At 71.2% G+C, this 55245-nt stretch carries 58 protein-coding genes and 1 pseudogene (2 of these 59 only partly in view); 31 read left to right on the top strand and 28 right to left on the bottom strand.

Annotation, left to right across the window (positions count from 1 at the left end; genetic code table 11):
• On the top strand, positions 1–565 hold the 3' portion of the coding sequence (locus ACZ7CF_RS21295; protein ID WP_470370347.1) for a universal stress protein. 287 nt of this gene lie to the left of the window's left edge; only the last 565 of its 852 coding nucleotides appear in the window; the start codon falls outside the window, past its left edge; it ends in the stop codon at positions 563–565.
• 6 nt (positions 566–571) lie between these two features.
• Positions 572–994: a hypothetical protein gene (locus ACZ7CF_RS21290; RefSeq protein ID WP_458431692.1), complete on the top strand. Its 423-nt coding sequence runs from the start codon at positions 572–574 to the stop codon at positions 992–994.
• Between the two features lie 63 nt (positions 995–1057).
• Here the strand turns inward: ACZ7CF_RS21290 and ACZ7CF_RS21285 are convergent, their stop codons facing one another.
• The 3 genes from ACZ7CF_RS21285 to ACZ7CF_RS21275 form a co-directional block, all read right to left on the bottom strand.
• On the bottom strand, positions 1058–1993 hold the full coding sequence (locus tag ACZ7CF_RS21285; protein WP_360389818.1) for an alpha/beta hydrolase: 936 nt from the start codon (positions 1991–1993) through the stop codon (positions 1058–1060).
• A gap of 147 nt (positions 1994–2140) precedes the next feature.
• On the bottom strand, positions 2141–4126 hold the full coding sequence (locus ACZ7CF_RS21280) for a neutral/alkaline ceramidase (RefSeq protein WP_360389821.1): 1986 nt from the start codon (positions 4124–4126) through the stop codon (positions 2141–2143).
• 41 nt (positions 4127–4167) lie between these two features.
• Positions 4168–5028 carry an EamA family transporter gene (locus ACZ7CF_RS21275; RefSeq protein ID WP_470370346.1) on the bottom strand — a complete coding sequence of 287 codons (861 nt, stop codon included), beginning with the start codon at positions 5026–5028 and terminating at the stop codon, positions 4168–4170.
• Positions 5029–5097: 69 nt separating this feature from the next.
• Between ACZ7CF_RS21275 and ACZ7CF_RS21270 the strand changes: the two genes are divergently transcribed.
• Positions 5098–5946, top strand: coding sequence for a LysR family transcriptional regulator (locus ACZ7CF_RS21270; protein ID WP_470370345.1), 849 nt, complete (start codon positions 5098–5100; stop codon positions 5944–5946).
• On the opposite strand, the gene ACZ7CF_RS21265 is transcribed toward ACZ7CF_RS21270, so the two are convergent.
• On the bottom strand, positions 5934–6869 hold the full coding sequence (locus ACZ7CF_RS21265; RefSeq protein WP_470370344.1) for a LysR family transcriptional regulator: 936 nt from the start codon (positions 6867–6869) through the stop codon (positions 5934–5936). The two genes, ACZ7CF_RS21270 and ACZ7CF_RS21265, sit on opposite strands and share 13 nt — an antisense overlap.
• An 82-nt stretch (positions 6870–6951) precedes the next feature.
• Here ACZ7CF_RS21265 and ACZ7CF_RS21260 point away from each other — a divergent pair, with 82 nt between their 5' ends.
• On the top strand, positions 6952–8166 hold the full coding sequence (locus tag ACZ7CF_RS21260; protein ID WP_470370343.1) for an MFS transporter: 1215 nt from the start codon (positions 6952–6954) through the stop codon (positions 8164–8166).
• Here ACZ7CF_RS21260 and ACZ7CF_RS21255 read toward each other — a convergent pair.
• The gene (locus ACZ7CF_RS21255; RefSeq protein WP_360389834.1) at positions 8147–8803 is read right to left on the bottom strand and encodes a YwqG family protein; all 657 of its coding nucleotides are present in this window, start codon (positions 8801–8803) and stop codon (positions 8147–8149) included. The genes ACZ7CF_RS21260 and ACZ7CF_RS21255 overlap by 20 nt on opposite strands.
• A 66-nt stretch (positions 8804–8869) precedes the next feature.
• On the opposite strand from ACZ7CF_RS21255, the gene ACZ7CF_RS21250 reads away from it, so the two are divergent.
• A complete protein-coding gene (locus ACZ7CF_RS21250; protein WP_470370342.1) occupies positions 8870–9349 on the top strand; it encodes a hypothetical protein in 480 nt (159 codons plus the stop codon).
• 49 nt (positions 9350–9398) lie between these two features.
• Here the strand turns inward: ACZ7CF_RS21250 and argG are convergent, their stop codons facing one another.
• Together argG and ACZ7CF_RS21240 are read right to left on the bottom strand one after the other, a co-directional pair.
• Complete coding sequence (gene argG, locus ACZ7CF_RS21245; protein WP_360401358.1) at positions 9399–10844, bottom strand: argininosuccinate synthase; 1446 nt, start codon at positions 10842–10844, stop codon at positions 9399–9401.
• 49 nt (positions 10845–10893) lie between these two features.
• The gene (locus ACZ7CF_RS21240; RefSeq protein WP_470370341.1) at positions 10894–11736 is read right to left on the bottom strand and encodes a polysaccharide deacetylase family protein; all 843 of its coding nucleotides are present in this window, start codon (positions 11734–11736) and stop codon (positions 10894–10896) included.
• 57 nt (positions 11737–11793) lie between these two features.
• On the opposite strand from ACZ7CF_RS21240, the gene ACZ7CF_RS21235 reads away from it, so the two are divergent.
• Together ACZ7CF_RS21235 and ACZ7CF_RS21230 are read left to right on the top strand one after the other, a co-directional pair.
• The gene (locus tag ACZ7CF_RS21235) at positions 11794–12159 is read left to right on the top strand and encodes a MerR family transcriptional regulator (RefSeq protein ID WP_360401352.1); all 366 of its coding nucleotides are present in this window, start codon (positions 11794–11796) and stop codon (positions 12157–12159) included.
• Between the two features lie 201 nt (positions 12160–12360).
• On the top strand, positions 12361–13110 hold the full coding sequence (locus ACZ7CF_RS21230) for an NPP1 family protein (RefSeq protein WP_470370340.1): 750 nt from the start codon (positions 12361–12363) through the stop codon (positions 13108–13110).
• Positions 13111–13140: 30 nt separating this feature from the next.
• Here ACZ7CF_RS21230 and ACZ7CF_RS21225 read toward each other — a convergent pair whose 3' ends face one another.
• From ACZ7CF_RS21225 to ACZ7CF_RS21215, 3 genes are all read right to left on the bottom strand, one after another.
• Positions 13141–13626 (bottom strand): NUDIX domain-containing protein, encoded by a 486-nt coding sequence (locus ACZ7CF_RS21225; RefSeq protein ID WP_470370339.1) that lies wholly within the window; start codon positions 13624–13626, stop codon positions 13141–13143.
• Positions 13627–13740: 114 nt separating this feature from the next.
• Positions 13741–14463, bottom strand: a complete 723-nt coding sequence (locus ACZ7CF_RS21220; RefSeq protein ID WP_360401346.1) for a polysaccharide deacetylase family protein — start codon at positions 14461–14463, stop codon at positions 13741–13743.
• Positions 14460–14996, bottom strand: a complete 537-nt coding sequence (locus ACZ7CF_RS21215; protein ID WP_470370338.1) for an MOSC domain-containing protein — start codon at positions 14994–14996, stop codon at positions 14460–14462. Before ACZ7CF_RS21215 ends, ACZ7CF_RS21220 begins: the two co-directional genes overlap by 4 nt.
• Positions 14997–15322: 326 nt before the next feature.
• On the opposite strand from ACZ7CF_RS21215, the gene ACZ7CF_RS21210 reads away from it, so the two are divergent.
• The 4 genes from ACZ7CF_RS21210 to ACZ7CF_RS21195 all read left to right on the top strand — a co-directional run bounded on the left by ACZ7CF_RS21210 (position 15323) and on the right by ACZ7CF_RS21195 (position 20082).
• A complete protein-coding gene (locus ACZ7CF_RS21210) occupies positions 15323–15676 on the top strand; it encodes an STAS domain-containing protein (RefSeq protein ID WP_360401340.1) in 354 nt (117 codons plus the stop codon).
• Complete coding sequence (locus ACZ7CF_RS21205; protein WP_470370337.1) at positions 15673–18138, top strand: ATP-binding SpoIIE family protein phosphatase; 2466 nt, start codon at positions 15673–15675, stop codon at positions 18136–18138. The genes ACZ7CF_RS21210 and ACZ7CF_RS21205 overlap by 4 nt, the downstream gene beginning before the upstream one ends.
• Positions 18139–18352: 214 nt before the next feature.
• Entirely contained in the window at positions 18353–19141 is a 789-nt protein-coding gene (locus tag ACZ7CF_RS21200) for an MEDS domain-containing protein (RefSeq protein WP_470370336.1), read from the top strand.
• The gene (locus ACZ7CF_RS21195; RefSeq protein WP_470370335.1) at positions 19138–20082 is read left to right on the top strand and encodes an anti-sigma factor RsbA family regulatory protein; all 945 of its coding nucleotides are present in this window, start codon (positions 19138–19140) and stop codon (positions 20080–20082) included. The genes ACZ7CF_RS21200 and ACZ7CF_RS21195 overlap by 4 nt, the downstream gene beginning before the upstream one ends.
• Before the next feature lie 150 nt (positions 20083–20232).
• Here ACZ7CF_RS21195 and ACZ7CF_RS21190 read toward each other — a convergent pair whose 3' ends face one another.
• Positions 20233–21276: a hypothetical protein gene (locus tag ACZ7CF_RS21190; protein WP_470370334.1), complete on the bottom strand. Its 1044-nt coding sequence runs from the start codon at positions 21274–21276 to the stop codon at positions 20233–20235.
• Positions 21277–21725: 449 nt separating this feature from the next.
• Between ACZ7CF_RS21190 and ACZ7CF_RS21185 the strand changes: the two genes are divergently transcribed.
• Together ACZ7CF_RS21185 and msrA are read left to right on the top strand one after the other, a co-directional pair.
• Positions 21726–22238 (top strand): hypothetical protein, encoded by a 513-nt coding sequence (locus ACZ7CF_RS21185; RefSeq protein ID WP_470370333.1) that lies wholly within the window; start codon positions 21726–21728, stop codon positions 22236–22238.
• Positions 22239–22353: 115 nt separating this feature from the next.
• Entirely contained in the window at positions 22354–22851 is a 498-nt protein-coding gene (gene msrA / locus ACZ7CF_RS21180) for a peptide-methionine (S)-S-oxide reductase MsrA (RefSeq protein ID WP_360401322.1), read from the top strand.
• A gap of 53 nt (positions 22852–22904) precedes the next feature.
• Here the strand turns inward: msrA and ACZ7CF_RS21175 are convergent, their stop codons facing one another.
• The 3 genes from ACZ7CF_RS21175 to ACZ7CF_RS21165 are packed head-to-tail and all read right to left on the bottom strand — an operon-like array spanning position 22905 to position 24784.
• A complete protein-coding gene (locus ACZ7CF_RS21175) occupies positions 22905–24059 on the bottom strand; it encodes an AI-2E family transporter (protein ID WP_360401319.1) in 1155 nt (384 codons plus the stop codon).
• A 53-nt stretch (positions 24060–24112) separates the two neighbouring features.
• Positions 24113–24346, bottom strand: coding sequence for a hypothetical protein (locus ACZ7CF_RS21170; protein ID WP_470370332.1), 234 nt, complete (start codon positions 24344–24346; stop codon positions 24113–24115).
• Between the two features lie 9 nt (positions 24347–24355).
• The gene (locus ACZ7CF_RS21165; RefSeq protein WP_360401316.1) at positions 24356–24784 is read right to left on the bottom strand and encodes an SRPBCC domain-containing protein; all 429 of its coding nucleotides are present in this window, start codon (positions 24782–24784) and stop codon (positions 24356–24358) included.
• A gap of 170 nt (positions 24785–24954) precedes the next feature.
• Between ACZ7CF_RS21165 and lexA the strand changes: the two genes are divergently transcribed.
• The 4 genes from lexA to ACZ7CF_RS21145 all read left to right on the top strand — a co-directional run bounded on the left by lexA (position 24955) and on the right by ACZ7CF_RS21145 (position 28140).
• Positions 24955–25611 carry a transcriptional repressor LexA gene (gene lexA, locus ACZ7CF_RS21160; RefSeq protein WP_470370331.1) on the top strand — a complete coding sequence of 219 codons (657 nt, stop codon included), beginning with the start codon at positions 24955–24957 and terminating at the stop codon, positions 25609–25611.
• Between the two features lie 267 nt (positions 25612–25878).
• Complete coding sequence (locus tag ACZ7CF_RS21155; protein ID WP_360401310.1) at positions 25879–27036, top strand: LLM class flavin-dependent oxidoreductase; 1158 nt, start codon at positions 25879–25881, stop codon at positions 27034–27036.
• Positions 27037–27046: 10 nt separating this feature from the next.
• Entirely contained in the window at positions 27047–27469 is a 423-nt protein-coding gene (locus ACZ7CF_RS21150) for a MarR family winged helix-turn-helix transcriptional regulator (protein ID WP_360401307.1), read from the top strand.
• The gene (locus tag ACZ7CF_RS21145; RefSeq protein WP_458431673.1) at positions 27469–28140 is read left to right on the top strand and encodes a CE1759 family FMN reductase; all 672 of its coding nucleotides are present in this window, start codon (positions 27469–27471) and stop codon (positions 28138–28140) included. Before ACZ7CF_RS21150 ends, ACZ7CF_RS21145 begins: the two co-directional genes overlap by 1 nt.
• A 182-nt stretch (positions 28141–28322) precedes the next feature.
• On the opposite strand, the gene ACZ7CF_RS21140 is transcribed toward ACZ7CF_RS21145, so the two are convergent.
• Entirely contained in the window at positions 28323–28655 is a 333-nt protein-coding gene (locus ACZ7CF_RS21140) for a putative quinol monooxygenase (protein ID WP_360401301.1), read from the bottom strand.
• Positions 28656–28788: 133 nt separating this feature from the next.
• Between ACZ7CF_RS21140 and ACZ7CF_RS21135 the strand changes: the two genes are divergently transcribed.
• A complete protein-coding gene (locus ACZ7CF_RS21135) occupies positions 28789–30759 on the top strand; it encodes an MDR family MFS transporter (protein ID WP_470370330.1) in 1971 nt (656 codons plus the stop codon).
• Positions 30760–30793: 34 nt separating this feature from the next.
• On the opposite strand, the gene ACZ7CF_RS21130 is transcribed toward ACZ7CF_RS21135, so the two are convergent.
• The 3 genes from ACZ7CF_RS21130 to ACZ7CF_RS21120 form a co-directional block, all read right to left on the bottom strand.
• Positions 30794–31813, bottom strand: a complete 1020-nt coding sequence (locus tag ACZ7CF_RS21130; protein ID WP_470370329.1) for a cobalamin B12-binding domain-containing protein — start codon at positions 31811–31813, stop codon at positions 30794–30796.
• A complete protein-coding gene (locus tag ACZ7CF_RS21125; protein WP_470370328.1) occupies positions 31810–33195 on the bottom strand; it encodes a PP2C family protein-serine/threonine phosphatase in 1386 nt (461 codons plus the stop codon). Before ACZ7CF_RS21125 ends, ACZ7CF_RS21130 begins: the two co-directional genes overlap by 4 nt.
• A gap of 145 nt (positions 33196–33340) precedes the next feature.
• Positions 33341–33631 carry a DUF1905 domain-containing protein gene (locus tag ACZ7CF_RS21120; RefSeq protein ID WP_470370327.1) on the bottom strand — a complete coding sequence of 97 codons (291 nt, stop codon included), beginning with the start codon at positions 33629–33631 and terminating at the stop codon, positions 33341–33343.
• 197 nt (positions 33632–33828) lie between these two features.
• On the opposite strand from ACZ7CF_RS21120, the gene ACZ7CF_RS21115 reads away from it, so the two are divergent.
• A complete protein-coding gene (locus ACZ7CF_RS21115) occupies positions 33829–34380 on the top strand; it encodes a TetR/AcrR family transcriptional regulator (protein ID WP_458431670.1) in 552 nt (183 codons plus the stop codon).
• Between the two features lie 5 nt (positions 34381–34385).
• Entirely contained in the window at positions 34386–36548 is a 2163-nt protein-coding gene (locus ACZ7CF_RS21110) for an MMPL family transporter (RefSeq protein WP_458431669.1), read from the top strand.
• A 187-nt stretch (positions 36549–36735) separates the two neighbouring features.
• Here the strand turns inward: ACZ7CF_RS21110 and ACZ7CF_RS21105 are convergent.
• Positions 36736–36990 (bottom strand): annotated as a pseudogene (locus ACZ7CF_RS21105) (DUF6292 family protein); the annotation flags it as partial.
• Positions 36991–37131: 141 nt separating this feature from the next.
• Here ACZ7CF_RS21105 and ACZ7CF_RS21100 point away from each other — a divergent pair.
• Entirely contained in the window at positions 37132–38835 is a 1704-nt protein-coding gene (locus ACZ7CF_RS21100) for an IlvD/Edd family dehydratase (RefSeq protein ID WP_470370326.1), read from the top strand.
• On the opposite strand, the gene ACZ7CF_RS21095 is transcribed toward ACZ7CF_RS21100, so the two are convergent.
• A complete protein-coding gene (locus tag ACZ7CF_RS21095; RefSeq protein WP_470370325.1) occupies positions 38816–39196 on the bottom strand; it encodes a hypothetical protein in 381 nt (126 codons plus the stop codon). The genes ACZ7CF_RS21100 and ACZ7CF_RS21095 overlap by 20 nt on opposite strands.
• 160 nt (positions 39197–39356) lie before the next feature.
• On the opposite strand from ACZ7CF_RS21095, the gene ACZ7CF_RS21090 reads away from it, so the two are divergent.
• From ACZ7CF_RS21090 to ACZ7CF_RS21070, 5 genes are all read left to right on the top strand, one after another.
• Complete coding sequence (locus ACZ7CF_RS21090) at positions 39357–40931, top strand: ABC transporter substrate-binding protein (RefSeq protein ID WP_360401271.1); 1575 nt, start codon at positions 39357–39359, stop codon at positions 40929–40931.
• Between the two features lie 275 nt (positions 40932–41206).
• Positions 41207–42160: an ABC transporter permease gene (locus ACZ7CF_RS21085; RefSeq protein ID WP_360401268.1), complete on the top strand. Its 954-nt coding sequence runs from the start codon at positions 41207–41209 to the stop codon at positions 42158–42160.
• Positions 42161–42384: 224 nt separating this feature from the next.
• On the top strand, positions 42385–43269 hold the full coding sequence (locus ACZ7CF_RS21080; protein WP_470370324.1) for an ABC transporter permease: 885 nt from the start codon (positions 42385–42387) through the stop codon (positions 43267–43269).
• The gene (locus ACZ7CF_RS21075) at positions 43263–44165 is read left to right on the top strand and encodes an ABC transporter ATP-binding protein (RefSeq protein WP_360401263.1); all 903 of its coding nucleotides are present in this window, start codon (positions 43263–43265) and stop codon (positions 44163–44165) included. The genes ACZ7CF_RS21080 and ACZ7CF_RS21075 overlap by 7 nt, the downstream gene beginning before the upstream one ends.
• Positions 44159–44794, top strand: a complete 636-nt coding sequence (locus ACZ7CF_RS21070; RefSeq protein WP_470370323.1) for an ABC transporter ATP-binding protein — start codon at positions 44159–44161, stop codon at positions 44792–44794. The genes ACZ7CF_RS21075 and ACZ7CF_RS21070 overlap by 7 nt, the downstream gene beginning before the upstream one ends.
• Before the next feature lie 113 nt (positions 44795–44907).
• On the opposite strand, the gene ACZ7CF_RS21065 is transcribed toward ACZ7CF_RS21070, so the two are convergent.
• From ACZ7CF_RS21065 to ACZ7CF_RS21055, 3 genes are all read right to left on the bottom strand, one after another.
• Positions 44908–45432, bottom strand: coding sequence for a class F sortase (locus ACZ7CF_RS21065; RefSeq protein WP_470370322.1), 525 nt, complete (start codon positions 45430–45432; stop codon positions 44908–44910).
• Positions 45432–46169: a DUF4397 domain-containing protein gene (locus ACZ7CF_RS21060; RefSeq protein ID WP_360401254.1), complete on the bottom strand. Its 738-nt coding sequence runs from the start codon at positions 46167–46169 to the stop codon at positions 45432–45434. The genes ACZ7CF_RS21065 and ACZ7CF_RS21060 overlap by 1 nt, the downstream gene beginning before the upstream one ends.
• Before the next feature lie 73 nt (positions 46170–46242).
• A complete protein-coding gene (locus tag ACZ7CF_RS21055) occupies positions 46243–47115 on the bottom strand; it encodes a PfkB family carbohydrate kinase (RefSeq protein WP_470370321.1) in 873 nt (290 codons plus the stop codon).
• Positions 47116–47171: 56 nt separating this feature from the next.
• Between ACZ7CF_RS21055 and ACZ7CF_RS21050 the strand changes: the two genes are divergently transcribed.
• Complete coding sequence (locus tag ACZ7CF_RS21050) at positions 47172–47651, top strand: hypothetical protein (protein WP_470370320.1); 480 nt, start codon at positions 47172–47174, stop codon at positions 47649–47651.
• A gap of 6 nt (positions 47652–47657) precedes the next feature.
• Here the strand turns inward: ACZ7CF_RS21050 and ACZ7CF_RS21045 are convergent, their stop codons facing one another.
• On the bottom strand, positions 47658–47936 hold the full coding sequence (locus ACZ7CF_RS21045) for a hypothetical protein (RefSeq protein ID WP_470370319.1): 279 nt from the start codon (positions 47934–47936) through the stop codon (positions 47658–47660).
• A gap of 89 nt (positions 47937–48025) precedes the next feature.
• Positions 48026–49138 (bottom strand): GAF domain-containing protein, encoded by a 1113-nt coding sequence (locus tag ACZ7CF_RS21040; RefSeq protein WP_470370318.1) that lies wholly within the window; start codon positions 49136–49138, stop codon positions 48026–48028.
• Between the two features lie 117 nt (positions 49139–49255).
• Here ACZ7CF_RS21040 and exaC point away from each other — a divergent pair, with 117 nt between their 5' ends.
• Positions 49256–50779, top strand: a complete 1524-nt coding sequence (exaC, locus tag ACZ7CF_RS21035; protein ID WP_360401239.1) for an acetaldehyde dehydrogenase ExaC — start codon at positions 49256–49258, stop codon at positions 50777–50779.
• Positions 50779–51141: a DUF779 domain-containing protein gene (locus ACZ7CF_RS21030; protein WP_360401236.1), complete on the top strand. Its 363-nt coding sequence runs from the start codon at positions 50779–50781 to the stop codon at positions 51139–51141. The genes exaC and ACZ7CF_RS21030 overlap by 1 nt, the downstream gene beginning before the upstream one ends.
• Before the next feature lie 67 nt (positions 51142–51208).
• On the opposite strand, the gene ACZ7CF_RS21025 is transcribed toward ACZ7CF_RS21030, so the two are convergent.
• Positions 51209–51580 carry a hypothetical protein gene (locus ACZ7CF_RS21025; protein ID WP_470370317.1) on the bottom strand — a complete coding sequence of 124 codons (372 nt, stop codon included), beginning with the start codon at positions 51578–51580 and terminating at the stop codon, positions 51209–51211.
• A 79-nt stretch (positions 51581–51659) separates the two neighbouring features.
• Here ACZ7CF_RS21025 and ACZ7CF_RS21020 point away from each other — a divergent pair, with 79 nt between their 5' ends.
• Entirely contained in the window at positions 51660–52715 is a 1056-nt protein-coding gene (locus ACZ7CF_RS21020) for a threonine aldolase family protein (RefSeq protein ID WP_360401230.1), read from the top strand.
• An 81-nt stretch (positions 52716–52796) separates the two neighbouring features.
• Positions 52797–54071 carry an alpha/beta hydrolase gene (locus tag ACZ7CF_RS21015; RefSeq protein ID WP_470370316.1) on the top strand — a complete coding sequence of 425 codons (1275 nt, stop codon included), beginning with the start codon at positions 52797–52799 and terminating at the stop codon, positions 54069–54071.
• A 48-nt stretch (positions 54072–54119) separates the two neighbouring features.
• Here the strand turns inward: ACZ7CF_RS21015 and ACZ7CF_RS21010 are convergent, their stop codons facing one another.
• Entirely contained in the window at positions 54120–55118 is a 999-nt protein-coding gene (locus ACZ7CF_RS21010; RefSeq protein ID WP_458434376.1) for a chitinase, read from the bottom strand.
• A 102-nt stretch (positions 55119–55220) separates the two neighbouring features.
• Positions 55221–55245: the 3' portion of an MBL fold metallo-hydrolase gene (locus ACZ7CF_RS21005; RefSeq protein ID WP_470370315.1), read on the bottom strand. The gene runs 857 nt beyond the window's last position; 25 of the gene's 882 nt are visible here — the last part of the coding sequence; the start codon falls outside the window, past its right edge; its stop codon occupies positions 55221–55223.

The raw sequence follows: 55245 nt of genomic DNA, 5'->3' as shown, positions 1-55245 counted from the left end.
GGTCGACGTGCTGGCCGACGAGCCCGGTGAGCTGCTGGTGCTCGGTTCCTCCGGCCGCACCGGCCTCGCCGAGATGTTCCTCGGCTCCACCGCCGCCGAGCTGGTCTCGATCGGCGGCCGGCCGGTCGTGGTGACCCGCAGCGGCCCGCTCGACGGCCGGGTGGTCGTCGGCATCGACGGCTCCGAGACGTCCGCGGAGGCCATCGAGTTCGCGTTCTCCTTCGCCGAACGCCACGGCCGCGACCTGCTCGCGGTCTACGCGTGGACCGACGTCGGCTGGGCGGAGCTGCCCGAGCAGGACTGGGACCACGTGCGCGCGGACCTCGCGAAGGTCCTCGACGAGCAGCTGGCCCCGCACCGGGAACGCCACCCCACCGTCCAGGTGGCCGCGGAGGTCGCGTTCGAGGCACCGGCCCGCGCACTGCTCCAGGCGGCCGACGGCGCCGCCCTGCTCGCGGTGGGAAGTCACGGCCGCGGCGCCGTGGCACGTGCAATTCTGGGCTCGGTGAGCCACGCTGTGCTGCACCACGCGCCGTGCCCGGTCGCGGTGGTCCACCGGAGGTGACGTGAGATGCGCGGGGTGGCCGTGCTGGTGACGTGCTTGGCCCTGACCGGATGCGCCGGCGCGGAACCACCGGGGGTCCCCGGTTCGAGCGTCACGACCCCGACACCCTCGACGTCCGCACCGGCGGCGTCATCGAGCCTCCCCGCGCCGCTCCCGCCCTCCTCGACCCCGTTGCCGCCCAGGACGACGCCGTCGCGTGCCCTGGAGCCGGGGATGACGGTGCGCGGCACGGTCTCCGGTGGCGTGGAGTCCGGGTGCCTGCTGCTCGACACGGGCACCGCCCAGTACCTCCTGCTCGGCGCCGACCCCGCCATCGCGGTGGCCGGTGCCGTGGTGGAGGTGAGCGGGCGTGCGGAGCCCGGCGCGATGACGACCTGCCAGCAGGGCACGCCGTTCCAGGTCACGCGCACGCAGCGGGCCGGCGGCTGACCGGCCCGGACGGCGACCGGTCCTGCCACGCGCGGTGGCAGGACCGGAGGTCGTGGGCCGTGACTACTTCGCGAGCGCCTCGCGCAGGAACGCGACCGCCTGCTTGATCGCGGCCTCGGCGGCGTGCGTGCCGCGCAGCGCGTTCAGCATCACGAAGTCGTGGATCACACCGGCGTAGCGGACGGCGGTGACGGGGACGCCTGCCTCGCGCAGCTTGTCCGCGTAGGCCTCGCCCTCGTCGCGCAGCACGTCGGCCTCCGCGGTGATCACCAGTGCCTGCGGCAGCCCGGCGAGCTGCTCGGTCGTGGCGCGCAGCGGGGACGCGGTGATCTCCGCGCGCTCCACCGGGTTCGTCGTGTACTGGTCCCAGAACCACTGCATGGCGTCGCGGCGCAGGAAGTAGCCCTCGGCGAACTGCAGGTAGGAGTCGGTGTCGAAGGACGCGTCGGTCACCGGGTAGAACAGCACCTGGGCCTTGAGCGGCACGTCGCCGCGTTCCTTGGCCTGCAGCGTCAGCGCGGCGCTCATGTTGCCGCCGACCGAGTCACCGGCGACGGCGATGCGGGTGGCGTCGAGGCCGTGCGCGGCGCCCTCGGCGACGACCCAGCGCGCGGCGGCGTAGTTCTGGTCGATCGCGACCGGGTAGCGGGCCTCCGGCGAGAGCGAGTAGTCGGGGAACACGACGGCCGCGCCGGTGCCCGCGGCGAGCTCGCGGACCAGGCGGTCGTGGGTGTGGGCGTTGCCGAACACCCAGCCGGCGCCGTGGATGTAGAGGACCACGGGCAGCGGGCCGGTGGCACCGACCGGCTTGACGACGCGGACCCGGAAGCCGTCGAGCTCGACCCACTCCTCGTCGACCTCGGGCTTGGCGATCTCACCGGACTGCACCTCGTCGACCGTCCTGCGGCCCTCCTCCGGTCCCAGGTCGGACAGGAACGGCGGCTTCGCGGTGGCGGCGGCGAACTCGGCGGCGGCGGGTTCGAGGACGGGGCGCTTCATGACTTCCTCCTGGCGTTCCGGGGTGGTGCCATAAAACTAGTGCGCGATTAAATCGTACACAACGTAATCACTGCCTCATCGCAGCCCGGAATAACTGCGGCGGGGCACGTCGTCGGACGTGCCCCGCCACCTCCCCGCACAGGCGGTCTAGCCGACCGTGAACGCGGAGGTCGCCCCGGTGAAGCCGGTGACCCTCCCGGTCCAGCCGGACTTCTCGTCGCCGTGGTGCACGATCCGGTAGGTGCCCGCGGGCGTGTCCGCCGGGACCTGCCAGGTGATCGTGGCGTTCGAGAACGCGATCCCGACGCGTTCCCACCGGTAGCGCGTCGCCCAGTCGCCGTCGTCGGCCACGCGCACCCAGGTGCCGTTCACCTGCCGCTGCACCTCCAGGAACGTCCCGTTGCGGCGCAGGTTGTTCTTCGGGTGCCCGGTGACGAACACGGCCGTGACGGTCTCACCGCGCGCGTAGGACGGCTTGAGCGCGTTCAGCACCGAGCCGTAGCTCTTGTCGGCGGGCTTGTCGTCCAGCACCACACCGGTCTGCAGGTTGATGTCGGTGAACGGCGGCCTGCCCGGCACCGGACCGGCGGGCAGCGTGGTGCCGTTCTTCATCGACGCCGCCAGCTTGCCGAACTCCTGCTGGTAGGCGGGCGTGGTGTTGCGGCCGAACAGGGTGGAGCCGCCCTCGTACTGCTGCGAGTCGTACTCCTCCGGCGTGGTGACGTACTGGCTGTAGTCGTTGGCGTAGCCCTGGATCAGGACGGTGCGCACCGGCACGCCCAGCTCGGCGGCCACCGACTGGCGGATGCGCAGGCCCGCGGTGATCGTGACCTCACCGGGCACCGCCACGAGGTGCAGCTGGCCGATGCGGACGAGCTGCAGCGGCAGCACGTTCGGCGTCGCCGCGACCAGACCGGTGGGCACCAGGGACGCCTTGGGGAACTGGCAGTCCCGCAGCCACTGCGGCACCTCGACGTTCAGCGGCTCGAACAGCTTCTTCAGCGGCGACTGCATGCCCTCGGAGAAGCCGGGGATCGCGGGGCCGTCCTCGACGCTGCCCGCGATGGTGGAGGCGCCGACGACGCCCGAGCAGGTCGTGCCCGGCTGGCCGGTGGTCGTGTAGCGGCCCTCGACCTGCACGGTCGACATGTCCACGAACCGCATCCGCGAGTCGACCCCGCCGGACAGCTCCGCGCGCGGCCCGTTGTAGATCTCCTGCGCCTTGCGGTTCTGGCGCTCGCCGATGATGCGGGCGTTCTCCCACTCGTTCTCGGTGGGACCGGAGCCGGGCTTGAGGTTGAGGTTCGGCGACATGTCGCCGGCGTTGGTGTTCGGGAAGGCGGCGACGAAGCCCGGTGCGTTGTCCAGGTACCGCACGCCCTCGTCGTCGTGCTCCCACTGGTAGGCCGCGTAGCCCTTGTTGTCCGGGGAGATCAGCGTGTTGGCGTTGGTGACCGAGGTGTTGTGCGTGGCGAACCAGCTGATCGCGCCGACGTCGGCACCGGACTGCCTGAACCGCAGCACGGTCATCTGCGGGTCGATGCCCTGCGGGAAGAACCCCTTGTCCGGGTTGCGGTCGAACGCCACCCGCGACCGGTTGACCGAGGCGTTGGTCAGCTCGCCGAAGCCCAGCGACACCGAACCGGGCCTGAGGTCCTCGTGCGCCTCGACGATCGACTCGGTGATGCCGTCGACCACGGCGGCGAGCGCCTGCGGCTGCATGCCGAGGATCGACAGGTTGTAGGCGAGGTTGTGCGAGTAGCCGCCGGGGCCGGAGTGCGTGTGGGTGGCCGACAGCAGCAGGTTCTCGCGGGTGTAGGTGGTGCCGTAGCGCGGCTGGAGTTTCGCGAGCACACCCTCCTGGACCGCGCGGAAGATCATCGCGAGGTCGGCGTTGACGTACGCGACGCGCTTGTTCGTGGCGCGGTCGACGACGATGTAGGCCCGCGACCGCAGCCGCTGGTGGATGCCGGTCGTCTTCTGGTCGAACTTCGAGTAGCCCATCATGCCGTTCTCGGCGGCCGGGCCGGTGACGTCGGAGATGCCGCGGCCGACGAGGTAGGGCTCGGGTTCCGCCCACGCGGACGGTCCGCTGACCAGTGCCGCTCCCGCCAGTGCCGCAACGACCGTCATGACTGCTGTCCGCATGGACACCCCGCTGAAGTGAATGGGATTCACATTTCAGGAGCCACGGTAGGTGATCCAGACCACTTCGAGCAAGTGACGGCGAGTGCGTTGGCGGTCACGACGAGCAAGATCCCGGCCCAGTGGTGTAGTGCCAGCTCCTCCCCGAGCACCACCAGCCCGGCCAGTGCGGCGAGCACCGGGTGAACGCTCATCGCCAGCCCGAACAGGCGCGCGGGAACCTTCCTGAGAGCGATCACATCGACCGCGTAGGGCACCACGCTGCAGAAGACACCGGCGCCGATCGCGTACAGGACCGACATCCCGGTCAGCTTCCCGTGCACCACCAGCAGCACCGCGACCGGGACGTAGAGCGTCGCCGACATCGCCGTCGCGACGGCGGGCGCCTGCAACCCCGGCAGCCGCGCGCCGACCAGCCGGTTGAGCAGGATGTAGGCGGCCCAGCAGCCCGCGGCCAGCAGGCCGAGGCCGACACCGAGGTAGTCGCTGCTCGGGCCGGGCAGCACGAGCACGTACACCCCGACCGCCGCGACCAGCACGAACAGCACGTCGCGGCGCGTGCGCGACCCGGCCAGCGCGACGCCGAGCGGCCCGAGCACCTCCAGCGTCACGGCGAGGCCGAGACCGATCCGGTCGATCGCCATGTACAGGCTGAGGTTCATCGTCGCGAACACCAGACCGAGCGCGATCGTCGGCCACCACTGCGCCCACGTGAACCGGCGCAGGTTGGGCCTGGCCATCGGCAGCAGCACGGCGGCGGCCACGAACTGGCGCACCGCCACCACCCCGGCCGGTCCGATGGCGGCGAACGCGTGGGCGCCCACCGCGGCGCCGAGCTGGTTGCTGGCCGCGCTGGCGGTCATCGTCGCGAACGCTCCCGTGCTCTTCATGCGCACCAGCCTGCGTCGGCCGCATCGATGCGGGAAATGCATGAGCCGCACGACCTATACGCTGAACGCATGGATCTCCGGCACCTGCGCGCGTTCGTGGCGGTGGTCGACGCGGGCACGTTCACCGACGCCGCCGCCACGCTCGGCCTGACGCAGGCGTCGGTCTCCCGGTCGGTCGCCGCGCTGGAGGCGGCACTCGGTGCCCGGTTGCTGCAACGCACCACCCGGCACGTGGCGCTGACCCCGACCGGCACGCAGGTGCTGGCCGGTGCCCGCCGCGTGCTGGACGAGGTCGCGCACCTGCACCTGGTCGTCGAGCAGTCCCGCACCGAGCTGCGCGTCGGCTACGCCTGGGCCGCGCTCGGCCGGCACACGCGGCGCGTGCAGAAGGCCTGGGCCGCGGCCCATCCCGGCTTGCCGCTGGTGTTCGTGCACTCGAACTCGGCGTCAGCGGGCCTCGCGGAGGGCGCGGCCGAGGTCGCGGTGGTCCGCCGCGCGCTCGACGACCCCAGGTTCGAGACGGCCCTGCTCGGCACCGAACGCCGCTACGGCGTGGTCGCGACGGACAACCCGTTGGCGCGCAAGCGTTCCCTCAAGCTCGCCGACCTGGCGAAGTACGCGATGGCGATCGACGACCGCACCGGCACCACCACGCTGGACCTGTGGCAGCCCGGCGGGGCACCCGCAGTCGTGCGCACCACGAGCAGCGTCGACGAGTGGCTGACGCTGATCGCGGCGGGCCAGGCCGTCGGCATGACGTCGGAGGCCACCGCCAACCTCAACCCGCGTCCCGGCGTCGCCTACCGGGTCGTGCGGGACGCGCCGCCGATCGCGGTGTGGCTCGCGTGGTGGAAGGACCAGCCGCCGCGGCACCTCACGGACCTGGTCGCGCTGGCCTGCGAGGCCTACCGGGGGTGAGGAAGCGCTCCCGTTCCCGTCCGGTGCGGACCTGCCCGTCGCGCCATCACCTCGTGCACCACCGCGATCAACGCCCTGGTCGCCGCGGTCGGGGCGCGGTCGGTGGGCCGGGCCAGCCCGATCGGCCAGCGCAGGTCCGCACCGGTCACCCGCAGCGTCGCCACGCCCCGCGCGCCACCGAGGACGTAGCCGGGCAGCAACGCGATGCCCAGCCCGTTGCGGACGAAGTCGACGCCGGTGACGATGTCCGAGATCTCCAGCGTCACCCGGCGCGGCACGGCGGCCGCGGTGAACGCGCGGTCCGCGACGGCCCGGTTGCCGTAGCCCAGCGGCGAGTCGATGAAGTCCATGCCCGCGAGGTCGGTGATGGGCACCTCTTGCCGGCACGCCAGCGGGTGGTCGTCGGGCACCACCAGGTCCATGACCGAGTGCGCCAGCTCGTCGAGGACGATCCCGGCGGGCACCTCCCCCGGCAGCGACACGAAGGAGAGGTCGAGCCTGCGGTCCAGCAGCTGCTCGACCAGCCCCACCGAACCCCCGGTCGCCGCACGCGTGCGCACCTGCACGCCGGGGTGGCGGCGGTGGAACTCGCCGAGCAGGCCGGGCAGGTCGACCAGGGTCATCGCGGTGAGCGTGCCGATCCGCACCGTGCCGGTGAGCCCGTCCTTCACCTGCGCGACGGCGTTCCTGGCCTCGGTGGCGGCGTCCAGCACGGCCTGCGCCCTGGGCAGCAGCGCCGCCCCCGCGTCGGTCAGCAGCACCCGCTTGGAGTTGCGGTCGAGCAGCGGCGCGCCGAGGTCGCGTTCGAGGGTCTTGATGGCGGCCGAGACCGCCGACTGCACCACGTGCACGCGGGCGGCGGCGCGGGTGAAGTTGCCCTCTTCGGCGACCGCGACGAAGTACTCCAGCTGACGGAGGTCCACACCAGCGAGTATCTCAGAAGGTGATGATCGCGAGCTGCAACTTTCGTTGGACGTGATGGTCCGCCGGGCGCAGGGTGGGGGCATGTCCGTGCTCCTCGAAACACCGGTCGCCCCGACCGCCACCAGCAAGCCCCACGGCCGCGGTTTCTGGGCCGTCGCCTTCGCCTTCGCCGTCGCGATGGCCTACTCGACCGTGCCCGCACCCCTCTTCCCGCTCTACGTGGCCCGCGAGGGGTTCTCGACCTTCGCCGTCACCGTCGTGTTCGCCGCGTTCGCGGCCGGCGTCGTGATCAGCCTCGTGCTCGCGGGTCACGTCTCGGACTGGGTGGGCCGCAAGAAGGTCCTGCTCCCCGCGCTCGGCCTGGAGGTCGTCTCCGCCGTGCTGTTCCTGACCAGCACGGCACTGCCCGTCCTGGTCGTCGCCCGCGTGGTCAACGGGCTGGGCGTCGGCATGATCGCCGCGACCGCCACCGCCTACCTGCACGACCTGCACACCCGGCACCGCCCCGGTGCCTCCCCGCGCCGGTTCGAGATCGTCTCCACCGCGGCGAACATCGGCGGCCTCGGCACCGGCGCCCTGCTCGCGGGTGTGCTCGCGCAGCACTCGGCCACCCCGCTGAGCACCCCGTACGTCGTGCTGGCCGGGCTGCTCGTCGTGGCCCTCGCCGCCGTCGCCCTGACGCCGGAGACCGTGCAACGCCGCCGGGTCCCCTACCGCCCGCAGCGGATCAGCGCGGACCACGGCGACCGCAGGGCCTACTTCGCCGCGGCGGCCGGCGCCGTGTCCTCGTTCGCGGTGTTCGGCGTCTTCTCCTCGGTCTCCACGGGTTTCGTGGCGGGCGAGCTGCACCACCCGTCCCGCACGCTGGCCGGGCTCGTCGTGTTCATCGTCTTCGGCGGTGCCGCGCTCGCCCAGACCGCGACCGGCGGCCTCTCCCCCGCCGCCCGTCGCGGTGCGGGGCTCGGCGGGCAGGCGCTCGGCGTCGTGCTGGTCGTGGCCGGCATGACCGCGACAAGCCTCCCGCTGTTCCTGCTCGGCGGCGCGGTCGCCGGGGTGGGCGCGGGCGTGCAGTTCAAGTCCTCGGTGGGCGCGGTCGCGGCGATGGCGGCCCCCGCACGCCGCGGTGAGGCGCTGGCCGGTCTGTTCTTCCTCGCCTACCTGGGCATGAGCGTGCCGTCGCTGGCGATCGGCCTGGCCACCCGCTGGCTCGCGCCGACCACCGCCATGACGTGGTTCGCCGGGCTCCTGCTCGTGCTGCTGGCCGGGGTGGCGGTGCTCAGTCGACGTGCGTCGTGACCGGGTGCCGCACGTCCGCGGTGCAGGTGAAGACGTTCAGGTTCCCCTCGCGGCCGAACACCCACTCGACGTCGTCACCGGACGGCTCGTGCGTCGCGAGCGACAGCGTCTGGCGCTGGAGCGCACCGCACTCGGGGCAGTGGAACTCGACGGGGCCGCTCTGCCACCACGCGGTCCAGCCGCCGATCTTCGTGCCACCCGAGACCTTCTCGGCGCTCTCGGTGTACCGGATGGGTTCGAGCACGTTGACCGTGGGGACGTAGAGCTCCTCCTGCGCAGACGGCTCCGGCTCCTCCTCGACCAGCTCGACCACCGCCGCGGAGTCGCGCCACACCAGCCGCACGTCCGGCCCGTAGGCGTGCGGGAGGTCGTGGTGCAGGGTGCAGAGGAAGACCTGCAGCACGTCGGTGCCGTCCGGGAAGGGCAGCTCCGGGAAGTCGCGCCGGTAGAGCTGCACGGCGCCGACGAACGGCTCGCCCCCGCTCGCGGGGTCGTGCGCGGCACCGTCGCACCACGGCCACGGCTCGTCGATCGGCCACAGCACCGGGCCGCCGATGTGGCTGTCGGCGTCGGTCGGATCGCCTTCCAGCGGGTTCAGCAACACCGCGGGACGCGCCTGTTCGTCGGTGGTCGGCACGAGCCGGAAGGCTAGCGGCCGGGCAGCGGGGTAACGATGGCGCGGTCGGCACCGACCTCAGCGGGCATGAGGTTCTTGATCACACCGGTGCTCCTGGCCGTCCTCGCGACGGGCTGCACCTCGGAGGTCACCGGGTCCGGTACCGGCGCGGACACCACCACCACGACCACCACCACTGCGGCCGACCCGACGACCAGGCAGGTGGAGACGCCGACCACCACGGCGGGCAAGGCGACCGCACTGGACGGCGTGCCTCCCGAGCAGTACGAGAGCCTGCCCTCGCAGTTCTGCGACCGCCCCTTCGCCGGCGCCCGCGGCAAGCCGATGCTGGCCGTCGTGGTGGAGACCCCCGCGGGGAGGCTGAACTGCGACCAGGCAGCGGCCGTGCTGGTCGACTACTACACCGAGCGCCGGGAGCCGATGTCCGGCATGCCGCCGGTCGAGATCGGCCCGATGTCGTGCAACCAGGCCCCCGAGGGGATCATGCCGCAGGTCGTGTGCGCCGACGAGGACAACGTCATCTACTCGATGTGGCCGCAGACGTGACCCGGCGGGGGTGGGCGAGGAGATCGCCCACCCCCGCCGGCACGGGACGTCAGTCGGTTCCGGACTCGATCGCGGCCGCGTCGAGCAGCGCGTCGGCCTCGGAGACCTCACCGCGCGAGGCGATGACCTCGGCGCCGCCGTCGGGCACGTCGCCGATCAGCTTCGTCGGCTCGACCTGGGCCGAGATGAGCTCGGACTGGCGGGTGCCGACCATGCCGAGGCCCGCGAAGAGCTCCAGCTTGGCGCGCGAGTCCGCGATGTCGAGGTTGCGCATGGTCAGCTGGCCGATGCGGTCGACCGGGCCGAACGCCGAGTCCTCGGTGCGCTCCATCGACAGCTTGTCCGGGTGGTAGCTGAACGCCGGGCCGGACGTGTCGAGGATCGAGTAGTCGTCGCCCCTGCGCAGCCGCAGCGTGACCTCGCCGGTGACCGCGGAACCGACCCAGCGCTGCAGCGCCTCGCGGATCATCAGCGACTGCGGGTCGAGCCAGCGGCCCTCGTACAGCAGCCGGCCGAGCTTGCGGCCCTCGGTGTGGTAGCTCGCGACGGTGTCCTCGTTGTGGATCGCGTTCACGAGGCGGTCGTAGGCGATGTACAGCAGCGCCATGCCGGGCGCCTCGTAGATGCCGCGGCTCTTGGCCTCGATGATGCGGTTCTCGATCTGGTCGGACATGCCCAGACCGTGGCGGCCACCGATCGCGTTGGCCTCCAGCACGAGGTCGACGGAGCTGCCGAACTCCTTGCCGTTGATGGTGACCGGGCGGCCCTGCTCGAACCCGATGGTCACGTCCTCGGCGGCGATCTCGACCGACGGGTCCCAGAACTTGACGCCCATGATCGGCTCGACGATCTCGATGCCCTCGTTGAGCAGCTCGAGCGACTTGGCCTCGTGCGTCGCACCCCAGATGTTCGCGTCGGTGGAGTACGCCTTCTCGACGCTCGACCGGTAGGGCAGGTCGCGCTCCAGCAGCCACTCGGACATCTCCTTGCGGCCGCCGAGCTCGGTCACGAACTCCGCGTCCAGCCACGGCTTGTAGATCCGCAGCGACGGGTTCGCGAGCAGGCCGTAGCGGTAGAACCGCTCGATGTCGTTGCCCTTGTAGGTCGAGCCGTCGCCCCAGATCTGGACGTCGTCGTCGAGCATGGCGCGCACGAGCATGGTGCCCGTGACGGCGCGGCCGAGCGGGGTCGTGTTGAAGTACGCGCGGCCACCGGAGCGGATGTGGAACGCGCCGCACGCCAGTGCCGCGAGCCCCTCCTCGACGAGCGCCGAGCGGCAGTCCACGAGACGCGCGATCTCCGCGCCGTACGTGCCCGCGCGGCCGGGGACCTTGTCGATCTCCGGCTCGTCGTACTGACCGATGTCCGCGGTGTACGTGCACGGCACCGCGCCCTTCTCACGCATCCACGCGACCGCGACGGAAGTGTCGAGACCACCGGAGAAGGCGATGCCGACGCGTTCGCCGGCGGGAAGTGAAGTGAGCACCTTGGACACGACAATGATTATGCACGACTGTGTATGAACATGCACACCGGGGTGGCTGTTAGTTGTGCCTCAGGTAGTGCTCGGCGATGTCGTCGCTGGTCGTGAGCCACACGTCGGGTGCGGCAGCGAGGTGGGCGAGCGCCCGGTCGAGGTACTTGTGCCGGAACGCCTGACCGGTGACGAACGGGTGCAGCGCCAGCGCGAGCACCCGGCCGCCCTCGGCGTGCAGCACCTCGTACTGGTCCTCGACCATCCGCAGGAAGTCCGGCCCGGAGCGGTCGAGCAGCATCAGGTCGTTGAGCTCCACCGAGTACGGCACGCTGATCATGCCCGGGACGGTGAGCCGGAACGGCTGGTCGTCGGCGGTCCAGTCGAGCACGTAGCTCAGCCCGAGCTCGGCGAGCAGCTCCGGCGTGCGGGAGGTCTCGGTGAGCCCCGGCCCCATCCAGCCGCGCGGCCGGATGCCGGTCGCATCTTCGATCGTGTTCACGACCCCGGCGAGCACCTCGCGTTCGCGTTCCTCCGTCAGGCCGGTGTGCAGCTTGGAGTTCGTCTCGCCGTGCGCGAGCCACGCCCAGTCGCGCTCGACGCCGGCCTCGACGATCCGCGGGTACCGCCTCGCCGCCAGGGAGTTGAGCAGGACGCTGGCGCGCAGGCCGTGGCGGTCGAGCGCGTCGATGGTGCGCCAGATGCCGACGCGGGGGCCGTAGTCGCGCCAGCCGTGGTTGAGCGGGTCGGGCGTGAGCTCGGCGGTGCCCGGCCAGATGCTCGTGGACGGCGTGCCGAGCAGGAAGTGCTCCACGTTCAAGCCGACGTACACGGCGACCCTCGCGCCGTTCGGCCAGGCCAGCGGCGGGCGGTCGATGATCGGCGAGTAGTCGTAGAGCTTGTTCTCCGTCATGTCCCGACGGTAGGAGTTGACATCAATGTCAGGTTCAAGTCCGTTCCGGAGGCGGAGATGCGCATCGGCGAGCTGGCGCGGCGCACGGGCGTGAGCGAACGGTCGCTGCGCTACTACGAGCAGCAGGGCCTGCTGGCGCCGACGCGGACGGCGGGCGGGCACCGCGAGTACCCGGACGGCGCCGTCGACCGGGTGGTCCGCATCCAGGAGCTGTTCGCGGCGGGCCTGTCGAGCAGGAAGGTGTTCTCGCTGCTGCCGTGCCTGCGCGACGCCGACGGCGGCCCGTCCGAGGTCGCGACACCGCGGCTGGTCGCCGAACTGGAGGACGAACGCGCGCGGATCGACCGGATGATCGCCGACCTGCGCACGACCCGCGCGGTGCTCGACGACGTGATCGACACCGCCCGAGGAGAAAACACCTAGGCACGCCCAGGTCTTCGAGCAGTTCGTCGTGACCGTCCCGGCCGTCGAGTCGTTCGCGGTCACCGGCCGCGAGCTGATCCCGGCGTTGTGAATTTCCCGGTACGGCAAAGATTCAGTGAACCACCTAGACGTGAACGCTGTTCATGTACAACCTTTTGCCTGCACGCCTCTCCGCTCCCCTGCTCCCGGAATCGAGGCCCTGTGAGGAAGAAGCTCCTGCCTGCCCTGCTCGGCGCACTGCTGGTCACCGCGCTGTTCCCCGGCGTCGCGCTCGCCGACCCGCCCCGCGCCATCCCCGCGAACTTCACGGCGGAGGACGGCAAGTGGCAGCCGGCGTTCGACTACGACGGCGACGGCTGCTACCCGACCCCGGCGATCTCGCCGACCGGCCAGGTGGCGCCGGGCCTGAAGAACTCGGGTGCCCTCAACGGCGACTGCCACGACCAGTCGGACCTGGACAACACCAACTCCTACAGCCGGTCCAAGTGCAACAACGGCTGGTGCGCCTACCTGTACGACCTGTACTTCGAGAAGGACCAGGCCGTGCCGCTGTGGGACTGCTGCGGCCACCGGCACGACATCGAGCACGTGGTCGTCTGGGTGCAGAACGACGTCGCCCAGTACGTCTCGGTCTCGGCGCACGGCAAGTACAACACCTTCTCGCGCGACAAGGTGCAGTGGGAGGGCACCCACGCGAAGGTGATCTACCACAAGGACGGCGCCAGCACGCACTGCTTCCGGCTCGCCGGCTACAACGAGCAGGCGGAGAACCACTACGGCGTCTACCAGTACCCGGACCTCGTGAGCTGGGACCGGTTCCCCGGCGGTGTGCGCGACGTCCTCGTGAACGCGGACTTCGGCAGCGCCTCGCTGGCGATCAAGGACAGCGCGTTCAACGGCAACCTCGCGAGCGCCAAGCCCGCCGGCATCGCGTTCGACCCGCACGCCTGAGCCGTGCCGCGCTGGGCCCGGTCTCCGGGCTCAGCGCACCGGCCGCCCGTGCTCGCACAGGACGACCCCGTCGGAGCCGACGGCGTGCAGCGCGGCCTCGACCCGGCGCGCCAGCACCGGTTTCAGCAGGCCGCGTGCCTCGTCGAGGGGGAACAGCCCGGCCGAGCGGATCTCCGGGTCGGTCAGCTCCAGTGCGGCCACCTCGGCCGCGGTGACCAGGCCGCCGTCGAACACGAACGCGAGCCCCTCCGGCATCGGCCCGTCCGCGGGGACGTGGTCGACCACCAGCAGCCGCCCGAGCGGCCGCTGCACCCCGAGCTCCTCGCGCACCTCGCGCACCGCCGTGCGCCACGGCGCCTCACCGGCGTCGACCGCACCGCCCGGGATCTCCCACCACCGCTTGTAGGTGGTCTCCACCAGCAGGACCCGCGCCCGGTCGTCGCGGAACAGCACCCCGGCCGCAGCGCGCTTCCTGCTCAGCGACGCCGCGTACTCCGCGTACGGCAGAAGATCCACACCCGCGGAGGCTACTCGGCCACGCGGTCGTCCCACTCGCCCAGGAGCTCCCTTCCCGGCCCACCTCGCTCTGCTGGCGTCTGGTACTTGCAGATGCCGGTGAAGCCATGGGGGTCAGCGGCGGGCGGCGAGGAGCGCGGACACCGTGACGAACCGGAACCCGCGCTCCTTCAGACCGGCGATGATCGGCCGCAGCGCCTGCCGGGTCTGGTCCCGCCCGGCGTACATGGGGTGCAGCAGGACGATCGACCCCGGCTTGGTCTGCGCGAGCGTCTCGCTGACGACCCGGTCCTTCGGCGGTGTGCCCGCGGAGTCCGGTTCCACGTCCCACATCACCGTGGTCCGGTCGTGCTGCTCCAGGTAGTACGGCAACGCGAAGAGCTTCTTGCCGTTGGGCGGCCGGAAGTGGATGGCACCGCTGTAGCCGGTCCTGCGGATCGCCGCGTCGGTGTCCTCGACCTCCTTCGCCACGAAACCCGGTGTCACACCGAACATCCGCTCGTGCGAGAAGGTGTGGTTGCCGATCTCGTGCCCGGCCCGCGCGATCCTGCGCCCCAGCTCCGGGTGCTCCTCCAGGTCGCGGCCCACGAGGAAGAACGTGGCCGTCACGCCCTCGGCGGCGAGCACGTCGAGCACCTGCTGCGTACCGGCCGGGTCGGGACCGTCGTCGAAGGTCAGCGCGACGACGTTCTCGGTGGTCTCGACCCGGTGCACGAGGTCACCGAAGAACTGGAACGTGCGCGACCTGCTGACGTTCCACAGCACCACGGCGGCGGTCAGCACGACGACCACGCTGACGGCGGTGATGATCGTCGGCTTGCGGGACAACCACTTCATCCGCCCACTATGCCGAGGACCGCCGTCCCGACGCGCAGCACCCCGTCGTCAAGCGGCACGCACCGCACGCCACCCTTGCCGCGCAACGCCTTGAACGCTCCGGGCGCGATCACCCGGTCCATCCACGCGCACGGGTTCGCCGGCCGGTGCACCTCGAACCGGACCGGCCCGTCACCGCTGTCGAGGCTGAACGCGGTGCCGCGCACCAACGCGTCCACGTCGAACCCGCGCACCACGACGTTGCGCCGCGCGACCAGCGGGTCCACCGGCCACGGCGCGAGCGACTCGGCGGCGAGGAACGTGACCGCCGCGTTGCGGTGCGCCGGGTGGTTGAAGTACCGGTCCCCCACGATCCCGAGCTTCGCGCGCACCTCGACGTGGTCGTGCGAGACGGGCCCCGGATCGGGACGCGGCCCGTCCGACGGACGGCCCTCGTAGGCGTGCACGGCGGAGGCGTGCAGCGCGACGATCTCCACCGCTTGCCCGGTTGCCGTCCCGGCCTCAGGTAGTGGCAGGTGCAGCCGTTGTGCCATGGCCGGTTGCCGAGGTGTGTGCGCTGGTGGTGCGTGCCGAGGAAGTCCCGGATCTCCGCCGGTGGTCGCTTCGGTCGTCCATGCGGTCCACGGTACGTGCCATCGGCCCGCCGAGGAGCCTCCTGACCGGCCGAACCGGACTCACGCCCGCGCTGTCCCGTTGGCCCTGGCCGGTTTCGGCCTGGGCGTCGGTCGTCGAGGCGCCTGCCGCGGGTGGCTCGGCGGCTACGGCGCGGAGGTGGTGCTGCCGGAGATCGTGCCGGGCGTGCGGCCCGTTGTGGCCGTGCGGGTACGTTGGACGGGTCCGCGAACGAGGAGAGGCGAGGATGAGCCAGGCGCTGCCGTTGGAGATCGGGGTGCACGACCGCGGTGCCGACACGGTCGCGGCGGTCGTCGGGGAGCTCGACTTCGGCACGACCCCTCGGATGCTGGAGGTGGTCGAACCGCTCGCCGCCCAGGGCGGGACGCTGGTGCTGGACCTGTCCGGGCTCGACTTCTGCGACTCCAGTGCGCTCAGCGCGCTGGTCAGGTTGCACAAGGTCGCCCTGGCAGCGGGTGGCGCGCTGCACCTGGCCGCATTGCGGCCCCAGGTCGAGTCGGCGATCAGGCTCACCTCGCTGCACCAGCTGCTGACGATCCACGCGCACGTGCCCGACGCACCTGGCGGATCAGCCCGGTGAACGACTTCTCCCCCCGGCCTGCCCGGGACGGTGGCGACTTCGCCTCGTTCGGCCTGTCGGACGTGGTGCGGCTGACCGCGGGACTCCGCGCCGCGGCCGAGGACGCCGACGACTTCGGCTCCGCCGCCGCTGAGGTCGTGGAACGGCTGCGCGGCCACTTCACGGACGAGCACGGGAGCTCGGTCGTGCTGTCGGCGCGGTTGTTCTCCACCCGCCGTTTCGCCGAGCTGCCCGAAGCGCTCCGGGAGGTCGCGCGCCGATCCGAGCCCGATGAGGCCGGTCCGGACACGTGGTGCCTGGTGCTGGAGGCCGGCTCCGGTGCGGAACCCGGCCAGAACGCACCGGTCGTGCGCCGCACACCCGGTGCGTTGGCACCGACCTCGGCCGAGGCCGCCGCTGCGGCGCCGATGGCCTTCGCGCTGGCCGCCGCGCTCGGCGTGCGGGACGCGGGCGGGCTGGCGCTGGACGCGGGCGAGCGGTGCGGTGTCTTCCTCGTGGCCGATGCCGACGGCAGCGAACACGTTCCGGACCAGGGCTTCGTCCGGGACCACGGGGTGCGCTCGGTGCTGGCGTTCGGTGGCGCGCTGCCGGACGGTGGCCTGTTCTGCGTGGTGCTGTCGGTGGGCGTGCCGATCTCGCCGCAGACCGCGGAGATGTTCCGGGCGGTGGCCGTCAGCGTCCGCACCGGGTTGCTGGCCCACCCCCTGGCCGGCCGCGGCGAGGTCGACGTGGCTGCCCAGCGCGACGCCCTGCTCGACCACCTCCGCGTGCTGGAGGACACCTCCCGTGAGCAGGCGACCGACCTCGAAAGCACGGTCGACCGGCTGCGCGCCGAGGCCGAGCTGGTCGACACCCTCCAGGTCGTCGGTCGCCGGCTGACCTCGCAGCTCGACCTCACCACGCTGGTCCAGGACGCCACGGACGCCGCGACCAAGGCCACCGGGGCGGAGTTCGGCGCGTTCTTCTACAACCTCGTCGACCAGTACGGCGAGTCCTACACCCTCTACACGCTGTCCGGCGTGCCGAAGTCGGCGTTCGAGCGCTTTCCCATGCCCCGCAACACCGACGTCTTCTCCGTCACCTTCAACGGCGAGGGCACGGTCCGCTCCGACGACATCACCCGGGACCCGCGGTACGGCCGCAACGACCCCCATCACGGGATGCCGCCGGGGCACCTGCCGGTGTGCAGCTACCTGGCCGTCCCGGTGGTCTCGCCGTCGTCGCGGGAGGTGCTGGGCGGGTTCTTCTTCGGTCACCACGAGGCCGGGCGGTTCACCGAGCGGCACCAGCAGCTCGCCGAGGGCATCGCGGGCTACGCGGCGATCGCCCTCGACAACGCGCGCCTGTTCGACCGCCAGCGCTCGACGGCGTCGGAGCTCACCCACAGCATGCTGCCCGCGGTGCCGCACGTGAGCGGTCTGGCCATCGCGTCCCGCTACCTGCCCGCGGCCACCGGCTCCGAGGTCGGCGGCGACTGGTTCGACGTGCTCGAACTGCCCGCCGGACGCACCGCTTTCGTGGTCGGCGACGTCGTGGGCCGGGGTGTGACAGCGGCGGCCGTGATGGGGCAGATGCGTACGGCCGTGCGTTCCTACGCGCTGCTGGACCTCCCGCCCTCCGACGTGCTGCGGCACGCGACGGCACTGGCCGGCGTCACCCCCAAAGCCACGTTCATCACCTGCTTCTACGCCGTGCACGACCCCGCGGACGACACGCTGACCTTCGCCAACGCCGGTCACCTGCCGGCGGTCCTGACCCACCCCGACGGCACGACGGACCTGATCGGCGAGGGGCTGGGCATGCCGTTGGGCGTCGGCGAGACGTTCCTGCAGCGGCAGACGTCGTTCCCGGTGGGCGCACGGCTGACCCTCTACACCGACGGTCTGGTCGAGAGCCGGGTCCGCGACCTCACCACCGGCATCAACGCGCTGCTGGCCGAGATCGGCTCCCTGCCGCCCGACGTGGACCTCCAGGTCGCCTGCGACAAGCTCATCGACCGCCTCACCGCCGGGCGCCACGACGACGACGTCGCCCTGCTGCACGTGCAGCGCCTGGCGGCGGACCGGCAGGTGGCCTCCATGCCGCTGGACACCGGGCCGGGCGTCGCGGCACGCGCCCGCGCGTTCGTCAGCGAGCAGCTGACCCGGTGGGACCTGGCCGAGGTGCGGGACGCGGCGCTCACCGTGACCAGCGAACTGGTCGCCAACGCCGTCCAGCACGCCGACCGCCCGGTCGTGCTGCGCCTGCACCTCGAGAACTCCCGGCTGTTCATCGACGTCGCCGACCACGGCACCTCCGGGCCCCGCCTGTTCAACGCCGGTCCGCAGGACGACCGGCACCGCGGGCTGCTGCTGGTCGACGCCTTCGCCACGCGGTGGGGCACCCGCGCGACCGAGGAGGGCAAGGTCGTCTGGGCCGAGATCGCCGCGGCGCAGCCCCGCGGCCCACGAGGAAGGTCGTGACCGCGTTCCGGGTCACCGCCGGTCGCACCCTCCGAACTGCCCGCGGCCGGGAGTACCTTCTACCGGTGGGCGCGTCGACGACGTGCGGCCTCGGCTCGATCCTGGCCGGTGGTCGCGACGATCGCCGCGGCGCAGGTGAGAGGCGGCTGAGGTGACGCGCAAGCGCAGGTCGGGGTTCGCCGGGCACGGACGGGGGTTCGGACCCCATGACCACGTGTGCTGGCGATACCGCGACAGGCACGATTTCCGGCACCGGGTCCGCGAGTTCCTGTCCGAAGGCCTGACCCTCGGTCACCGGGTCTGCTACATCGGCACCGGCACCCACGGCTCCCTGGTCGAGGACCTCGACGGGATCGACGGGATCGACGAGGCGCTGAAGAGCGAGACCGCGCAGGTCGCCTCGCTGGACAGCACCTACCCGGTGGGCGCGGTGGTCGAGCCCGCGGCGCAGGTGCGCACCTACGCCGCGGCGACGGAAGCGGCGCTGGCCGCCGGGTTCACCGGGTTCCGCGTCGCGGCCGACTGCACCTCGCTGGTGCGCACCCCGGCGCAGCTGGACGCGTTCGCCCGCTACGAGCACCGGATCGACCGGTACATGGTCGAGAGGCCGTTCTCGGCGATGTGCGCCTACGCCGCCGACGAGGTGGACGACCACGCGTTCGCGCAGCTGGCCTGCATGCACCCCAACGCCAACACCTCCTCCCCCGGCTTCCGGCTGCACGCCGCCGATGACCTGAGGACGGCCTTCGCCGGTGAGGTGGACCAGCTGAGCGAGGACCAGTTCGCCCTGGCCCTGCACCGCGCCGAGCTCCGTCCCCGCGACGGGCGGCTGGTGTTCGACGCGACCGGCCTCACCTTCCTCGACCACCGCGCCCTGCTGCGCCTGTCCCGCCACGCCGCTGATCGGGACGCCTCCGTCGTGCTGCGCACCTCCTGGCCAGGGGTGGCCGTCCTGGTGGACCTGCTCGACCTCACGAACGTCCGAGTGGAGAGCGCCGCATGACGATCACCGACCTCCCGCTCCCCGGCGAGTTCGTCCACCCCGCCGTGTTCTACTCCTCCGACGAGGAGTACCTGCACCTGTTGGTGCCCTTCATCGCGGAGGGCCTGGAGCTGGGCCACCCGGTCGCCGCCTCCGTGCCGGCCCGGCAACTGCGGCTGCTGCGCGAGGGCCTCGGTGCGAGCGCCGACGACGTGCTGCTGCTCGACATGGAGGTGGAGGGCCGCAACCCGGGCCGGATCATCCCCATGGTGCTGCGCCGGTTCGCCGACCGCCACCCCCGGAAGCACGTCCGCATCATCGGTGAACCCATCTGGGCCGCCCGCACCGACGTCGAGTACCCGGCCTGCGCCCAGCACGAAGCCCTGATCAACCTCGCCTTCGCCGGTCGTGACGTGACCATCGCCTGCCCCTACGACACCGCCGCGCTCGACGAACACGTCGTGGCCGACGCACTGGCCACCCACCCGCTGGTGTGGGAGACCGGCGGTCGCCACGGCAGTGACCGCTACGCCCCCGACGCCGTCGTCGACCGCTACAACCAGCCCTTCGACATCGCCCCGGACGCTGTCACGCTCGACGTCACGTCCTCCGCCGGCATCCGCGACGCCCGCCGCTTCGCCACCGCGCAGGCCAGCCGGCTCGGCCTGTCCGAGACCCGCACCGCCGACCTCGCGCTGATGACCACGGAACTCGTCTCCAACAGCCTCCGGCACGCCGGCGGCACCTGCCGGCTGAGCATCTGGCAGGCCGGCGACCACCTCGTCTGCACCGTCCAGGACGACGGCCACCTCGCCGATCCCCTCGCCGGCCGCCGTCCCGCGGCCCTCGACCAGGAGGGCGGTCGCGGTCTGCTGCTGGTCAACCAGCTCGCTGACCTCGTGCGCGTCCACACCGTCCCGCGAGGGACGACCACCCACGTCTTCCTGCACATCGTCTCCTGAGGGCACCACGCCGCGGTGGCGTCAACGCGACGACGAGGTCGTCGAGCTTTCGAAGGAGGCGCGACGCTGATCCCGGCCGCCCGCCGCGCCAGTGCCACCAGCCCTGCCGATCAATCGGCAGGGCTGGTGGCCGGTCGTGGTGGTGCGGTGTCAGCCGGTGGTGAACTGGACGGTGCGCTCCATCATGTCGCGGTTGCGACCGGTGGTGGAGGGCCACTGCTCGTAGACCAGCGTGGCCTGCTGGCCGGCCACGCTGCTGGAGGTGCCGATCAGCTGCGGGTAGCCGACGGTCTTGCCCGCGGCGGCGGTGAGCAGCGTGGTGGCCGCGCCCCAGGTGATGCCGTCGGTGCTCGTCTTCATGTACACGTGGGTGTTGTCGCCCCAGTTCTTGTAGACCAGGACGAACTTGCCCAGGTACGTGTTCCAGGTGAGGTCGCAGTCGGAGATGTCGGAGCCCAGCGAGGACAGGGGCTTGGTCTTCCCGGCGTCGGTGGAGGTGGAGGGCATGGACACGGTGAAGGCACTGCCGTCCCAGCCCTTCCAGGTGCCCGGCGCGGCACCGGGGTCGGTCGAGGCGTAGGCGATGCCGTGCCCGATGCCCAGCCACCGCTTGTCGATCGGGTCGTAGACCACCGAGTTGATCTCGGGGCCGCCGTTCTGGGCCGTCTGGGGCTGCGGCGTGCCGATGATCTGCCCCTCCTTGGTCCACGTGACGCCGTCGTCGGTCGAGACCGCCAGGCCGGTGGAGTTGTACTCGTAGCCGGTCACGCCGTCGGCGAAGACGTGGTCCTCGGCGTGGTAGAACCCGTAGATGGCTCCGGACGGGTCCTCGGGGTCGCGCACCGCCTGGAACAGCCACGCGCCGTTGCCGTCGAAGCTCCCCTTGGGGCCGGCGCTGAGCACGGCGGTCGTCGGGTTGACCGGGCTCATCGTGTCGAGCGTCTGCCCGGTGCTGCGGTAGTTCACGCCGTCGACCCAGAACGTGAGGTTCGCCGTGCCCGTGGCGTTGGGCAGGTAGGGGAAGGTCGAGTCGTTGGCGTACCACCGCACCTGGCTGTCCGGGATCGGGACGACCTGCGGGGAGCCGAGCGCGGTGGTGGTCGCCGCGCTCGCCGGCACGGCGGCGGAGGCGAGCAGGACCGCGGTCACGGCCAGTACGGGGGCGGTCCATCGGGTCCGGGGGTGGGTGCGCATGTCGGTTCACTCCTGATCGGTCGTGTTCGTTGTTTGTTTCTGACCAACGAACAATAAGACCGGCATGACAGGGCGCGAATATAATCCATTCGAGTGAACAGAGTTCAAACTTTCCTTTTCTTACAGCTTCTACCTGCGCAAACGTCACCGAATTCGCCGCTTTGTGTCACCGCTCACGGTGCCCCCGGTCACTTATTCAATTCTTAGACGTTTATCAGGCGCCTCTGCGGTTGTGAGTCCATTGGACGCATTGCCGCTTTTGCCGCCCGGAATGGAATTTCCGCCTCGGACGGTGTGCGTGCCATTCGGGTGGTCGGCCGCAACTCCATCGGCTGATTGTCGACGATCATCGCGCGTGGTCGGGTGGTCGTGGCTGGACATCCGCGCAGGAGGAGGCGTCAGTGTCGATTCACCGAAGAGTTCCGAGGGGCCGGTTCAGGACCTGGGCCGTGGCCGCCGTGTCGGTCCTCGTGCTCGGGTCGGCCGGAGCACTCGCGCCGCCGGCTCACGCCGTGGTCCCCCACCTCACCTGCAACGTCAACGTGCAGCTCAGCTTCAGCCCCGCGCTGACCGCCGTGCAGACCACGGCGTCGGTGACGGCGGTGGCGAACCTCGTGAACTGCCTGTCCCCCAACGGTTCGCACCCGGAACTGGCCGGCGGGGCGGTCACCAGCGCCACCGGCACGGCCACCAGCCTCGGCGGCGTGCCGTGCAACCTGCTGCTCACCCTCACCGGCTCGGCGACCATCCTGTGGTCCCCGGGAGACGAGCAGACCACCTTCGACTTCACCGTGCGCACCAACGTGCTCGACGGCACCGTGCAGCTGACGACCTGGCAGACCAGCGGTCCGCTGACCGGCACCACCTCGCAGACGGTGGGGGCGGCCAACCCCAACCTCGACTGCCTCCTCAACGGCCTGTCCGGCCTGGCCGTGCCGATCGGACAGACCACCTTCCTCTGATCAGCGCTGGAGGGTTCGGCCGTGTCCGTAATAGATACGTCACATCACGGCGGGGATGAACCGGCCGACACCGAACGTTCTCCTGGGTGAGAACCGAAGGCAGAGGAGTGACACTGTGACGGAGAAGGCAGTTCTCGCGGGCGGCTGTTTCTGGGGCATGCAGGACCTGTTCCGCCGCCACCCCGGCGTCGTCTCCACGCGCGTCGGCTACACCGGTGACCCCGAGACGCCGAACGCGACCTACCGCCGCCACGGCAACCACGCCGAGGCCATCGAGATCGTGTTCGACCCGGCGCAGCTGAGCTACCGGCAGGTCCTGGAGTTCTTCTTCCAGATCCACGACCCGTCGACGCGCAACCGGCAGGGCAACGACATCGGCGCCAGCTACCGGTCGGCGATCTTCTTTGAGACCGACGAGCAGAAGCGCGTCGCCGAAGAGGTCATCGCGGAGGTCGACGCCTCCGGCAAGTGGCCGGGCAAGGTCGTCACCGAGGTCACGCAGGCGACCGACTTCTGGGAGGCCGAGCCGGAGCACCAGGACTACCTGGAGCGCTACCCGAACGGTTACACCTGCCACTACGTCCGGCCGGAGTGGCAGCTGGGCGAGCGGTAGAGATCGCCGCACGCATCGACGAGGGCCGTCCACCGGACGGCCCTCGTCGGCGTTCACTCAGAAGAACGTTCGGGCTTGGCAGGTTCGTCGCCGACGGGTCGTGACGTGTCCACTGCGGGCTCCTCCGCGACCGTGCGCGCCTCGATCACCTCGCCGAGGTACCGCACGACCACCGCCACGGCCGCCGCGACCGGGACGCTGAAGAACGCGCCCGCGATGCCGTAGAGGCTCGTGCCGGCGGTGACGACGAGCAGGACGACCGCCGCGTGCAGCCGCAGCCCGCGCGACTGCAGGATCGGTTGCAGCACGTTGCCCTCGACCTGCTGCACCACCACCACGATGACCAGCATGATGATCGCCGTCGTCGGCCCGTTGCTGACCAGCGCCACCAGCACCGCGAGCGCACCGGCGACGAACGCGCCCACGATCGGGACGAACCCGCCCAGGAACGTCAGCGCGGCCAGCGGCACCGCGAGCGGCACCCCGAGGACCAGCAGTCCGAGCCCGATCAGCACCGCGTCGATGAGGCTCACGGCCGCCTGGCTGCGGATGAAGCTGCCGAGCGTGGCCCACACCCGCTCCAGCACCGTGGTGACGTGCCCACCGGCCCGCTGCCCGATGATGCCGCGCAGCCACGGCGTGAACCGCATGCCGTCCTTGACGAAGAAGAACGCCAGCAGCAACGCCACGACCGTCGTGACCAGCCCCGACGTCACCGCGCCCGCTCCGGTGAGCAGCCCGGTCGCGATCGACCCGATGCTCGACTTGACCTGCTGCACGCCCTGGTCGATCAACCGGTCGAGGTCGGTGCCCTTGAGGTTGAACGGCGGCCCGGCCACCCACCGCTGCGCCTGCTGCACCGCGTCCTGGGCGCTGCGCGCGATCTCCGGAACCCCGGACGCGATCGACGACGAGATCGCCGCCACCACCCCGCCCAGCACCACGAGCCCGCCGAGCAGCACCGTCGTCGCGGCCAGCGCGGCGTTCCACCCCTTCGACATCAGCCACCGCGCCGGCGGCCACAGCACCGTCGTGATGAGCAACGCCAGCAACACCGGCATCACCACCACCCACAGCTTGCCGATCAGCCACGTCAGCATCCAGAAGCCGAGCGCGGCCAACGCCACCCGCAGACTCCACCGCGCGAGCCAGCTCACGCCGTGCCCGATGGCCTCGCCCTTGTCCGTCCAGCTTCGATTGCGATCCACGAGGTCAGTCTCTCGTGATCTAGCCCGAACGGGTGTCAGGACGCGCGACTCCGTTACGACTTCGCGGCCCGCCCCCAGAACGCGTCCTCCTCGGCGGGGTCCGCGGTGAACAGCCACACCTCGACCACCTGCTCCCCCTCGACGCGCCCCGGCACCGTCCATCGCGGCGCCGGGGCGCGTCGCGACCTGTCCCTCGCGGACCTCGCCGGCCCGATCGCCAACAGGTGGACGGCGGCGTCGAGCAGGTGTTCACGGGTGCGGCGACCGCGGTCGGCTGCCTTGGGCACCCGCCTGACTCAGCTCTCCGCCTTTTTGGTGAACGCTTCGAGCACCTCGGCCCACCCACCGGTGTTGTCCTCGTGCGCCCGCACCCGCACCTCCTCGGACGCCGCGAGCGCCGCGAACCCGCTCTCCACCACCCGCAGCCGCACGCCGGCCCCCTCCGGCGTGAGCGTGAACTCGACCAGGGTGGTGTTGTCCGCGGTCAGCTCCGCGCCGGCGAACGCACTGGCCCACCGGTACGCGACGTAGGACTGCGGCGTCACGGTCTCCACCCGCACCGGGTAGTCGCCGTGCTGCTCGTTCCTGCACAGCGTCGTCTCCCCCTCGACCGCCGTGCCGGACGGCTGCGACGCCACCCAGAACCCCGGCTCGGTCACCAGCTGCCAGACCCGGTCCAGCGACGCCTCGATCAGGGTCTCGCGTTCGATCCGGTCCACGCTCACGACAGGCTCCTCAGTCCGGCTTCATTTGCAACCACAGGGTTGCACATCATTCGACCGATCTGCAACTGCCAGGTTGCACCAAGTGTGGCCGCGGAACGCGGTCGAGCACCCGTTTCCCCCGGCGAGGGCGGCGACCGCCACCCGGACGAGTGACGACTAAGATCACCGCGGTGACCACCTACGACGATCTTGAGCACCTCGACACGTCGGTGCTGCCGGAGCGCCAGCAGAAGATCCTGGTCGCCATCCGCGACTGGGTGGTCGAGCACGGCTACTCCCCCAGCACCCGCGAGATCGGCGAGGCGGTGGGCCTGCGGTCCTCCTCCTCGGTGTCGAAGCACCTGGCGGCGTTGGAGGACAAGGGTTTCCTCAAGCGGGGCGCCTCGGTGACGCGGCCGATGGACGTGCGGGTCTTCCTGCACGAGCCGGCGACCGCCCGCTCCTCGGCCGACTCCGTCCCGGTGCCGGTCGTCGGTGACATCGCCGCCGGGTCGCCGATCTCGGCGATCGAGCACGTGGACGACGTGCTCAGCCTGCCGCGCGGACTGGTCGGCCGCGGCGGCAACGTGTTCGCGCTGCGCGTGCGCGGTGACTCGATGGTCGGCGCGGCGATCTGCGACGGCGACATGGTGGTCATCCAGCAGACGCACGAGGCGCACAGCGGGCAGATCGTCGCCGCGATGATCGACGAGGAGGCGACCGTCAAGGTCTACCAGCGCCGCAACGGGCACGTGTTCCTGGAGCCGCGCAACCCCGCCCACGAGGTCATCGACGGGGACAACGCGACGATCCTCGGGGTCGTCGTGTCGGTGCTGCGCAGCGTCTGAAGCAGGAGCTGCACCACGCCCAGCAGGTACAGCAGCAACGGCCCCCGGCTCACCTGCACCAGCAACCCGATCGGCACCGGCCCCAGGACGCCGAAGTGGCACCACACCGCCACCACCGCCGCGAGCACGGACAGTCACAGCCGTCGCAGGCCTTGCCGATCCCCCGCACCTCCACCATGCGCCCAGGATCAGTGGGAATAGCCGGGCGCCCCACGCGTTAAGGTAGATGCAAACGCATAGAACTTCAGACAGAAGGAGGCGGGGACCGTGCAGTTCGGAGTGTTCTCGGTGAGCGACATCACCAGGGATCCGGTGAGCGGCGAGACCCCCAGCGAGGCCGAGCGCATCGACGCGATCGTCCAGATCGCGCAGAAGACCGAGGAGGTCGGGCTCGACGTCTTCGCGATCGGCGAGCACCACAACCCGCCGTTCTTCTCGTCCGCGCCGACCACCCTGCTGGCCGCCATCGCGGCGACCACGCGGAAGCTGGTCGTCAGCACCGCCACGACGCTGATCACCACCAACGACCCGGTGCGCATCGCCGAGGAGTACGCGATGCTGCAACACCTGGCGAAGGGTCGCATGGACCTGATGCTGGGCCGCGGCAACACCGCGCCGGTCTACCCGTGGTTCGGTCAGGACATCCGGCAGAGCCTGCCGCTGGCGCTGGAGAACTACAACCTCCTGCACCGGTTGTGGCGCGAGGACGTCGTGGACTGGGAGGGCAAGTTCCGCACGCCGTTGCAGGGCTTCACCTCCACGCCGCGGCCGTTGGACGACCTGCCGCCGTTCGTGTGGCACGGGTCGATCCGCACGCCGGAGATCGCGGAGCAGGCCGCCTACTACGGTGACGGCTTCTTCGCCAACAACATCTTCTGGCCCAAAGAGCACTACATGCGGCTCATCAAGTTCTACCGCCAGCGGTTCGCGCACTACGGCCACGGAACGGAGAAGCAGGCCATCGTCGGTCTCGGCGGGCAGGCCTACATCGCCAAGCGGTCGCAGGACGCGCTGAACGAGTTCCGCCCGTACTTCAACGAGGCCCCCGTCTACGGCCACGGGCCGCGGATGGAGGACTTCATGGCGCAGACCCCGCTGTCGGTCGGCAGCCCGCAGGAGGTCATCGACAAGACGCTGACCTTCCGCGAGCACTTCGGCGACTACCAGCGCCAGATGTTCCTGATGGACCACGCCGGTCTGCCGCTCAAGACCGTGCTGAACCAGCTCGACCTGCTGGGCGAGGAGGTGGTTCCGGTGCTGCGCAAGGAGATCGAGGCGCGGCAGGACCCGGAGACCGCCAAGCCGCCGACGCACGCGGTGCGCCTGAAGGCCAAGTACGGCGACGGACCGGTCCGCCAGCCGCGGCCGAACGCCAACCGCGGCGACAACGTCACCGGTGGCTCGCCCTACCAGGACTCCGAGTGAGGTAGGCGCGGTGACCAGGGCGAACGAGGCGTGGGAGGCGCTGATGACCTCCTACGCCGTGCTCGTGAAGCGGTTCAACGCCGAGGACGTGTGGGGTGAGCTGAGCATGCGCGAGTACGACGTGCTCTACACCCTGTCCAAGTGCGACGGTCCACTTCGGATGAGCGAGCTGAACCGGCACGTGCTGCTCAGCCAGCCCGCCCTGTCCCGCATGGTCGACCGGCTGGTCGACCGCGGGCTGGTGGACCGCTGCCCCGATCCCGGCGACCGGCGGGGTGTGCGCCTGTCGCTCACCCCGGCCGGCCGGGAGACCCAGCAGGCGATCGGCCGCCCGCACGCGCGCAGCGTCACGCGCGCGTTGAGCGTCCTCACGCCGCAAGAACTCGACCAACTCGCCGCGATCTGCGGCAAGCTCAGCCAGAGCGAGGAGTAATGGGCACCACCTTCCAGCTCGCCGTCGTGTCGGCGGGCACCAGCGACCCGTCGTCCACCCGGCTGCTCGCCGACCGCGTCGCCGGCCGCGTCACCGCACTGGCCGGGCAGCGGTCGCTGACCGTGCGGACGCAGGTGGTCGAGCTGCGCACGCTCGCCACGGAGATCGCGAACGCCCTGGTGTCGAACCACGTCGGCCCCGGGCTGCAGCAGGCGATCACCACGTTGCAGCACGCCGACGCGGTCGTCGCCTCGACGCCGGTCTACAAGGCGGGCGCGAGCGGCCTGTTCACGTCGTTCTTCCAGGTCCTCGACAACGACCTGCTGATCGCGAAGCCGGTCGTGCTCGCCGCGACCGCCGGCACCGCCCGGCACGCACTCGTGGTCGACGACCAGATCCGCGGGCTCTTCGCCTACCTGCGGACGGTGGTCGTGCCGACGTCGCTGTTCGCGGCCACCGAGGACTGGACGGACCCCGCGCTGAACAAGCGCATCGACCGCGCGGCGCTGGAACTGGTGGCGCTCATGGCCTCCGGTTTCGAGAAGCAGGTGCGCGAGGAGTCGTGGGGCAGCTACCAGCACGAGTTCGGCAGCGCGGGCGGTACCGAGCTGTCGATCGACCTCGACTCCGACCTGATGCGGCTGGCCGCCGGCGGTTCGACCGGCAAGTAGCGCCGCGCCAGAGGCCCGCGCCGCGCGAGAGCTCCTCGCGCGGCGCGGACTTCGCGGCCGAGTAGAAGCCGTTGTCCCCCAGCACCTTCGCGGTGAGCGAGCCAGCGAACCCGGCGGGCATCTCCACGAAGGCGTCCACGCCCGCCATCCTCGCCCCGGACCCCGGTGGTGCACCCCGGGCCTCACCCGCGTGGCGCGACCTCCATCTCGCCGAGGCGCGACCAGTCGTCCTGCTCGACGACCTGGCTCACGATCCGCGGCGTCTCCGCGAGGTACTGCGGCAGCTCGGCCTGCGCGGCCTTGAAGTGGTCGGACTGCACGTGCGCCGCGCCCGCGTCACCGTCGCGGAACGCCTCCACGAGCACGTACTCGGTGGGGTCGTCGAGGCTGCGCGACCAGTCGAACCACAGGCAGCCCGGCTCGGCCCTGGTCGCCTCGGTGAAGGAGCGGGACAGCTCCGGCCACGCGTCGGCGTGCTCGGGCAGGACCGGGAACTTGGCGGTGATGAAGATCAAGGAGGCCTCCTTCTGCGGTGATCACCACCGAGCCTAGGGGGTGCCCAGTCTGCCCACAGCCCGGCCGGTGGAACCCGGCCGCAGTGCGCGGCACGCGCTGCGGAGTGCGCCGACCTGCGCGACCATCGGCGCCGTGCCCGAGATCGACACCCGCAGGCGGAACCTGGTCGTCGCCGCCGTCCTGCTCGCCATGCTGCTGGCGGCGCTCGACCAGACCATCGTGTCCACCGCGCTGCCGACGATGGTCGCGGACCTCGGCGGTGGCGCGCACCTGTCGTGGGTGGTGACGTCCTACCTGCTGGCCGAGACGATCATGACGGTCCTGATCGGCAAGTTCGGCGACCTCTACGGGCGCAAGCGGACGTTCCTCATCAGCGTCGTGCTGTTCCTGGTCGGCTCGTTCTTCGCCGGCTGGTCGGAGTCGATGGGGATGCTGATCGCGTTCCGCGCGGTGCAGGGGCTGGGCGCCGGCGGACTGATGGTCACGTCCACGGCGATCATCGCGGACGTCGTTCCGCTCCGGGAGCGCGGCAAGTTCCAGGGGTTCGCCGGTGCGGTGTTCGGCATCGCCACGGTCGCGGGGCCGCTGCTGGGCGGGCTGTTCGTGGACCACCTGAGCTGGCGGTGGGCGTTCTACGTCAACATCCCGCTCGGCGTCGCGGTCATCGTGGTCGCCGTGGCGGCGCTGCCCGCCATCAGGACGGACGCGCGGCCGAAGATCGACTACGCGGGCATCGCGCTGATCGCGCTCGCCGCGACCGGGTTGACGCTGGTCACGAGCTGGGGCGGCACCGAGTACGCGTGGACCTCGCCGACGATCCTGGGGATGGCGGCGGGTTCGGTCGTGCTGCTCGTGGCGTTCGTGCTCGTGGAGCAGCGGGCCGCGGAACCGATGCTGCCGATGCGGTTGTTCCGCAGCCGGGTGTTCACGGTGTCGGGCATCCTGAGCTTCGTCGTCGGGTTCGCGATGCTCGGCGGCATCACCTACCTGCCGATCTACCTGCAGTACGTGCGCGGTGAGTCGGCCACGGCGTCCGGGCTGTGGATGCTGCCGCTGATCGCGGGACTGATGGCCACGGCGCTGCTCACCGGCACCACCATCAGCCGCACGGGCAAGTACCGGCTGTTCCCGCTCATCGGGTCCGCGGTGCTGACGGCCGGCCTGTTCCTGATGTCCAACCTCGGCACGGACACCAGCTACTGGCTGATGGGCGCGTTCATGGTGGTGCTGGGCGCAGGCATCGGCCTGGTGATGCAGGTGCCGGTGATCGTCGTGCAGAGCACCACCGGCTACAGCGACCTCGGCGTGGCCACCTCGGGCATCAGCTTCCTGCGCACGATGGGCAGCTCGTTCGGCGTCGCCCTCTTCGGCACGATCTACGCCAACCGGCTGCCGGAGAACGTCGTCGTGCCCGACGGTGTGGACCCGCGGGCCATCGCGAGCCCCGCGGCCGTGCACGCCCTGCCCGACGTCGTCCGTGCGCCGATCGTCGCCGGGTACGCCGAGACGGTGCAGACGATGTTCCTCATCGCCGCCCCGATCGGCCTGGTCGCGCTGCTGGTCGCCGTGTTCCTGCCCGAGGTGCCGCTGCGGGACACCTCCCGCGCCGCCGCGACCGGCAACAGCGGTGTCGGCGAGAGCTTCGCCGCGCCGCCGTCGAACTCCTACGACGAGCTGCGCAAGCTGGTGTCCGCGGTGGTGGCGAGGTCGCGGGAGGACCCCGGCGCGGCGGTGCTGCGGCGCTCGGGCGTCGGCCTGCCGCTGGAGCAGGCGTGGCTGCTCGGCCGGGTCTACAAGGCCTCCGCTGACGACGGTGTCGCGACGTTGGACGAAATCGCCGCTATGACGCAGGTGCCCGGCGGGATCTTCGCCCCGACCGCGCAGGCACTGGTCCGGTCGGGGCACCTGGCGTTCCACGACGACGGCTACCGCTTCACCGACCAGGGCGCCGAGGTGTTCACGCAGCTCGTGCGGGCGTGGCGGCGGTGGCTGCTCGACCAGCTGCAGGACTGGCACGAACCCGACCACCGGGACTTCGCGCGGGCGCTCGACTCGTTCACCGACGAGCTGATCGAGAGCGGTCGCGCGCTGAGCCGCACCTGACGCCGGACCTCCACCGCGGCGAGCGGCCGGCGAGCTACGCCGGCATCGACTGGTCCAGCTCGACGCTGGCCAGCATCCGCTGCGCTCGTGAGAAGTCCCGCAACTGCACGGAAAGCAGGTCCAGGGCCGGTTCCAGCACCCGCACGGGCACCCCGCGCGCGTTGAGCACGTCACCGGTCCACGCCATGAAGCCGTGGAACAGCGAGTCGTCGTCGACGTACAACGCGGTCGCGAGGAAGTCCACGATGTGCGCCAGGTCCTCGGCGGTGTGCTGGCGCTGCTCGGCGCTGTAGGCGCGCATCGCGGGCACCCGCTCCTCCAGCCCGCGGAACACCGCGCGCACGAGGTCGTTCGCGGTGCGCTTGACCAGCGTGTACTCCTGGTCGGCCAGGTGCGGCAGGTCGTCGATCGGCTGGTGCGGCGAGGTCGGCACCGGCAGCTTCTGCGACAGCAGCATGTCCGCGGCGGACCGGGCGTCGGCGGCCCACGCGTTGGCTCCGAACCGGCGCGCGTACTCGCCGTCCCGGCCGAAGGCCGCACCACCGACGATCACCGGCACGCCCGTCGCCTGGCACGCCGTCATCGTGGCGTGCGCGACGGGCAGCCTGGTCGCGATGGAGCTGGACAGCGCCAGCACGTCCGGGCCGGTGCGGTGCAGGTGGGTGATCAGGTGCGGGGTCGGGACCTGCGCGCCGAGGTAGTCGACGGCGAACCCGCGCAGCGACAGCACCTCGGCCAGCAGCCGGGCGGGCAGCGCGTGCCACTCGCCGTCCACGCAGGCCACGGTCACGCGCCCGTGCGTGGGCTGCTGCCGCGGCCGGGTGATCGTGAGCGCCGTGACCGCGCGTTCGTTGATGGCGGTGATCGCGTGCTCCTGCGCGACGCTGATCCGGCTCGCCGCCCACTCGCGGCCGACCCGCTGCTGCACGGCGCCGATCACGTCGAGCAGCACGAACTCGTGCCCGTACCGGTCCGCGGCTTCGAGCACGAGGTCGGTCGCCCGGTGCTCGTCACCGTCCAGGACGGCCTCCCAGAGCGCGTCGAGCGCCGTCACGCGGACCTCCGCCGGGGTGCGGTGACCGACATCACCGCGATGTCGTCGTGGGCACCCGCGCCGACCCAGTTCGCCGCGAGCATGTGCACGTGTTCGACCAGCGCCTCGGCGGGCATGCCGCCGCACGACGCGAGCGCGCGCCGCAGCCGTTCCTCGCCGAACTCCTCGTCGCCGAGCGGTCCGCCCACGGCCTCGATGATGCCGTCGGTGTAGAGCAGGCAGGAGTCACCGGGGCCGAGCAGCACCTCGTCGGTGGTCGTCGTGATCTCGGGCAGGATGCCGACCAGCGTGCCGCGCGTCTTCGCGGCCTCGACCAGGCCGTTCGCGCGCACGATCAGCGGCGGCGGGTGCCCGCCCGAGGTGAGGGTGAGGCGCAGGCCGTCGTCGACCGGCCGGACGGTGCCGACGACCACGGTGATGAACCGCGACCGGTCGGTGGTGAGCAGCGCCTGGTTGAGCGCGCGCAGCACCCGGTCGTGGTCGTCCACGACCTGCAGCAGCGCGTGCAGGGTCGTGCGCACCTTGCCGGTCTGCACGGCCGAGTCGAGACCCTTGCCGCACACGTCGCCGAGCACGACGAACAGCTCGTCGTCCGGCAGCTCGTGCACGTCGTAGAAGTCGCCACCGACCCGTTCGGTGTCCGCGGCCGCCCGGTAGCGCCCGGCCAGCTCGACCCTGTCGTAGCGGCGCAGCACCGGCGGCAGCAGGTCCCTGGTGAGCCGTTCGGTGATGACCGCCTGCTGGGTGAACAGGCCGGCCGCCGACATCGCGACGCCCGCCCGTGAGGCGAAGAGCCGCGCGAACGCCTCCTCGTCCTCGCTGAACGGCTGGTCGCGGCGCACCAGGATCAGCGCGCCGGCCGGCACCCCGTGACCGGGCAGCGGCGTGACGACGATCGACACGACGTCCTTGGCCAGCCAGTCCGGCGCCGCGGCCGGGTCGATCCACCGCGACGGCACCGGCGGGAACCCGCGCAGCGCCTCGCCGAGCCCGATCACCTGCTCGACGTCGAGGTGCTGCAGCTCGTGCGTGGGCGACCCGCCGCGCACGCAGCGCGTGACGGGGTGCCCGTGGCCCGACTGCGGCGCGATGACCAGCGCCTCGTCCGCGAGGTGGGTGGCGGCGAGCTCGGCGACGACGGTCATGCAGCGCTCGGGGTTGAGCGAGGTCATCAACGCGCTCGACATCCGCGTCAGCAGCGCCGTCCGCTCGCGCTCCAGCTTGAGATCGGTCTCGTCGAGCAGCCACCAGGTGACCGAGCCGTCCTCGTTGTCCACCCGGTGTGCGGCGTAGGTGCGTTCGGAGACGCTGACGGAGTCGCCGTGCTGCCACTGCAGCTCGGCGACCTGGGAGGGGAAGATGCTCTTGGCTGCCTCGTTCATGCCGTGCACGGCACCGGCGGCATCGGCGACAAGTGCTGGGCACGGCGAACGCAACCAGTTCATGACCGCGACCACGTGTCCCAGTGTCTCACCCGAAACTGATCAAGAACAACGTTTGGCAGCCGCGTGGCGCGGGTAGGGACCCTCACACGACCTCCACCGTCACCTCGATGGTGTCACCCGGTTCAACCTGTTGCTTCTTCCGGACGGCGGCCTTGACCGGCAGGACGTAGCAGCCGCTCGCCTTGTCCGGGAACACCGAGGTCGACCAGCTGCTGGTGCCGACGCCGGCCCGGACCTTGACCGAGCCGAAGCCCGCGCCGGGGGTGGCCAGGTCGCGGATCTCGTCCGAGACGTCCTCGGGCAGTGTGACGAACGTCCAGGTGTCCAGGCGGCGGGCCTCCCACAGCCAGAGCTCCGCGTCGAAGACGAACATCGGTCCATTGTCCCGTAGTCGGCGATTGCCCCAAGAGCGGCATCAAGCCCGTCCCGGTTCATCCATCCGGCAGCACGAGGTGACCACCAGTCATCTCAACCCGCTCGATGATTCCCCCGTTGTGGTGACGAAGGCCACCGACCGAATCGGTCGGTTTACCTACCGAATCGGTCGGTGAACGCCGTAAAGTCAGGCTCATGCCACGCCAGCCCAGGACCGGAGTCGACGAGTCGATCCTCGACGCCGCCGCGGCGTTGTTCGCCCGCCACGGCTTCGAGCAGACCTCGCTCAAGGCCCTCGCGGACGCCGCCGGCCTGTCCAAGGCGGGGCTGCTGCACCACTTCCCCAGCAAGGAAGCCCTCTTCGAGGCCGCGTGGGAGCAGAGCCGCGTCATCTGCCGGCACGTGCTCGACCTGGTCAGCGACCTGCCGGCCGGACCGGGCCGTGAACGGCGCGCGCTGGAGCTGCTCACCGACTACGCGCTCGACCGGCCGGGCATGGTCGCGCTGCTGTTCCGGTCGATGACGGCACCGGGCGAGGACCCGCAGCAGGCGCAGGACGAACTGCTGCTCAACGAGATGTTCGTCATCGAGCCCGAGCAGGAACTGCCCCGCGCGATCCGGATCGTCGGCGCGCTCAGCGCCATGGCCGTGCTGACCCTCCTGGCCAACCAGGAGGGCGACAAGACGACGTGGCGCCCCTTGATCCTCGCTACCTGTTATGACGCACTCGGGCACCGGGAGGCCTGAACACCATGGCGAAACTGCTCTACCGGCTCGGACTCGGTGCCCACCGGCACCGCCTCCCGGTCGTCCTCATCTGGCTGCTCGTGCTGGTCGGGTCCGGTGTCGGCGCGTTCACGCTCGGCGGTGAGACGTCCAACGCGATGTCCATCCCCGGCCAGGAGTCGACGACGGCGCTGGAGCGCATCCAGCAGAAGTTCGGCACCGGCGAGACCGCGCAGGCCCGCGTCGTCGTGCACGCGCAGGACAAGCTGCCCGCGCACGCCCAGGCCGTGACCGAGCTGGTCGGAGACCTGGGCAAGCTCGACGGCGTCACGTCCGCGACGAACCCGCTGGACCCGGCCCGGCCGAGCGTCAACAAGGACGTCGACACCGGCTACAGCACCGTCACCTACGACGTGAAGCCCGGCGAGGTCACCGCTGACCAGCGGACCGCGTTGCTCGGCGCCGTCGACAAGGCGCGGGCGCAGGGCCTCACGATCGAGGTCGGCGGCACCGCGATGCAGGAGACGCCGCACGTCGGCGGCCCGACCGAGGCCATCGGTGTCGTGCTCGCCCTGGTCGTGCTGGCGCTGACCTACGGCTCGCTGGTGACCGCCGGCATGAACCTGCTCAGCGCGGGCATCGGCGTCGGCATCGGCACGCTCGGCATCACCATCGCCACCGGATTCATGGACCTGCAGTCGACCACGCCGATCCTCGCCTCGATGCTGGGGCTCGCGGTCGGCATCGACTACGCGTTGTTCATCATCAACCGCTACCGGCAGGAGCTGCGCCGGGGTGCCGACGTCGGCCACGCCGTCGCCACCGCGGTCGGCACCGCCGGGTCCGCCGTCGTCACCGCCGGTCTCACCGTGGTGATCGCGCTGGTCGGCCTGGTGATCGCGGGCATCCCGTTCCTCACGCAGATGGGCGTCGCGGCCGCCGCCACGATCGTCGTCGCCGTGCTGATCGCCATCACGCTCGTGCCCGCGGTGCTGAGCATGCTCGGCCGCCGCGTGCTGACCCGCAAGGAGCGCTCCGCGTCCGAGGCCGAGCCGGTCGAGCCGAAGGACCGCGGTGTCATCCGCGGCTGGGGCGGCCTGGTCACCAAGCGCCGCGTCACCGCGCTGCTGCTCTCGGTCGTCGCGCTCGGCGTCGTCTCGATCCCGGTCGCGTCCATGGACACCACGCTCATCCAGCGGCCGCCGGCCGGTTCCACCCAGGAACGCGCCGACCAACTGCTGGCCCGCGGGTTCGGCGAGGGCTTCAACGGCCCGATCATCGTGCTCGTCGAGGGCGACAACGCCGCCGCGACCGCGACCAAGGCCGCCGAGCCGCTCTCGAAGCTGTCCGACGTCGCACTGGTGACGCCGGCCCAGCCCAGCGCCGACGGCGGGTCCGCCATGGTCACCGTCATCCCGAAGTCCGGCCCGGACACCGCGGAGACCGAACAGCTCGTCGCCGACCTGCGCACCGAGCTGTCCGACCTGGACGGCGGCAAGGCCTACGTCACCGGTGCCACCGCCGTGAGCGTCGACGTGGCCACCTCGCTGGACCGCGCGCTGCCGATCTACCTGGCCGTCGTCGTGGGCCTCGCGCTGGTGCTGCTGGTGCTGGTGTTCCGCTCGCTGCTCGTGCCGCTGGTGGGCGTGCTCGGCTTCCTGCTGACCATCGGCGCCTCCCTCGGCGCCACGGTGGCGGTGTTCCAGTGGGGCTGGCTGTCCGGCGCGGTCAACCTCGACGGCACCGGCCCGTTGATCAGCCTCACGCCGATCCTGGTGATCGGCATCCTGTTCGGACTCGCCATGGACTACCAGATCTTCCTGGTGTCGCGGATGCACGAGGCGCACCACCGCGGCGCGAAGCCGATCGAGGCCATCACCACCGGCTTCCGCCAGGCCGCACCGGTCGTCGTGGCCGCCGCGCTGATCATGTTCTCGGTGTTCGCGGGCTTCGTGCCCGCCGGCGAGCCCACCGTGAAGTCCATCGCCTTCGCGCTGGCGGTCGGCATCTTCGTGGACGCGTTCGTGGTCCGCATGGTGCTGGTGCCCGCCGCGCTGGCCCTGCTCGGTGAGCGCGCCTGGTGGCTGCCGAAGTGGCTGCGCTGGCTGCCGGAGCTCGACGTCGAGGGCACCGCGCTCGACGACCTGCCGGCCGCGAAGAAGGCGCAGGAACCCGTCGCGGTGAGCTGACCCCGACACGCGACTCGCCCCAGGGCTCTGACGGAGCCCTGGGGCGAGTTCGTCGTTGCAGGCCAGTCTCGTTCAGGTCAGTCTCGGTGCAGGTCAGGCGACCTGTCCGGGGTGGGTGTGCGTCTCGGTGGCCGCCGTCTGCCGGTCGGCGCGGGCGAGCATGCGCCGCACCCACCTGGCCCACCGTGCGCGGTGGCGGCTCCACCGCTCCCCCGAGGTGCTCGACGACGGTCACCTCGGCCGTGTCGGGTCTCTCGACCGCGATGGCCCAGCCGTGGCACTCGGTCCACAGCAGCGCCACCTCGTGGTCGGGGTGGCCGGGCAGCCGCCCCTCCACCGCGATGTAGAGCCTCAACGGCTTCTCGCTGTCCACACAGGAGGACTCTCCGCTGAGGCCGAGCTCCCGCGTGACGCGGAGCGCGTAGTCCAACGCCGGCGTCATCATGCCGTCACCGCCTCTCGTACCAACGGGGCAACAGCGCCGACTGCTTGACGCAGGGGCCGAGTACCCCGTTCTGCGGCAAGGCAACCGCGCGAACGCCAGGGCTTGCGCGCCACCGCCTGCGCCCCGTACGACAGGAGGGTGACCCTCCGCAGCGCGCACTGGTACGCAGGGCAGGACCGCAACGCCTACATCCACCGCGCCTGGATGCGCCGCGGCACCCCCGACGACGCGTTCTCACGTCCGCAGATCGCCATCGCCAACACCGCCTCCGACCTCACGCCGTGCAACGCGCACCTCGGCGAGGTCGCCGCCGCGGTGTCGAACGGCGTGTACGAAGCCGGTGGCATCCCGTTGAACCTGCCGGTGGTGTCGCTCGGCGAGACCAACGTCCGCCCCACCGCGATGCTGTGGCGCAACATGGCCGCGATGGCGGCCGAGGAGATGCTGCGCGCCAACCCGGTCGACGGCGTGGTGCTGCTCGGCGGCTGCGACAAGACGATCCCCGCGCTGCTGATGGCCGCCGCGTCCGTCGACATCCCGGCCGTGGTGGTGCCCGGTGGCCCGATGCTGACGGGCACGTTCCGCGGGGTGCCGCTGGGGTGCGGCACGGACGTGTGGCGGCTGTCGGAGGAGGTGCGCGCGGGCACGTTGTCGCAGGAGCAGTTCCTCCGCTCCGAGTCGGCGATGATCCGCAGCCGCGGCCACTGCAACACCATGGGCACCGCCTCGACCATGGCGCTGGTGGCGGAGGCGCTCGGCACCGTGGTCCCCGGTGTGGCGGGCACCCCGGCACCGGACAGCAGGCTGCTGGAGGCCTCCCACGGCACCGGCCGCCTCGCCGTTCAGCTCGTGGCGGAGGACCGGCGCCCCAGCACGTTCCTGTCGAAGGCGTCGTTCCACAACGCGATCGTGGCGCTCGCGGCGATCGGCGGCTCGACCAACGCCGTGGTCCACCTGCTCGCCATCGCGGGCCGGCTCGGCGTCGACCTGGTGCTCGACGACTTCGACCGCATCGGCTCCGGCGTGCCGCTGCTGGTGGACCTCCAGCCCGCCGGCCGGTTCCTGATGGAGGACTTCCACCGCGCGGGCGGCCTGCTCGCGGTGCTGCGCGAGGTCCGCGACCTGCTCGACCCGGCCGGTGTGACCGTGACCGGCCGGCCGCTCGTCGACCACCTCGACGACGCCCCGATCTGGGACCCCGAGGTGATCCGCAGCCGCGCGCAGCCGATCATCGCCGAGGGCGGCATCGCCGTGCTGCGCGGCAACCTCGCCCCGCAGGGCGCGCTGGTGAAACCGGCGGCCGCGTCACCGGAGCTGTTGCGGCACAGGGGAAGGGCCGTGGTGTTCGACAGCATCGAGGACTTCCACGCCCGCATCGACGACCCGGACCTCGACGTGGACGCCGGCTCCGTGCTGGTGCTGCGCGGCTGCGGCCCGCGCGGCTACCCCGGCATGCCGGAGGTGTCGAACATGCCGTTGCCCAAAAAGCTGCTGGAGCAGGGCGTCCGCGACATGGTGCGGATCTGCGACGGCCGCATGAGCGGCACCGCCTACGGCACGGTCGTCCTGCACGTGGCCCCCGAGGCCGCGGCAGGCGGGCCGCTCGGCCTGGTGCGCACCGGTGACGTGATCGTGCTCGACGTGGCGAACCGGCGCATCGACGTGGAGGCACCGGACTTCCTCGACCGCACGCCGAGCCCGCGGATGACCGCCGCGTTCGCGGCTCCCCGGCGTGGCTGGGAACGGCTCTACGTCGACCACGTGCTCGGCGCCGACACCGGTGCCGACCTGGACTTCCTGCTGGGGTCCAGCGGGTCGGAGGTCAGCAGGGAGTCGCACTGAGCCGCTTCGCGTCCCAGACCAGGAACAGCCCGAGGAGCAGCCACAGCACGGCGAAGACGCCGTGTTCGAGGTGGTCGCGCGACGACCCCGGCTCCGTCGCCAGCGACACCACCTGCGCGAGGTTGTTCGTGATGCTGAACGCGATGAACGCCACGCCGATCCCGGTGAGGACCCGCACCCCGGCGGGTCTGGGCAGCAGGCCGCCCGCGTAGGTCCCGAGCGCCACCGGACCGGCCAGCACCCCCAGCAGGCCGGCGTTGACGAGCACCGTTCCCACACCCGGCACCAGTGCCGTCACGGCCAGCAGCACACCGCTGATCACCGCGACGACGGCGAACACCCGGACTGCGATCTTGAGCACGACCTCTCCCCCCAACTGCTCCGAACCTAGCGCGTCCGCCCTTCTCCGGCGTGCAAGCGTCCTCCCCGTCGATCTTGCTGTGGTGTTGCCAACTATTGCCTGTTGCAACTTAATTGCTGTTAGCTGCACCCGGCAACACGGACACCCCGGGAGGAACTGCATGCGCCGAACGGTCCTCGCACTGCTGACCGCCGCACTGGCGGCGACGGCGTGCACGTCACCGGACGGCGCGGTGACCGGCTCGGCGACATCCATCGTGATCGGCGCCGGCAGCGAACCGGAGAACCTGAACCCGGTGCTCGGCTACGCCCCCGACGGTGCCGCGAAGGTCTTCGACGGCCTGGTCGCCCGCGACGCCGCGCTGAAGCTGGTCCCCGCACTGGCCGCCGAGCTGCCCACCGCGTCGGCCGACGGCCTCACGTGGACGGCGAAGCTGCGCACCGGTGTCACGTTCTCCGACGGCACCCCGCTGACCGCCTCGGACGTCGTGTTCACGTACAAGTCCGTGCTGGACAAGAAGGTGAACTCCACGATCGCCTCCCGCTTCGACGCCGTCGCCGACGTCGTGGCCGTCGACCCCGCGACCGTGCGGTTCACGCTCTCCTACCCCTACGCCCCGTTCGCCCAGCAGCTGACCCTGGGCATCGTGCCCGCGGCGAAGTTCGCCGGCGCCGACGTGAACACCGCGCCGTTCAACACCGCCCCCGTCGGCACCGGCCCGTACGCGGTGGCGGAGTGGCGCAAGGGCGACCGCCTGGTTCTCAAGGCCAACGAGCAGCACTGGGCCGGCGCCCCCGCGATCAAGACCGTGACCGTGGTGTTCGTCCCCGACGACAACGCCCGCGCCACCCGCATGGCAGCCGGCGAGTTCGACGGCACCGTCCTGCCCCCGAAACTCGCCCGCTCCTACACCGACCGCTCCGGCTACCGCGTGGTGCGCAACCCGTCCGCCGACTACCGCGGCATCGGCCTGCCCTCGGAACTCCCCTTCACCTCCGACCCCCGCGTCCGCCGCGCCCTGAACCTGGCCATCAACCGCCAGGCCATGATCGACACCGTTCTCGCCGGCTCCGGCACCCCGGCCGCAACCCCGGTCTCCCCGCACCTCTCCGCGTGGCACGACCCGTCGGCGACCTTCCCGTTCGACACAGCGGAAGCCGCCCGCCTGCTCGACGAAGCAGGCTGGCGCCAAGGCCCCGACGGCAAGCGCACCAAGGACGGCCAGCCAGCCCGCCTACCCGTCCTGTACCCCGCACCCGACGTGCTGCGCAAAGAGCTCGCCCTGGCAGCCGCCTCCGACATCGCCAAACTCGGCATCGACGCCCCCGCCGAAGCCACCACGTTCGACGTCATGCTGCAACGCCAACGCGAAGCCGCCTCGATCTGGGGCGGCGGCGACCCCTACGACCCCGACACCGCCGCCTACACCCTGCTGCACTCCCGCTACGCCGGCCAGCCCGGCTACGTGAACATGAGCCACTACCGCAACTCCACAGTGGACACCGCACTCGACACGGCCCGCCGGTCGCTCGACCCGGCCGTGCGCAAGCAGGCCTACTCCGACTTCCAGCAGGCCTACGTCGCCGACCCGGGGTGGGCGTTCCTCGTGTTCCTGGAGCACACGTACGTGGTGCGGGACAAGTGGAACGGGCAGGAAACGCAGGTCGAGCCGCACGACCACGGGCTCGTGCACGCGGTGTGGTGGAACCTCGAGCGCTGGACGCCGAAGTCGTGACTCGGGCTTCGGGTGGTGGGCCGGAGGGCGCTGAGGGGATTGTTGGCGGTCAGGCGGCCGGGGTTTCTGCCGTCGGCGGTCAGGCGGCCAGCAACCCTGCCGTCGTCGCCCCGCAGGACGGCGACGGGCCCGGCTCACCGGCGGCTGCCGCGCACCCACAAGCCCCGGCGGCGCGGCGTTCCTTGGCTGGTCTGCCTTCCTTGGCCGGTCGACGTTCCTCGGCCGGTCCTCGCTTCTCGGGTCGTCCCCGGACCAGGTCGTGCGCCCTCGGCATGATGGCGTTGCGCCGCTTGGCCTTCGCGGCCCCGGTCCTGCTCGTGGTGAGCTTCGCGCTGTTCGTGCTCGCCAAGGCCTCGCCGTTCGACCCGGTCGAGCGCTACTTCGGCGTCCGCATCATCGGCGCCTCCCCGGAACGCGTCGCCCAGCTGCGCGAGAACTGGGGCGTCGACCAGCCCGTGGTGGCCCAGTACTGGGCCTGGCTGCGGCACGCGGTGGTCGGCGACCTCGGCGACTCGCTCTCCCTGCAGCAACCCGTGTCCGCCGTCATCGGCGACCGTCTCGGGTGGACGGTGCTGCTCGTGTCGGTCGGCTTCACCCTGGCGCTGCTGCTGGGACTGCTGCTGGGCACGGCCGCAGCGTGGCGGCAGGGCACGTGGCTGGACCGCGTGGTCACCGGCGGCTGCTACGCGCTGGAGGCCGCGCCCGTGTTCTGGGTGGGGCTGGCGGTGCTGTACGTGTTCGCGCTGCAGCTGCGCTGGCTGCCCGGCGGCGGCGTGACGAGCGGGGCGGAGCCGGTCACCGTCGGCGGGGTCGCGGTGCACATGGTGCTGCCGGTGGCGGTGCTGGCGATCTCGCAGGCGCCGTGGTTCGTGCTGTTCGTGCGGCAGAACCTCCTCGAGTCCTTCACCCAGGACCACGTGATCGGCGCGCGGGCCCGCGGCCTGCCCGACCGGCTGGTGGTCACGGGGCACGCGCTGCGCACCTCGCTCCTGCCGTTCCTGACGCTGCTCGGGGCGCGGCTGCCCGAGCTGATCACGGGGGCGTTGCTGGTGGAGACGGTGTTCTCATGGCCGGGCATCGCGCGCGCCACCGTGGAGGCGGCGCTGAACGTGGACTTCGCGTTGCTCGGTGCCCTGACCGTGATGGCCACCGCTGTGGTGCTGGTGGGGAACCTCCTCGCCGACGTCCTCTACGCGCTCGCCGACCCGAGGGTGGCGGTCGATGGCTGACGGACTCCTGACTGCGGCTGGCTGCCCCTCGACCCGACTGGCGGCCCCGACCCGACTGGCAGTGCCGGGGCGACTGGGCAGCGGTCCGCCCCCATCCGCGCTTCCTCACTTCGCGGGCGAACGAGTTGGGTACTTCCGGACATCAACCAGACGCAGCCAGGCGCGGATCAGGACAACGACCACCCGTCCGGGTGACGTACGGCGGGCGGAGACGGGAGCGGACCATGGCTGACCTGGCCTGGCGCAGTGCACCGCGTGCGCGGCTCACCGCTGCCGGACCGCCGCGGTCGCCTCGGCTGCGGCTGGTTCCGGCAGCGACCGTGCTGGTGGTCGTCGCGCTGGCGACCATCGTCGTTCCGCTGGTCGTCGACCTCAATGAGCAGTACGTCGACCTCGCCGTGGCCAACCAGGCGCCGTCGGCGGCGCACCTGTTCGGCACCGACGAGCTTGGGCGGGACGTGCTGCTGCGGTGCATCTATGCGCTGCGTGTGTCGCTGACGGTGGGCATTGTCGCGGCGACCATCTCGGCGGTTGTCGGCACTGCGGTGGGTGCGCTGGCCGGGGCGGTCGGCGGGTGGGTCGACCGGGTGTTGATGCGGCTGGTCGACGCGATGGCGTCGGTGCCGCACCTGTTGCTGGGCATCGTGATCGTCGCGGTCCTGCGGCCGAGCCTGACCGCGGTGATCATCTCGATCGCGCTCACCCACTGGCTCACGTCCGCGCGGATCGTGCGGTCGGAGGTGCTGTCGTTGAAGTCGCGGCCGTTCATCGACGCGGCCGTCGTAGGCGGTGCCGGCAGGACGAAGGTGCTGACGCGGCACCTGTTGCCGAACGTGGCGCCGCAGGTCCTGCTCGCGACCACGCTCATGGTGCCGCACGCGGTGTGGCACGAGACGGCGTTGTCGTTCCTCGGGCTCGGGCTGCCGCCGCACGCGGCGAGCATCGGCAACATGATCAACGATGCCCAGCGGTCGCTGCTGGTCGGCGGGTGGTGGATGTCGTTGGCGCCGGGGTTGCTGCTCGTCGTCACGACGCTCGCCGTGTCGGGCGTCAGCGGGGTGTGGCGGGACCGGTTGAACCCCAAGCGGCGCACGGAGCTGACGTGGTGAACCTCGAGGTCGAACGGCTGTCGGTGCGGTTCGCGTTGCCGGGGGCGACGGTCGACGCGGTCAGCGACGTGTCGCTGACCATCCGGCCCGGCGAGTGCGTCGCGCTCGTCGGGGAGAGCGGGTGCGGCAAGACGGTGCTGGCCAGCGCGCTGCTCGGGTTCCTGCCGGGCAACGCCCAGACCCGCGGGGCGGCACGGCTCGGCGAGCTCGACCTGCTCCAGGCCACGGACCACGAGCTGGCCACGAAGGTCCGCGGCCGGCAGATCGGGCTCATCCCGCAAAGCCCGGCCAGCCACCTCACGCCGGTGCGCACCGCGCGGTCGCAGCTCGAAGAAGCCGCGCGCACGCTCGGCGGCGACGCTGCCAGTGCCGCCGAACGCGCCGGGCTGCTGCCCGAACACCTCGACCGCTACCCGCACGAGCTGTCCGGCGGCATGGCGCAGCGCGTCGCGAACGCGTTGGCGCTGGTCGGCGACCCGTGGCTGCTCATCGCCGACGAACCGACCACGGGCCTGGACCGCGACCTGGTCGACGGGTTGCTGGACGAGTTCCGGCGCATGGTCGACGACGGGCACGCCGTCCTGCTCATCACCCACGACCTGGAGGCGGCGCACAAGATCGCCGACCGGATCGCGGTGATGTACGCGGGGCGGATCGTCGAGCTCGGACCCGCCCACGACGTGCTCGACAACGCGCGCCACCCCTACAGCCGCGGCCTGGCGGACGCCCTGCCCGACCGCGCCTTCACACCCATCCCCGGCCTGCCGCCGCTGCTGACCGACCTGCCGGTCGGTTGCGCGTTCGCCCCTCGGTGCGAGCAGGCCATGGCGATCTGCGAGGAACGGCCCGTGCTGACCGACGACCCGCACGCCGTCGCGTGCCACCGCCCGTGCTGAGCGCGCACGGCATCACCGCGGGCTACCGGCACCCGGTGATCACCGACTTCAGCCTCACCATCCCCTCCGGACGGACGATCGGGCTCGCCGGCCCGAGCGGGTCCGGCAAGTCCACTGTGGCGCGGGTGCTCGCGTTGCTGCACAAGCCGTTCGCGGGCACCGTGGAGATCGACGGCGACACGGTCACGGGCTACCGGTTCCGGGCACCGCAGCGCACCAAGATCGGTGTGCTGTTCCAGCAGCCGCGCCTGTCCGTCGACCCGCGCTTCACCTTGCGCAGGGCCATCGCCGAACCGCTCGGCAACAACCCCGGCCGCGTCGCCGAGCTCGCCGACCTCGTCATGCTCACCGAGGACCTGCTCGACCGCCGGCCGCACGAGGTGAGCGACGGCCAGCTGCAACGCGCCTGCCTCGCCCGCGCGCTCGCCCTGCGGCCCCGGTACCTGATCTGCGACGAGATGACCACGATGCTCGACGCCTCGACGACCGCAGCGCTGGTCGGCGTGATCCACGCCTACCAGGCCGAGACGGACGCGGGCGTGCTCGCGATCTCGCACGACTCCCGGCTGCTCGCCCGGTGGGCCGATCAGACGTTCACCACCGCCTCCACGGTGACGTCGTCGCGGTAGCTGTCCGACGCTTGGCGGCACGTCGCACGCGGCGTTGGTCGGCATGAACCACACCCACCAGACCGAGACGGACGCGAACACGCGCGTGACCTCTCACGCACACAACGGTCTGGTCAGGCCTTCAGCACCGCCTCCACGATGACGTTGTCGCGGTAGCTGCCCGCCGCACGGTCGAACTCACCGCCGCACGTCACCAGCCGCAGCTCCGACAACGGTGTCGGGCCGTACACGCCCGCGGTCGGGAACTCCACCTTCTGCGTGGAGTACGACCGGTTCACCACGAACGTCAGCGCGCTGCCGTCCTCGCGTTCGACCAGCACCTCGGCGCCCGGTTGCAGCTCCGGTAATCGGTAGAACACGCCAGGGCCGGTCTTCGAGTCGACGTGGCCCGCGATCACCACCGGGCCCGCGTCACCCGGTTTCACGCCCTTCGCGTACCAGCCGGCCTGGTCCGCGCGGGTCGGCGGTTCGAGTGCACCCGCGCCGTCGACCGCCAAGGCCTGCAGCTTCGTCTCCACCCCGATCGCCGGGATGCGCACCGTCACCGGCTCCGGTGCCTGGTCCGCGCCGGGGCCCTTGACGATGTAGATGAGCGTGACCACGATCGCCGCGGCCATCACCAGCTTGCCCTTGCCCATCAGCCGAACCGGAACAGGCGGTCGCGCACCGAGTACATGGCGAGGCCGACGACGAGCGCGATGACGAGCGCGGTCAGCCAGTCCCAGCCGCCCGCCATGCCGCCGAAGCCGGTCTCCTGGCCGCCGCTCGGCACGACCTCGGCGCTCTTCGCGTCGGTCCGCAGCTCGATGCGGCGTGCGCTGACCAGCAGCGAGTAGACCGCGCCGGGTTCGGTCGTCACGTCGAGCTGGGTCGAGTCCTTGCCGCGCGGCAGCACCTGCAAGGGGTCGTCGTCGGGCAGGAGCACGACGTACCCGGTCGTGCTGTTCGCCTGCACGCCCCGGTGGATGAAGGAGCCCGACCGCACGACGTCCATCTCGGCGTCACCGGCGTTGATCACGCGCAGCCGCGCCTGACCGTTGACCGGCAGGCTGATGTCGTCCTCCAGGACCTTCATCGTGCTCGCCAGGTCGACCACCGTGTACGCCTTGCCCTCGGCGGCCTGCACGAGCACCGAGCGCAGCACCGGCGCGTTCGGGTCCGCGGTGCGGAACTCGACGAGGTGCTCGCCGGGGGCGACCCGCCGGTAGTCGTCGAGCGCGGCGTAGTCGAAGCCGCCGAGCGCCGTGCCGTCCAGGCTCACCTCCACCCGCGCCTGGTCCACCGAGAAGTGCCCGATGCGGATGTACGTGCCACTGGCAGCCTGCGCCGGCGCGGCGCTCAGCAGCAACAACAGCACAACGGCGATGAACCGCACGGCAGACCTCCCCTCACCGGACCACGCCAACGGTAGCGTGCCGCACCGACAATTCTCGCGTCGTTCCCACCGGTCACAACCCGGCCAGATCCGGTCGCCCGCCGGGACGCGTCACCGTGTCGCCCGATGCCTTCACGGCGAGCCGTGCGGCCTCTTCCGGCGTGGAACCGTTCGTGAGCGCATAGGTCAACGCCGCGATGAACGCGTCTCCTCCTCCGGTCGTGTCCACCACCTCCGCGTCACCCAACGGCAGCACCAGCTCGCCTCCGTCCCAGACGAACACGTTGCCCTCACCGTTGACCGCGAACGCCACGAGCCCCGGCCCTTCGACCGAACGGGCCGCGGCCAGGGCGTCGTCGGTGGAGGTGATCTTGCGGCCGGTCAGCAGCTCGGCCTCCTGGTGATCGGCCCGCAGCACGTCCGCGCGGGCCAGCAGCTCGTCGCGGAACTCCTCCGGCGCACCGTCGAGCACCACGACACCGCGTGCCGACCGGGCCGCCTTGAGCGCCACCTCGGGCGGTAGCTGGAGCTGGACGACGACGGCTTTCGCCGCGGCGATCACGTCGAGCGGGAGGTCTTCCTCGCGCACCGGCTCCCGCAGGTCCTCCAGGTACCGCCACCCGTCCGCCACGAGGTCGACGATCAACGCCGACACGCCCCGTCGCACCACACCCGCCGTGCCGATGCCGTCCGCGGCCGCCCGCGCGACCAGCCGCTCACCGACGCCGTCCTCCCCGACCACGCCGACCAGCTCGACCGCCGCACCGAGCTGGGCCAGGCCGACGGCGATGTTCGCGCCCTTGCCGCCGAGCATCTCCCGGCGCTGCCGCACCTGGCTCGTGCCACCGGAACCGGGCACCTCGTCGACGACGAGCACCAGGTCACGCGCTATCTGCCCCACCACGACGATGTTGTCCACGGCGCCGGGGTACCCAGCCTGCGGCACGGGACCTCCGGATTCACCCGGCGAATAACGGTTGCGCGCCTTCGCATACTGGCCTCGTGACGCGACACCTCGCCGAGCTGCGGACCCTGAAGCGGCACCGCCGCGCCTTCACCCTCGACCACGAGCGCGCCGCGTTCAAGGAACAGGTCCGCGCCCACCGCGCCGCCCTGGCCGAACGCCGAGCCGCGCGCACCACCCTCACGCTGCCCTCGCAGCCGAAGCGCTCCCAGCCCGCGCTGCCGCACTTCGTGTCCGACAACGGAACCCCGGCGCGGCTCTGCCCGCAGTTGCCGGACCCGGCGTCCTACGCCGTCGTGGTCATGCTCCCGCAGGTCCGGGTGGTCGACCGCATCGAGGCGTTCTCGTTGCACGCCCGCAAGTCCGCCGCTCTCAAGCGGATCGTGCTGGGTGCGCGGGAGGTGTTCGCGTCCGTGCTCGGCCTGACGCACCCGGCGGCGCGCTCGCTCACACCCTCCGGCCGGTACGTGCACACGTCGCCGCACCCGGTTCGCGGGCGGGACTTCGGCACCGACTGACGGCGCTCAGCCGGGAGCGAAGCGGTCCGTGACGTCCTCGCCGCCGGACAGCACCAGCACGGGCATGGCGCCGTGCTTGACGTGTCCGTGCACCCGGTCGGCTTGGCCGCGGCCGAACTTGAGGACCCTGCCGTAGCGCACCAGGTACAGCAGCCCCGCCTCGTCGGGCCGCGAACGCTTGCGCAGCAACGCGACCTCGCCGGTCTCGTCGTCGCGGTCCCACGTGCCGCGCGACTTGGTCAGCCAGCGGAAACCGGTCCACGGCAGGCCGTGCACAGCAGGCACCAGGCGACGTCAGCGATTTCCTTGCGCGGCAACCTGGTCATGCAGTTGGTGCACTGCTTCACGTTGTCGTCCTCCCCCGGCGGGAAGGCCTATTCCAACGCTCGGCGCAGCCGTGAGGAGACCAGTGCGTGGCGCGGGTCGGCGGCCGGCAGCAGCCCGTGCAGCCGCTCCAGCACCTCGGCGTCCTCCACGTTGTCCGCGAACGACACCAGCGCGTCGACCTCACCGGCGTCGATCACCTGCCGGCGCAACGCCGCGGTCAGGTCGTCGCGTTCCTCCCGCACGACCGGCGCGTCCGACCGGGCCAGCAGCTCACCGGGGTAGGCGGCGACGGAGCGGCCCTCGCGCAACGCGGCGCGCACGTCCAGGAAGTCACCGCTCAGCTCCACGTTGAGGCGGTAGGGCCTGGTCAGGAGCGCGGTGCCGAGCTGGGCGCGCAACCGGTGCAGCTCGGCGCGGACCGTCGTCGGGTTGCCGCGCTCGCCGTAGAGCTGCAACGCCAGCTGTTCCGCGGTGAGGCCGCGCGGGTGCAGCGCCAGCGCCGTGAGCACCTCGGCGTTGCGCAGCGTGAGCGACAGCGGGCGTCCGTCGAGGGTCGCGGCCAGTCCGCCGAGGAAGGTGAGCGCCAGCACCGGCCTGCGCGGCCGCAGGTGGCTCCGCAGGTGGTGTTCCGCGAGCTGGGCGGCGGCGGAGACCAGCGGCGCGACGGCCGGGTGCATCGTCTTCAACGGGCCGCTCACGTCGACCACGCCCAGCAACGTGCCGGTGCGCGGGTCGCGGATGGGGCTCGCCGCGCACGTCCACGTGTGGCACCGGCGCACCAGGTGCTCGTTCGAGTGCACGGTCACCGGGCGGCCGGTCGCGAGCGCCGTGCCCATCGCGTTCGTGCCGATGGCGTCCTCGCTCCACCGCGAGCCCTCGGTCAGGTGGACGCGCTCCGCGGTGTGCCGGGTCTTGTTGTCGCCTTCGCACCACAGGATCGTGCCCGTGGTGTCGGTGACGATCATGATCGTCTCGTCCATCGCGAGGGTGTGCCGCAGCACCGGCAGGGCAGCCGCCAGCGGGTGGTCCCCGCGCAGGTGCGCGACCTCGTCCGGTGCGAGCACCACCGGCGCCTCGTGCCGGTCGGGGTCGACGCTGGCCGCGAGGGACCGCTGCCACGACTCGGCGATCACCGGCCGCGCCACTTCGCGAGGCTGCATCACACCAGGATGACTGCCGCACGCGCGGTCCGGACTACTCCTTTCGGATGCAACGTCGATGAAACGTTGCCCTCCCTAGCGTCGTCACCGGTTCGCAACGATGCGGGAGGCGAGACGATGACGAAGTACGCGGCCCCGGGCCAGCCCGGCAGCGTGGTGACGTACCGCGACCGGTACGACCACTTCATCGGCGGGGAGTACGTCCCTCCCGCCAAGGGCGAGTACTTCGCCAACCCGACCCCGGTGACCGGTGAGGACTTCACCGAGATCGCCCGCGGCACCGCGGAGGACGTCGAACGCGCGCTGGACGCCGCCCACGGCGCCGCCCGCGCGTGGGGCAAGACCTCCCCCTCCGCCCGCGCCCAGGTGCTCAACCAGATCGCGGACCGCATGGAGGACAACCTCGAGGCGCTCGCCGTGGCCGAGTCGTGGGAGAACGGCAAGCCCGTCCGCGAGACGCTGGCCGCCGACCTGCCGCTGGCCGTGGACCACTTCCGCTACTTCGCGGGCGTGATCCGCGCCCAGGAGGGCGGCATCTCGCAGATCGACGAGGACCTGGTCGCCTACCACTTCCAGGAGCCGCTGGGCGTGGTCGCGCAGATCATCCCGTGGAACTTCCCGCTGCTCATGGCCACCTGGAAGCTCGCACCGGCACTCGCGGCGGGCAACGCGGTGGTGCTCAAGCCGGCCGAGCAGACCCCGGCGTCCATCCACGTGCTGATGGAGCTCATCGCCGACCTGCTGCCACCCGGTGTCCTCAACATCGTGAACGGCTTCGGCGTCGAGGCCGGCAAACCGCTCGCGTCCTCCCGCCGCATCGCGAAGGTCGCGTTCACCGGCGAGACCACCACCGGCCGGCTGATCATGCAGTACGCCAGCGAGAACATCATCCCGGTGACGCTGGAGCTCGGCGGCAAGTCGCCCAACGTGTTCTTCTCCGACGTGGCGGCCTCCCGCGACGCCTTCTACGACAAGGCCCTCGAGGGCTTCACGATGTTCGCGCTGAACCAGGGCGAGGTCTGCACCTGCCCGTCCCGCGCGCTGATCCAGGACTCGATCTACTCGGACTTCCTCGGCGACGCCGTCGAACGGACGAAGGCGATCAAGCAGGGCAACCCCCTCGACACGGACACGATGATCGGCGCCCAGGCCTCCAACGACCAGCTGGAGAAGATCCTGTCCTACATCGACATCGGCAAGCAGGAGGGCGCCCGCGTCCTCACCGGTGGTGAGCGGGCCGACCTCGGCGGCGAGCTCTCCGGCGGCTACTACGTCACCCCGACGGTGTTCGAGGGCGACAACAAGATGCGCGTCTTCCAGGAGGAGATCTTCGGCCCGGTCGTCGCCGTGACGTCGTTCTCCGACTACGACGACGCCATGAAGACCGCCAACGACACCCTCTACGGTCTCGGCGCCGGTGTCTGGTCCCGCGACGGCTCCATCGCCTATCGCGCGGGCCGCGACATCCAGGCCGGCCGCGTGTGGGTGAACAACTACCACTCCTACCCCGCGCACGCCGCGTTCGGCGGCTACAAGCAGTCCGGCATCGGCCGCGAGAACCACCGCGTGATGCTCGACCACTACCAGCAGACGAAGAACCTGCTGGTCAGCTACTCGCAGAACGCCCAGGGCTTCTTCTGATGGCACGGGTCGACCTGACCTCGGAGGCGGCGGACCTGCTCCGCCGCCTCCGGGCGTCGCACGGCGAGCTGATGTTCCACCAGTCCGGCGGCTGCTGCGACGGGTCGGCGCCGATGTGCTACCCGGCAGGGGAGTTCCGGACCGGGTCGTCGGACGTGCACCTCGGGGACCTGGCCGTGGACTCGGATGCCGACTCGTTCTCCGTTCCCGTGTGGATGTCGGCGGCGCAGTTCGAGTACTGGAGCCACACGCACCTGACGATCGACGTGGTGAAGGGGCGCGGGAGCGGGTTCTCGCTGGAGGCACCGCTCGGGGTGCGGTTCCTGGTCCGGTCGCGGCTGCTGACCGACGACGAGCTCTGAGGAGCTCAGTCCAAGGCAGCCGCCAGCACCGCGAGATCCGTGAACGCCGGGTTCCGCGGCACCTCCGTCACGAAGTCCGCACCGGAGTCCCAGTCCCACTCCTCCGCCTCCTCCCCCAGCCGTTCGACCAGCTCTCGGCCGGGCGCAGGCCCTCCACCACCGCGGTCAGGTCGCGTGCAGCGACGAAGCGCGCGCCGTCGCCGCCGACGGACAGCACAGACAGCCAGCCGTCCGCGTCGGCCGGCCACAGGTTCGCGCCCGTCTCCGCCCGGAACAGCACCGTGGCCTCAGCGGGACCGGACAGGAACTCGCCGGCCGCGGCGAACATCAGCAGGGCGGTGAGCTCGGTCAGCCCGGTGAGGTGCGCGGACCGCGCGGAAGCGGGTGAACGAGCAGTCGAAGCCGCTCTCGAAGGCGTACAGCGCCGCGAACCGGTCACGCGGGCTCCCCTGCCCGGTGTGTCCATCCAGGACCTGGACCGAGCCGGCGACAGAAATCGGAGCAGCTACCGTGCGGGCATGACGATCGAGCCGCTGCACGACACCGGCTGGCGCGCCTTCGCCAGCGACAACTACGCCGGGGTGCTGCCGGAGGCGCTCGCCGCCATCGCCGCGGCGAACGGCGGGCACCAGGTGTCGTACGGCGAGGACGTCTACACGGCACGGTTGCAGGAGGTCGTGCGGGAACGGTTCGGGGAGCGCGCGGAGGCGTTCCCGGTCTTCAACGGCACCGGTGCGAACGTCATGGCGCTCACCAGCGTCTTGCCCCGGTGGGGCGCGGTCGTCTCGGCGGCCACCGCGCACATCAACGTCGACGAGGGCGGTGCGCCGGAGCGGATGACCGGGCTCAAGGTGCTGACCGTGCCCACGCCGGACGGCAAGCTCACGCCGGAGCTGATCGCCGCGGAGGCGTGGGGCTGGGGCAACGAGCACCGGGCGCAGCCGCTGGCCGTGAGCGTCTCGCAGACCACCGAGATGGGCACCCTCTACACACCCGATGAGCTGCGGGCGATCTGCGACTACGCGCACGAGCGGGACATGGCCGTGCACGTGGACGGCGCGCGGCTGTGGAACGCGGCCGCCGCGCTCGGGGTGCCGTTCCGCGAGTTCACCACCGCCGCGGGCGTGGACGTCATCAGCCTCGGTGGCACGAAGGCGGGGTTGCTGGGCGCGGAGGCGGTGGTCGTGCTCGACCCCGGCCGGGCGACCGGGCTGCGGTACCTGCGCAAGCTGATGATGCAGCTGCCGAGCAAGATGCGGTTCGCGTCCGCGCAGCTGCTCGCGCTGTTCGACGGCGACCTCGGGGTGCGGTCGGCGGCGCACGCGAACGCGATGGCGGCACGGCTGCGGGCGGCGCTGGAGGAGGTTCCCGGGCTCGCGTTCACGCAGGAGACGGCGGCGAACGCGCTGTTCGTGACGTTGCCGGTCGAGGTCGCCGACCGGATCCGCAAGCGGGTGCGGTTCTACGACTGGGACCGGGCGCGCGGGGAGGTGCGGTGGATGACGGCGTGGGACACGACCGAGTCCGATGTGGACCGGTTCGTCGCGGTCGTCCGGGAGGAGCTCGGCGCGTAGCCGGACCGCAACGTCAGGGAAGTCCCAAGTTTGTGCGGGTGAACTGGACCACAGCCGGCGGTGGGCACACGATTCCCAGCCATGAACGTCCTGCTGGCTTTCGCTCTCACCGCCGCGAGCGTCACGACGCCCGTGCACCTGCCGCCCACGGCGCCGTGCCCGGCGAACGTCCCGGCCGACACCCGCTGTTACGAGGGCCGGGACGCGAACGGCGCCTACTACACCGTTGCCGTGCCGAAGCACTGGAACAAGACGCTGGTCGTGCACTCGCACGGCGGTCCGGACCTCGGCGAGCCCACGCCCGAGCGCACCCGTGACGACCTGAGCCGCTGGGCCGTCATGGTGAAGGAGGGCTACGCGTGGGCCGGCACGTCCTACCGGCGGGGCGGTTACGGCACGCGGATGGCCGCCGAGGACACGGACAACCTGCGCAGGATGGTCAGCTCGACGCTGAAGCCGCGCAAGGTGTACCTGCACGGGCAGTCGTGGGGCGGCAACGTCGCGGCCAAGACCATCGAGCTGTACAAGGGCTACGACGCGGCACTGCTCACCAGCGGGGTCATGGCCGGCGGGTCGAAGGGCTACGACTACCGGGTCGACCTGCGGGTGGTCTACCAGTACTACTGCGGCAACCACCCGCGCCCCACCGAGGCGCAGTACCCGTTGTGGATGGGGCTGCGCAAGGACTCCACGATGACCACGGCCGGGCTGCGGAGCCGGATCGAGGAGTGCCTGGGCACCGCGGGCAACCGCACGGCTGAACAGCAGCAGAAGCTCAATGACGTCCTGGCCGTCACGAAGATCCCCGAGTCCACCTTGAACTCGCACCTGAACTTCGCGACGTTCACGTTCCGCGACATCGTCCACAACCGGCTGGGCGGCCGGAACCCGTGGAGCAACGCGGGCGTGCGGTACCAGGGCTCGCACGACGACGCCGCGCTCAACGCCGGGGTCGAGCGGTTCTCGCCGGACCCGCAGGCACGCGCGGAACTGGCCTACGACAGCGACCTCACCGGCAAGATCGACATCCCGGTGCTCTCGCTGCACGCGATCGGCGACCCCACGGCGTTCGTCGAGCACGAGTCGGCCTACAAGCAGCAGGTGCTCAAGGCCGGGCGGTGGTGGAACCTCGTGCAGACGTTCACCACCGAGTCCGAGCACAGCGCGCTCAGCGACTCCGAGTACGCCTCGGCGGTGCAGTCGCTGGAGCGCTGGGAGCGGACCGGGCTGCGGCCGAACCCGTTCTCCGTCGCGGCCAGGTGCCCCCGCAACGACGAGACGTACGGCTCCGGCTGCTTCTTCGACCCGCGGTACCAGCCGAAGCCCTACGGGTCGCGCGTGCTCCCGCGGTCGTGACCGCCGCTCGGGCCGGAGGTGCAGGCCTCCGGCCCGAGCAGCGGTGCGCTACCGGCCCTGCAGGCGCTTCACGTTGTCGCCGAACGTCCAGCCCTTCGAGCCGTCCCAGTTGATCGACCAGGTCATCAGGCCCTTGAGCTGGCCGCCGAAGCTGTTCCACGCCTGCCCCACCAGCGAGGGCGACATGTACCCGCCACCGGCACCGGGCTGTGCGGGCAGGCCGGGGACCTGCTTGTCGTAGGGCACCCGGATCGTGGTGCCCTGGATGACCAGCCCCTTGTTGAGGCACTGGGTCTGCGCCACGAACCCCTGCACGGTGCCGGCGGAGTAGCTGTCACCGGAGCAGCCGTACATCGAACCGTTGTAGTACTGCATGTTCAGCCACCACAGGCGGCCGTTGTCGGCGTACTTCTTGATGATCGGCAGGTACGCGCCCCAGATCGAGCCGTAGACGACGCTGCCGCCGGTCACGTACGCCGTCTCCGGCGCCATCGTCAGGCCGAACCCGGCGGGCATCGCCGCGAGCACCCCGTCGATGATCCGGATCAGGTTGGTCTGCGACGGCGACAGCTGGGTGATGCTGCCGCTGCCCACCAGACCGGTCTCGACGTCGATGTCGATGCCGTCGAAGTTGTACTTCTTCAGGATCGGCACGACGGTCGCGATGAACCGGTCCGCGACGGCGGACGAGCTCAGGTCGATGCCGGCCGTCGCGCCGCCGATCGAGAGCAGGATCGTGGCGCCCGCGGCCTTCGCCGCGCACATCTCGGCCGGCGTCGCGACCTTCACCGTCGCGTCCATCCCGTCCTCCCACAGCACCGTGCCGTCGGAGCGGATCACCGGGAAGGCCGCGTTGATCACGTTGTAGCCGTGCTGGGCGATCCGGCTGTCGTTGATCGGGGTCCAGCCGAACGGCGGGTGCACGCCGTTCGAGGCACCGTCCCAGTTCTCCCAGTAGCCGTGCAGCACTTTTCCGGCCGGCCGGGGTTTGAGGGCGCACGTGTCGGCCGCCTGGGCAGCGGTCGACGGGACCAGGACGGCGGTCATGAGCAGAAGCAGGGCTGTCAACACCGAACGTGCGGACATTCGCTCACCTTTCGCGTTCAGGCGGCGACCCGCTGTCATTCAAGCACGAAATGGTCCAGACCTCTAGGCGGCATGTTCGGCGCACAGG

Source organism: Lentzea sp. NPDC036955 (genome assembly GCF_055608005.1).
This window is presented reverse-complemented; position numbering and strand designations above follow the sequence as displayed.

Excerpts from the sequence above, each read along its gene's own strand:
- ACZ7CF_RS21290 (WP_458431692.1), top strand. The coding sequence starts at position 572 with ATGCGCGGGGTGGCCGTGCTGGTGACGTGCTTGGCCCTGACCGGATGC.
- ACZ7CF_RS21285 (WP_360389818.1), bottom strand. The coding sequence starts at position 1,993 with ATGAAGCGCCCCGTCCTCGAACCCGCCGCCGCCGAGTTCGCCGCCGCC.
- ACZ7CF_RS21280 (WP_360389821.1), bottom strand. The coding sequence starts at position 4,126 with ATGACGGTCGTTGCGGCACTGGCGGGAGCGGCACTGGTCAGCGGACCG.
- ACZ7CF_RS21275 (WP_470370346.1), bottom strand. The coding sequence starts at position 5,028 with ATGAAGAGCACGGGAGCGTTCGCGACGATGACCGCCAGCGCGGCCAGC.
- ACZ7CF_RS21270 (WP_470370345.1), top strand. The coding sequence starts at position 5,098 with ATGGATCTCCGGCACCTGCGCGCGTTCGTGGCGGTGGTCGACGCGGGC.
- ACZ7CF_RS21260 (WP_470370343.1), top strand. The coding sequence starts at position 6,952 with ATGTCCGTGCTCCTCGAAACACCGGTCGCCCCGACCGCCACCAGCAAG.
- ACZ7CF_RS21250 (WP_470370342.1), top strand. The coding sequence starts at position 8,870 with ATGAGGTTCTTGATCACACCGGTGCTCCTGGCCGTCCTCGCGACGGGC.
- ACZ7CF_RS21240 (WP_470370341.1), bottom strand. The coding sequence starts at position 11,736 with ATGACGGAGAACAAGCTCTACGACTACTCGCCGATCATCGACCGCCCG.
- ACZ7CF_RS21235 (WP_360401352.1), top strand. The coding sequence starts at position 11,794 with ATGCGCATCGGCGAGCTGGCGCGGCGCACGGGCGTGAGCGAACGGTCG.
- ACZ7CF_RS21220 (WP_360401346.1), bottom strand. The coding sequence starts at position 14,463 with ATGAAGTGGTTGTCCCGCAAGCCGACGATCATCACCGCCGTCAGCGTG.
- ACZ7CF_RS21215 (WP_470370338.1), bottom strand. The coding sequence starts at position 14,996 with ATGGCACAACGGCTGCACCTGCCACTACCTGAGGCCGGGACGGCAACC.
- ACZ7CF_RS21210 (WP_360401340.1), top strand. The coding sequence starts at position 15,323 with ATGAGCCAGGCGCTGCCGTTGGAGATCGGGGTGCACGACCGCGGTGCC.
- ACZ7CF_RS21195 (WP_470370335.1), top strand. The coding sequence starts at position 19,138 with ATGACGATCACCGACCTCCCGCTCCCCGGCGAGTTCGTCCACCCCGCC.
- ACZ7CF_RS21190 (WP_470370334.1), bottom strand. The coding sequence starts at position 21,276 with ATGCGCACCCACCCCCGGACCCGATGGACCGCCCCCGTACTGGCCGTG.
- ACZ7CF_RS21145 (WP_458431673.1), top strand. The coding sequence starts at position 27,469 with ATGGGCACCACCTTCCAGCTCGCCGTCGTGTCGGCGGGCACCAGCGAC.
- ACZ7CF_RS21125 (WP_470370328.1), bottom strand. The coding sequence starts at position 33,195 with ATGAACGAGGCAGCCAAGAGCATCTTCCCCTCCCAGGTCGCCGAGCTG.
- ACZ7CF_RS21120 (WP_470370327.1), bottom strand. The coding sequence starts at position 33,631 with ATGTTCGTCTTCGACGCGGAGCTCTGGCTGTGGGAGGCCCGCCGCCTG.
- ACZ7CF_RS21115 (WP_458431670.1), top strand. The coding sequence starts at position 33,829 with ATGCCACGCCAGCCCAGGACCGGAGTCGACGAGTCGATCCTCGACGCC.
- ACZ7CF_RS21110 (WP_458431669.1), top strand. The coding sequence starts at position 34,386 with ATGGCGAAACTGCTCTACCGGCTCGGACTCGGTGCCCACCGGCACCGC.
- ACZ7CF_RS21090 (WP_360401271.1), top strand. The coding sequence starts at position 39,357 with ATGCGCCGAACGGTCCTCGCACTGCTGACCGCCGCACTGGCGGCGACG.
- ACZ7CF_RS21085 (WP_360401268.1), top strand. The coding sequence starts at position 41,207 with ATGGCGTTGCGCCGCTTGGCCTTCGCGGCCCCGGTCCTGCTCGTGGTG.
- ACZ7CF_RS21080 (WP_470370324.1), top strand. The coding sequence starts at position 42,385 with ATGGCTGACCTGGCCTGGCGCAGTGCACCGCGTGCGCGGCTCACCGCT.
- ACZ7CF_RS21065 (WP_470370322.1), bottom strand. The coding sequence starts at position 45,432 with ATGGGCAAGGGCAAGCTGGTGATGGCCGCGGCGATCGTGGTCACGCTC.
- ACZ7CF_RS21040 (WP_470370318.1), bottom strand. The coding sequence starts at position 49,138 with ATGCAGCCTCGCGAAGTGGCGCGGCCGGTGATCGCCGAGTCGTGGCAG.
- exaC (WP_360401239.1), top strand. The coding sequence starts at position 49,256 with ATGACGAAGTACGCGGCCCCGGGCCAGCCCGGCAGCGTGGTGACGTAC.
- ACZ7CF_RS21030 (WP_360401236.1), top strand. The coding sequence starts at position 50,779 with ATGGCACGGGTCGACCTGACCTCGGAGGCGGCGGACCTGCTCCGCCGC.
- ACZ7CF_RS21020 (WP_360401230.1), top strand. The coding sequence starts at position 51,660 with ATGACGATCGAGCCGCTGCACGACACCGGCTGGCGCGCCTTCGCCAGC.
- ACZ7CF_RS21015 (WP_470370316.1), top strand. The coding sequence starts at position 52,797 with ATGAACGTCCTGCTGGCTTTCGCTCTCACCGCCGCGAGCGTCACGACG.
- ACZ7CF_RS21010 (WP_458434376.1), bottom strand. The coding sequence starts at position 55,118 with ATGACCGCCGTCCTGGTCCCGTCGACCGCTGCCCAGGCGGCCGACACG.